Origin of the sequence: Sphingomonas sp. (assembly GCF_035317925.1) — a bacterium.
GTDB lineage: Bacteria > Pseudomonadota > Alphaproteobacteria > Sphingomonadales > Sphingomonadaceae > Sphingomonas_I.
Genome location: NZ_DATHFV010000127.1, coordinates 1 through 57,671 on the forward strand (window position 1 = coordinate 1; position 57,671 = coordinate 57,671).

Below are 57,671 nucleotides of genomic sequence, written 5' to 3' on the forward strand. Positions count from 1 at the left end.
AGCTGGTATCGCGAGGATACGGACGGGGTGCGCAGCGGCATCACCCCGCACAGCCATGTCGCCGGGTGGATCAGGACGCTCGAATTGCTTCGCACGGCGGGGCTGCTCGATACGATTCTCTATGTCGACCTTTGCAACGAATGGCCGCTCGATGTGTGGGCGCCGTGGTTCGAGCCCGGCAAGAACAGCGGGGATTGGTACCAGCCCGCCTCGCTCGTTTATATGCGGAACGCGATCGAGACGATCCGTCGCGCACATCCGGAATTGCCGCTCCTCTTCTCGTTCTGCAACGAGAATACCGAGGCCTATCTCGATCACGATCTCAGCTTTTTCGACCTGTTCGAGCATCATGTGTGGATGTCGCAGCAGAACAAGAACGAGTTCTATCGCGAGGTCGATTATAATTACGAACGCTTCGACCTGAAGGGCTATCGCAACCTCGCGCTCAAGGCGGAGCCGGCCTATCGCGCGCGTCCCGCTTATTGGACCGGCCTGTTGCGCAATCGCATCCTCGCGCTCGGCGACGAAGCCCGCAAGGCCGGCATGCGGCTGATCACGACCGAATGCTGGGCGCTCGTCGACTATAAGGATTGGCCGATGCTGGAATGGTCGTGGATCAAGGATCTGTGCAAGGTCGGTGTCACCACCGCGTCCGGCACGGGCCGCTGGCTGGCGATCGCCACCAGCAATTTCTGCGGCCCGCAATTCGAAGGCATGTGGCGCGACGTGCGCTGGCATCAGGAAATGACCAGCCTGATCCGGTCCGGCCCGATCGCCGCCGACCTCAAATCGGGCCGGCTCTGGAACCGGATCTAACGCAAACCTGGCATAGGCGCATTGGGCTCGACGAGACCCGCCGCCCTGAGTCCCGACCATAAAGATCGCGGGATCGCCTGATTGCGCCACGTCGCGAACTGATCGACCTGTGCGGGGGCCGCGAAGCCCGGCAGCACGCAGGCGACCGCCGGGTGGGCCAGGGGGAAAGCCAGCGCCGCCGCCGGCAATTCGACCGCGTGGGCGAAGCAGATGCGGGCAAGCCGATCGACCCGCTCCAGGATCTCAGGCGGGGCCGCCTCGTAATTATAGTGGCGCGGGCCCGATGTCTCGACCAGCAGGCCCGAGTTGAAGGGCCCGCCGACGATGACCTGGACGCCGAGCGCGGCACATCGGTCGAGCAGCGGAAGCGCGCCTTGCTCGAGCAGGGTGTAGCGGCCCGCAAGCAGGATCACGTCGAGCGCGACCTCGTCGAGCAGGCGTTCGCAGATCGCGGTTTCGTTCACGCCGATCCCGATCGCGGACACGCGGCCTTCCGATTTCAGGCGCCGCATCGCGACATAGCCGCCGTTCAGGAAACTCGCCGTGTGGCGGTCCGCTTCGTCCCCATGCGTGGCCGCACCAAGATCGTGCGCCAGCAAGAGATCGACCCGGTTGAGGCCCAATCGTCGCAGGCTGACCTCGTGCGATGAGAGGATCGCGTCATGGCTGTAATCGAACACCGGCTCGAACGGTTCGGCGTCGACGAAGCCATGGCGTGGCCGCGTGTCGCTGGTCGGGATGAGGAGGCGCCCGACCTTGGTCGATATCGTCAGGTCTTCCGCGCCGAAACTGCGCAGCGCCCGACCAAGACGATGCTCCGCCAGTCCGAACCCATAATGGGGCGCGACGTCGAAATAGGCGATGCCGCGATCGAGTGCCTGACCGACCGTTGCGGTCGCATCGGCATCGTCCATCGGGCGATAAAGATTGCCGAGCGCGCTGCACCCCATGCCGAACCGCGGAAGCTGCATCGGATCAAACCTCGACCAGCGCCTTGATCACATGGCTTTCGGGTTCGATCCACTTTTCCAGCGTGGCGCTCATTTCATCGAGCGTCGTACGGTGTGAGGCGAATGCAGCGGTCGGCACCTGACCTGCCCGCATCGCCGCCATGACCGTATCGAAATCGCCCTGCGTGGCGTTGCGGCAGGCGAGCAAGGTGGTTTCCCTTTTGTGGAATTCCGGGTCGGAAAAAGTGATGTCCGAGGTGACGACCGAAATCAGCGCATATTTCCCGCCGTGCGCGACGTAGCGGAACCCCGCCTCCATCGCCTTGGAATTGCCGGTCGCGTCGAAAACCACGTCGAAATATTCGCCGTCGGTAAGTTCCGACAGGCGTGCCGGCGTTTCGTCCGACAGCAGCACCGCATGCGCGACGCCGATGCTCCGCTGCGCGAAATCCAGCCGATCGGACCTGCCGTCCAGCACCGTCACCTGGCCGCCGCGGAGCTTGGCGAAGAGCGCGGCCGCCAGCCCGATCGGGCCGCTTCCGACGACGAGAACGCGTTCATCCGCCTGCACATCGGCCCGGCCGACCGCGTGGGCGCCGATGGCGAGAAATTCGATCATCGCCGCTTCGTCCAGCGTCAGGCCGTCGACCCGCATCACGAACCGGGCCGGAACGCTCACATAATCGGCAAGCGCGCCATCGCGGTGAACGCCCAGAACCTCCAGATTCACGCAGCAATTGGTCTTGCCGGCGCGGCACGGGGAGCAATGGCCGCAGGAAAGATAGGGCATGACGGTGACCCGATCGCCGGGCTTGAATCCGCTGTCGCCGGGCGCCGCTTCAACCTCGCCGGCGAACTCGTGACCCATCACGCGCGGGTAGGAAAGATAGGGTTGGCGTCCGTTGAAGATATGGATGTCGGTGCCGCAAATGCCCACGCGGCGGATGCGGATCAGCACCTCGTCGGCGCCCCGAACCGGCTTCGGCCGTTCCTCCAGAACGAGCGCTCCGGGCTCACGACAGACGAGAGAACGCATCAAACCTCCATTATCAGCTTGTCAAAACCTGTATGATAGCGATACCAGCCAATGACGAGGAGAACAACGTCCTTGAAGACGCGAGAGGCGATGCAGCAAGAGGTTTTTCCCCGGTGTGCGTGGGACGCGGGCTGCCTGCTGGGCGAAGGGCCCGTCTGGGACACGCGCAGCCAGACATTATGGTTCGTCGACATCAAGGGCGATGCCCTGCTGGCGTTCGACGAAAGGCGCGGTGGCCGCACGCATCCCTTTGCCGGCAATCCTTCCGTGATCGTGCCGATCGAGGGGGACGCGGACATGCTCTGCATCAGCCGGCAGGGGGTCGAGCGCCTCACCCCGGCAACGGGCAAGCGCCGGCTGATCGCGCCGATCGAACCGCACCTGCCCGGCAATCGCCCCAATGACGGCAAGTGCGATCGATCGGGCCGGTTCTGGTTCGGTACGACCGATGATGCGGAGGAAATCTATTCCGGCACGCTCTATCGACTGGACGGCGGGGTGCGGCTTGCGCCCGTTTTGCCCGGTATCGGCGTGTCCAACGGGCTCGATTGGAGCCCGGATGGCGCGTGGTTCTATTATACGGATTCGATGCGCCGCACGATCTGGCGCTACGCGTATGACATGGCGACCGGCGAGCTCGGCGCGCGGACGGTTTTCGCGACCCTGGCGGAACTCGATGGCGCGCCCGACGGACTGACGGTGGATGCCGACGGCTTCGTCTGGAGCGCGCATTGGGATGGCTGGCGCGTGACCCGTTACAACCCGGATGGCCGGGTCGATCGGGTCATCGAACTGCCGGTGCCAAGGCCGACATCGCTCTGTTTCGGGGGCGGCGATCTGTCGACGCTCTACGTCACGTCCGCGCGGATCGGCCTGAGCGATGCCCTGCTTGAACGCGCGCCTCTGTCCGGCGCGTTGCTGGCGCTGCAAACGGGCGTGCTGGGCCTGCCGTCGCGGCCCGCGAGGCTCGCGTGAAAATATCGCGTCTTCTTCGGATGCCTTTGCTCGCGCTTGCCGCCGCCGCGGCACCATCGAGTCCGGCGCAGAAGCTGATCACGCCGGGCTATCTGTTCAACTCGGATCCGACCTGCCGCCAGATCGGCGATACCTTCTATCTGATCGCGACGCAGGATCCGTTCACCGCCGTCTTCAAGCGCGACAACAGCTTCTACAAAGGCATGTACGCCTACCATGCATACAGCACCAAGGACTTCGACAATTGGGTCGATCACGGATCGATCCTGACGTCGCGCGACGTGTCGTGGAATGCGGGTGGCGCATTGTGGGATGGCGATGCCGCCATTCCCGCCAACGGCCGTTTCTATGCTTATGCCCCCTTTCGGATGAACGCCGCGTCCGAGGCGAATTATGGCCGTTTCGATATCGGCGTGTTCACCGCCGACCGGATCGACGGCCCCTACCATGACGTCTTCGGTGGGCCGATGCGCAACGTCGATGGCAAGCCGCTTGAGGGGCTGAGCCCGTACGTCATCCATGGCGACGACGGCGCGCGCTATCTGATGTGGGGCGCGGGCGACACCGACAAGCACGAGGTCTGGATCGCGCGGCTGAAGCCGAACATGACCGAACTCGCCGAGGCGCCGCGCAGACTGCAGGCGCCGGAACGCGATGCGTGCGGCAATCTCGAATATTACGAAAGCCCGATCCTGCTGAAGGTGCGCGGGCGCTGGCTGCTGACCTGGATCGCCTACAAGGACGACAAGGGCTCGCGCTGCGAGGCGAAAGGATCCTATGTCCGCTATGCAAGCGCCGACAGCATGTTCGGCCCGTTCGACAAGGCGCCGCCGCGGACGCTGATCTACCCGGCGCCGGGCGGGCAGGAATCGACGCAACAGGGCATATGTACCTATCGCGGCCACAGCTACCTCGCTTATCACGTGCCGTATGATGACGTGATCCCTTATGCCCCCGATCACCATCGCCAGGTCGCGCTGACGGAGCTCGTCGTGCAGGCTGATGGATCGTTGCGGCCGGTCCATCCGGAGCGCGACAAGGGCGTCGGCACGCCGGGCGTGGCGCACCTGACGCTGGATGCATTCGCGCCCCGGCGCGAGGCGGCGGAATTCCATGTCCGCAGCGGCGTCACGGGCGAGAAGGGGCTCGCGGGCGAATATCAGATGAAGCTGAAGCCGGCGGGCTATCTGCTGTTCCGCAACGTGGATTTCGGTACAGGCGCGGCGGGTTTCCATGTCGAAGCCAGTTCGGAAAATCGCGCGCTGCGCGCCGCCGCGATCGAGGTGCGGCTCGACAATCCGGCGGGTCCGCTGGTGGCCACCTTGCCCGTGAGCTTCACCGGCGGCGCGACCGATTATCGCATCCTGCAGGCGAAGGTCGCGCCGCTGACGCGCGGGCGGCACGATCTGGCGCTGGTCGCGCGCGGCGAGGGCGGCGACGCCAACGGCCACCTGTTCAATATCACATGGTTCGGTTTCGACCGGGCCGTTCAAAAACAATAAGCGAGAGGATTGCATCGTGGATCGTGGGATCATTCGAAAAGCCGCCGCCGCCGCATTGCTGGCGGGGGCCGCGATGCCGGCCCTCGCGCAGCTTTACCTGAATCCCGCCGCGCCCGTCGCCAAGCGCGCGCAGGATCTCGTCCATCGCATGACCTTGGACGAGAAGGTTCATCAGATGCAGAATGCGGCGCCCGCGATTCCGCGGCTGGGCGTGCCATCCTACGAATATTGGAACGAGGCGCTTCACGGCGTCGCGCGCGGCGGCGAGGCGACGATCTTTCCGCAGGCGATCGGCATGGCGGCGACGTGGGACAAGCCGCTGCTGCATGCCGAGGGCGAGACGATCGGGGTCGAGGGCCGCGCGCGGTACAATGAAGCGCAGCGCGCGGGAAACCATGACCGCTATTTCGGGCTGACCTTCTGGGCGCCCAACATCAACATCTTCCGCGATCCGCGCTGGGGCCGCGGTCAGGAGACGCTGGGCGAGGATCCGTACCTCACCGGCGTGCTCGCGACCGAGTTCGTGCAGGGGATTCAGGGCGACGATCCGCACTATCTGCAGGCGATCGCGACGCCGAAGCATTTCGCGGTTCATTCGGGCCCCGAACCGCTGCGCCACGGCTTCAATGTCGATCCGTCCCCGCGCGATCTCAACGAAACCTATCTGCCGGCTTTCCGGCGCACGGTGGTCGACGGGCACGCCCATTCGCTGATGTGTTCGTACAATGCGATCGGCGGCAAGCCGGCCTGCGCCAACCCCGAATTGCTGGGCGACACGCTGCGGCACGATTGGGGTTTCGACGGATTCGTCACGTCGGATTGCGGCGCGATCGACGACATCACCACCGGGCATCATTTCACGAAGACCAACGCCGAAGGCGCCGCGATGGCGGTCAAGGCGGGGACCGACACCGCCTGCGCGTTCAAGGACGAATATCTCGATCTGGCGCAATCGGTGAAGCAGGGGCTGATCACCGAAAGCACGCTCGACACGTCGCTCGAACGGCTGTTCACCGCGCGCATCCGGCTGGGGATGTTCGATCCGGCCGCGAACGTGCCCTTCTCGCGCATTCCGATCGGCGTGAACCACACGATGGCGCACCGCGAGCTCGCGTTGCGGGCCGCGCGCGAATCCATCGTCCTGCTCAAGAATGACGGGATTTTGCCGCTCGCGACCAAGGCACAACGCATCGCCGTAGTGGGGCCGAGCGCGACATCCCTGATCGCGCTGGAAGGCAATTACAAAGGCACGCCGACCGCCCCCGTCCTGCCGATCGACGGCCTGGAAAAGGCGTTCGGCGCCGGGCGGATCGCCTATGCGCAGGGTGCCCCGTTCGTCGACACCGTCGCCCTGCCTGTACCAAGGACGGTCTTCGGCCAAGGGCTTCGCGCTACGTTCTACAACGGCACGAAGTTCGAAGGGCCCGTGGTCGCGACACGGGTCGACCGCCAGGTGGATTTCGACTGGAACGCGGCCGCGCCCGCGCCGGGCGTCGATCCCAATGCCTTCTCCGTCCGCTGGACCGGCACGATCTCCGCGCCCGCGCCGGGCGACTACAGTTTCGAGATCGCCGATCGCCGGTGCGATCCGAGCGCGGACAAGGAAAATTACACGCTTGAGATCGAGGGCGAGGATGCGTTCCGCGCCAGCTCGACCTGCGAGGATTTCGGGCAGCCGCGCAAGGCGATCAAGGTCCATTTCGCCGACACCAGCCCGCACCGGTTCACTTTCTCCTACAGCCACCAGTCGCCGCGTTTCTCGGCGGGTGTGACGCTCGCCTGGAACGCGCCGGGCGATGCGTTGCTCGACGAAGCCGTGCGCACCGCGCGCGATGCCGATGTCGTGGTGGCGTTCGTCGGCCTCGTCCCCTGGCTGGAAGGCGAGGAGATGCCGGTCCACATCCCCGGCTTCAACGGCGGCGACCGCACCTCGCTGGCGCTGCCCGAGGCGCAGCTGAAGCTGATCGATGGCGTCGCCGCAACCGGCAAGCCGCTCGTGATCGTGCTTGAGACGGGCTCGGCGGTGGCGCTCGGATCGACCGGGCAAAAGGCCGGCGCGATCCTCCAGGCCTGGTATGGCGGCGAGCGCGGCGGTCAAGCGATCGGCGAGGTGCTGAGCGGCGCGGTCAATCCGTCGGGCCGGCTTCCGGTCACCTTCTACACCTCGGTCGATCAGCTGCCGCCCTTCGGCGACTATGCGATGGCGGGCCGCACCTACCGCTATTTTGCGGGCAAGCCGGAATATCCGTTCGGGCACGGCCTCAGCTACACGCGGTTCCAATATTCCGGGCTGAAGCTCGGCACAGCGAAGGTCGCCGCCGGCAAGCCGCAGCTCGTGAGGGTGAACGTCCGCAACGCGGGCAAGCGCGCCGGCGATGAAGTCGTCCAGCTCTACCTTTCGACCCCGGCCCGTCCCGGCGCGCCGCTGCGCTCGCTGAAGGGTTTCGAACGCGTCCATCTCAAGCCGGGCGAGACCCGCACCGTCCGTTTTGCACTGTCGCCGCGCGATCTCGCCTTGGCGGACGCGGACGGCCGCATGCGCGTTTCGCCCGCCGGATACCGGCTGTGGATCGGCGGCGGCCAGCCTGCGAGCGGCGCCCCCGGCGTGGACGGCAGCTTCAACACGGTCGGCACCGTCACATTGCCGCGCTGAGTCATTTCATTGGGAGACGTTAGAGTGTCAAAAGGTGTCATCGCGGACGATCTCGTCGCGGCCTATCACGCGGACGGCTATGTCCTGGTCCGTGGCATGCTGGATGCCGAGGAGATCGGCTTGCTGTCGCGCGCATCGCGCGAGGATCGCGTGCTCGACCAGAAATCGTTCGGGAAGGATGATGGCGAGGGCGGGGTCGTCCGGCTGTCGCTGTGGAATCATCCGACCGACACCATCTACGGCATGATCGCCCGGTCCGCCTCGATCGTCGGCAGCGCGGCCAAGCTGCTCGGCGACGAGCCTTATCATTATCATTCGAAGATGATCATGAAGGACGCCAAGGTCGGCGGCGCCTGGGCGTGGCATCAGGATTACGGCTATTGGTATCAGAACGGGGTGCTCTCCCCCAATCTGACCAGCGCCTATATCGCAGTCGATCGCGCCACGCGCGACAATGGCTGCCTCCAGGTCATTCGCGGATCGCATAAGCTCGGGCGGATCGAGCATGTGCTCACGGGCGATCAGGCGGGGGCGGATCAGGATCGCGTCGATGAGATCCTCAAGCGCCTCGAACTGGTGCATGTCGAAATGGAGCCCGGCGACGTGCTCTACTTCCACGCCAACATGCTGCATCGTTCGGATCAGAACCGGTCCGACAATCCGCGTTGGTCGATGATCTGCTGTTACAATGCGCGATCGAACGACCCGTACAAGGAATCCCACCACCCCCGCTACACGCCGCTTGATATCGTGCCGGACAGCGCGATCCGGGATGCGGGCGAGCGCCGCTTTTCGGGCGCCATCGATGATGCGGCCTGGCTCGACGATGGCGCGGATCAGAGCGCGCGGATACTCGCGGCGCGCTGATGCGGGGGGGCCTTTCCCGCTTCGCGAGCTACATGCACTGGCTCGCACTCGACGGCCTCGTCGAGCCGGCTGGAGGATGGATCCGGGCGATCCGCGACGCCGGCTATGATGGCGTTCAGTTCATCGAGCCGCTCGATCCGACGCTCGTCGAAGCGGCGCTTGCGGCCGGATTGCGCGTGTGCGGAAGCGGGCGGGTCAATGCGGTCGAGGATGCGGAGCGGCTCGCTGGCGAAGCGTGGCGTCATGGGCTGGAATGCCTGACGCTCCATGTCGGCTGGGGCATTGAGGACGACGACGAAGCCGCGCGCCTGCTCGGCGCCATACTCGACGCCTCGATCCGGCACGACGTTCCGCTGTTCGTCGAGACGCATCGGGCGACGCTCTTTCAGGATATCTGGCGCAGCGTCGGCTTCGTTCAGCGCTTTCCCGATCTGCGGTTCAACGCGGATTTCTCCCATTGGTATACCGGGCTCGAATTCGTCTACGGCGGCCTCGACCGGAAGCTCGCCTTCATCGCGCCGATCGTGGATCGCGTTGAATTCATGCATGGCCGGATCGGCGATCCCGGGTGCATGCAGGTCGACATAGGGCCGGTCGAGACGGCGCAGGAGCTGCCGTTCGTGCAGCATTTCCGCACCATGTGCAGTGCCGTCTTCCACAGCTACCACCGACGCCACGGCGCCGATGCCACGTTCCGCTTCGCGCCGGAGTTGCTGGCGCCGGCGATCTATTACGGGCGGACGCTGGGCGGACGCGAACTGTCGGATCGCTGGTCGCAGTCGATGGTGCTGACGCGTCTTGCTCGCGACTGGTTTGAAGCCAATGCTGTCGGAGAGCGACAGCACGCATTCGCGTAGCAACGGACCGATCTTATTTAGTCGACCATCGGCCGGAAGGTCGGGACGAACGCTGCCGACAAGCGCGGCGGAGCAGAAGGAAGAGGCAGGGATGGGCAGGGCCTGGATTGCGGGGCTTTTGATCGGCAGCGCGGTTTCGTCCGTGCAGGCCGCGGCGCTTCACGGCGCTTATCAGAAGATCGACTCCGGCATCGTGGTGACGCCGGCGGACGGTCCGACGTCCCGGATCGAACTGACCGTCCACGCCGACGGCATCATCCACGTCATCGCGACGCCAAAGCTGCCTGCCGGAAACATCCTCACGCCGAGCCTGATGGCGCCGCAGCCGCCGCGAGCCCGCGCATTTTCGGTCATTGAGGCACGGGGGCATGTGGAGCTTCGCGCGCAACGCGCGACCGCCGACGTCGATCTCGAGACCGGGCGGGTGCGCTTCCTCGATCCGGATGGGCATGTTCTGCTCGCGGAGGCGGGGCAACCGACCTTCCGGAAAGCAAGCGCGGACGGCAAGCCGTTCGTCAGCGTCTCGCAGCAATTCAACCGGGGCACGGACGAGGGGCTCTACGGCCTCGGCCAGCACCAGAACATGCAGATGGACTATAATGGCGAGGACGTGGAACTCGCCCAGCACAATATGGACATCGCGGTTCCGTTCCTCGTCTCGACGAAGGGCTATGGCCTGCTCTGGGACAATGACGGGATCAGCCGGTTCGGCAATCCCAGGCCCTACGACTTGGTGGGCGAGGGGCTGAAGGTCACGTCGCAAGGCCGGCCGGGCTTCACCGCGCAATATTTTCTCGACGGGAAGCCCGTCGTCACCCGGCAAGAAACGACGATCGACTATCAGTTCATCAAGGACAAGGGGACGTGGCCCGCAGCCGCCAATGCCAGCACCGTCGCGGCGGTCGGCGGACAGAATACGGCGGGCAACGCCGTCCAGAAGCAGACGGTGGTGTGGACCGGCGAAATGACGCCGACGGTCTCGGGCGTCCACAAGTTCCAGCTCTACGCATCGAGCTATTACAAGGTCTATGTCGACGGCCGGCTGGTGCTCGATCGCTGGCGGCAGAACTGGAATCCCTGGTTCGCCAATTTTGAGCTGCCGCTGACGGCCGGCAAGCCCGCCGCGATCCGCATCGAGTGGCAGCCCAACGCCGGCTACATCGCCTTCTTCCACAGCGACCCTCTGTCCCCGCCCGATCGCCATTCGGTGTGGTTCACGAGCGATGTCGCGCAGGCGAAGAATTACTGGTTCGTGCCCGGCGGCAGCATCGATGCGGTCGTCGCTGGCTATCGACAGCTCACCGGCAAGTCCGAGATGATGCCCAAATGGGCCTATGGCTTCTGGCAGTCGCGCCAGCGCTACGAAACCGCCGACGACGTAACCGGCGTCGTCGACACCTATCGCAAGCTCGGAATTCCGCTCGACAATGTCGTGCTCGACTGGCGCTACTGGCGCGACGACAGCTGGGGCAGCCATCGCTTCGACCCCACACGCTTCCCCGATCCTCAGGGGATGATGGCGAAGATCCACGCCGCCGGCGCGCATTTCATGATCTCGGTCTGGCCGAAATTCTATCCGACGACCGACACCTACCAGGAGTTCGCGGCGAAGGGCCTCGTCTATCAGGGCAATTTGCGCATGGGGAACAAGGACTGGGTCGGCCCCGGTTACACCAGCACCGATTACGATCCCTATGCACCGGAAGGACGGCGCATCTTCTGGCGGCAGGTCGAGGAGCGGTTGGCGAAGCTCGGCGTGGACGCCTGGTGGGCCGACGCGAGCGAGCCCGACATGCATTCCAACATTTCGATCGCGGACCGGACCGCGATCATGGGTCCGACGGCGATGGGGCCGGCGGCGCAGTTCTTCAACAGCTTCCCGCTGATGCATGCGCGATCCTTCTTCGACGGCTGGACGGCGTTCAAGCCCGACGTCCGCCCCTTCATCCTCACCCGTTCGGGCTTCGGCGGCCTGCAGCGCTATGGCGCGGCGATCTGGTCGGGCGACGTCGCCAGCCGCTGGTACGATCTCCGGGCGCAGATATCGGCGGGCGTGAACGTCTCGATCTCGGGACTGCCCAACTGGACGCACGACATCGGCGGGTTTGCGCTGGAGGACCGCTATTCGGCCAAGGCTCCCAGGCCGGAAGACCTCGACGAATGGCGCGAGCTCAACCTGCGCTGGTTCCAGTTCGGAGCCTTCAGCCCGCTGTTCCGCAGCCACGGTGAATATCCGTATCGCGAGATTTACGAGATCAGCCCGGAAGGCTCGCCGATGCGGGCCTCAATGATCGGGTACGACCGGCTGCGTTATCGGCTGATGCCGTACATCTACACGCTGGGCGCGGACACATACGTGCACGATGGCAGCATCATGCGCGGCCTGGTCGCGGACTTTCCCGACGATCGGACGGCGCGCAAGTTGAACGACGAATATCTGTTCGGCGACGCCTTTCTCGTGGCGCCCGTCACCGCGTACAAGGCGCGCACCCGGCAGGTCTATTTCCCCGGCACCGGCCTCTGGTACGATTTCGCGAGTGGCCGCACCTATCGCGGCGGCGAGACCGCCCAGGTCGATGCGCCCCTCGAGCGGATGCCGCTGTTCGTCCGCGCCGGTGCCATCGTGCCGATGGGGCCGGCGATGCAGCATGTCGATCAGGTGCGGGACGCGCCGCTCACAATCACGGTCTACACCGGCGCCGACGGCCGCTTCTCGCTCTACGAAGATGACGGGACGAGCGAACAGTACAAGTCCGGCGCCTTCAGCCGCTTGCCGATCGCCTATGATGACCGAAGCCGCACCGTCACGTTGGGTGCGCGCGAGGGCAGGGCCTGGCAGGGCATGCCCACCAGCCGCATCGTCCGGGTGCGGTGGGTGAGCCCCGGAAAGTCTGTGACCGACGACAACGGCTATGACGCCGAGGTGACCTATACCGGCGCGCCGCTGACGATCACGAGGAAGTGAGCCGGCCGCCGATCCAGTAAGATGGTTTCGATCAGGAGCCGCGAGGAGCCGGCGAAAGCGTGAGCCGGGTTCGACCCGTCGCTTCCAGCGGCACATAGACGATCAGGGAGCTGCCCTCGAGCCGCTGTACCTGCCCAATCTGCACGTCCGCGTGGATCGCTCCGCTGTCGTTGCTCAGCATGGTGCTGACTTCGCCCTGCCATCCGTTGATCACGAACGCCGGGTTGACCAACGGATGCTGAACATCCGCGTTGAGTTCGATCTCGATCGGTCCCGACGCCGTCAGACCTTCGATCACATAGGCGCGTTGGGTCTGGTCGTAGCGAATGGTGCCGCCGGCGCCGCGCAACGATGCCGGCGCCGGTGTGAGCCACGATCGTGCGCGCGGCGCGAGGCTGGCGGCCGAGCCGGTGGTCAGCCCGGTCATCAGCACGCGGCTGATCGTCTGGTCGGTCTTCTCCCAGATCGGCCAGGCGATGTGGGAAATCGACGTGTGGCTCGGGCGGTCGGAGGTCAGCGCCGGGCGGCCGCTCGATCTTATCTGCGCGACCGGCCAGTGATTCCACCATTCGAACGACGACATCGAAGGCTCCCAATTGATGCCCTCGAACTTGGCGGGACCGCTGCTCGCCACCTGGAACGGTTTCCAGTCCGACTGCAGGTTGACCCATTGGATCATGGGATCGTCGAGACCGGTAAAATGGTCCGCGCCGCGCGGCTTGGCGAAGTCGGTCGCGGTCCGCTGCGGCCAGGTAAAGCTCTTCGCTTCGCCCTTGAGATTGGCCAGGCTGAGTGCGTCGAGGTTCAGATTGTCTTCAGGCGTCTGGCCGGCCGGAATGATGATGATCGATTCCTGGAATTCACTCGCCTCGCGCCCGGGATTGTCGGTCCACAGCACCTGCCGGCGGACCGCGCCGCCATCGGGATAGATCGTCCAATATTCATCCGCCCACGCGCCCCAGGCCGATGGATCGGGCGCATCGGCCAGCCGGGCATTCTCGACCTCCGACAGGGCATAGCGCCAGTGGACGACAGCGCGGGCAGGCGTGCTTTCGAGGATTTCGACGTGCGAATAGCGGACCTGCTTGTCCGACATCGGCTCGCAATCCTCGCCGTCCGGACAGCGGGGTTTGCCGTAAATCTCCATGAACTCGTCGCTGTACCAGCGCCCATTCTCGGTCACCCAGGCCGGGATGTAATTGGCGCCCTGCCAGAAGATGAGCTGGATCGGCGCCTGCGGGAAACGCACGACGACATCGGCATCCGGCCCAACCCGGCGCGGCGCATCCCAGCTCGCGTCATAGGAAAGCGTGGTCTTGAACGCGCCGAACGGGCCGGCACCCCCCTGCCAGCGGGGCAGCGGCGGTGCCGGCGCCGGGGCCAACTGCGCGGGCTTGATGCCCGCCATCAGCCGCCGCGTTTCGGCGGCGGACAATGCCTGATCGTACACCGCGAGGTCGCCGATCGACCCTTCGAGCGAAAAATAGACGGGAAGGATCGGGTGGATCGCGTTCGAGGGGAAGGGGAGCGCGGGCGAGCGCAGGCGGCCGATCAGCAAAGGCGTGACCGCGCCGCTCGCCTGCTCCAGAGCGGGATCGGCGGCGCCGGCATGCGCGGGGACGCCATTGATGCCCAGCGTCATCGCGCCGTTCCGATAGGACAAAGTCACTAGCGCCCAGGCACGTGCGTCCACTCGTTCCTGGGATATGATCCGGCCGGCCTTGGTGCCCGTGGTCGCGCGCTGCGCGATCAGGTGGCCCCACGGATCGACCCCGAAGAAGATCGATCCTTCCGGCGTCTTTTGATCGAGGATCGGCGCGTCGTTCCACGGCAAGGCGTCAAGCCGCAACCAGGCCGATATCGCCCACGCGCCACCGTCCAGCAGGCGCGGTATCGCCTTGCCCGACAGCGAGGTCGTATCGCCGTCGAGCCTGATCGCCGGTCCTCGCGGGCCTTCGCTGGCGACGAACGATCCGGCGGGGGCGATGCGATCGCCTGAAACTGTTTCGACGACCTGCTTCGCGGCAGGATCGAATGCGAAACGCGCCAGCGTGGCCGGCGCCGCATGAGCCGAGGAAGCAAGCAAGGCAACGGCCAGCGCGAAGCGTGAAGTGGGGAACATGATTTCGTGGCTCCGTGCGATCAACCGAAGAGATAAGCGGGCCGGCCCGCAACATCGGTTTCGATGGCGAAAATCGCGCCTTCGTCGAGACCATGCTTGCGATCCTCCGGCAGCCCGAACCGGGCCGACGTGACGAACAAAGTCCGCCATTCGGGCCCACCGAAGGTGCAGCTTGTCGGGGCGGCGCAGGGCAGGTCGATCACCTGCGCCACCGATCCGTCCGGCGCGAAGCGCACGATGCAGCCTCCGCCGACGCGCGCGTTCCAGAGATAGCCTTCCGCATCGAGCGCCGACCCGTCGGGCAAGCCGCGCGCATGCGTTGCGAACAAGCGGCGATTGGACAGGCGGCCATCGGCATAGTCGAACGCGTATAGTGTATTGGCGAGCGTGTCGGCGCACAGAAAGCGGCCCTGATCGTCCCATGCCATCGTATTGCAGATACCGAAGTCGCGCGGCGTGATCTGGTCCACATTCCCGTCGGCCGAGATGCGGTAGAAAGCGCCGGAATTGCGGTTCATCGGCTTGGGGCTTCCGTCGCGGGCGATATTGTCCTGCATCGTGCCGACCCAGAAGGCACCGTCGGGTCCGACGCAGCCTTCGTTCAACCGGTTGTCGGGCAGGGCCGGCTCGACCGCCGCGAGCCGTTCGAAATTGTCTTCGAAGTCCCACAGCGCGACGTCGCTGCGCTGGCCGACGATCGCATGTCCGGTCCTGCACAGCCCGATCGAGGTGACGAGGTCGGCGGTGCGCCAAACGCGGTGTTCGCCGGTAGCCGGGTTCAATGTCTGGATACGCCGCCCGACGATATCCACCCACAGCAGTTCCTGCCGGGCCGCATTCCATACCGCGCTCTCGCCCACGATATCGCCGCCGGCCAGCAGCCGTTTCGGTTTGTTCACGCACGCCGTCCCGGTTGTAATCGCCCTCGACAAGATTAGGCACCTATCATACAGGATTGTCAATCAGATCGCATAGGCATTTGAGGGGATGACGTGAAACTGCGGGGCCTCGAAACGATCCGCGTGGAGGAGCATCCCAATATATTGTGGGTGCGCCTGCACGATGAGGAAGGGCTCGTCGGGCTCGGCGAAACCTTCTTCATGCCGGCGGCGGTCGAGGCTTATCTCCACGAAGTCGTCGCCCCGAAACTGATCGGCCGCGATCCGCTTGCGATCGACGCGCTATCGCGCGATCTGGTCAACTATCTCGGCTCGCGCTCGTCGGGCGTGGAAACCCGCGGCAATTCGGCGGTCGATATCGCGCTGTGGGATCTGTTCGGCAAAGCCATGCAGCAGCCGATCGCGCAGTTGCTCGGCGGGTTCACGCGCCGCACGATCCGCACCTACAACACCTGCGCCGGCCCGCTCTACATCCGCGAAGCGGGCGGCCAGCGCAGCGCCAATTGGGGTCTGCCCGCGCAAGGGGGGGCGCTCGACGATCTGCATGCTTTCCTGAACCGGCCGGCCGAACTGGCGCGCGAACTGCTCGACGAGGGCATCACCGCGATGAAGATCTGGCCGTTCGACCGCGCGGCGGAAGCCAGCCACGGCCAGCATATCGACGGCGCGTCGTTGCGCGAGGCGCTGGCGATCTTCGAGAAGATCAGGGTCGAAGCCGGCGACGCGATGGACATCATGGTCGAGTTTCACTCGCTGTGGCGGCTGACGCCCGCGATCCGCATCGCCCGCGCGCTCGAACCCTATGGGACATATTGGCACGAGGATCCGATCCGGATGGACAGCCTCGCCAGCCTGCGCCGCTATGCGCAGGCGTCGCCCGCGCCGGTCTGTGCGTCGGAGACGCTCGCCGGCCGTGCGGCCTTCCGCGATCTGCTGGAAACCGACGCGGTCGGCGTGGTCATGCTCGATCTGGCCTGGTGCGGCGGCCTGTCCGAAGCACGCAAGATCGCGGCGATGGCGGAGGCGTGGCAATTGTCGGTGGCGCCGCACGATTGCACCGGGCCGGTCGTCCTGTGCGCGTCGACCCACCTTGGCCTCAACGCGCCCAACGCCCTGATCCAGGAAAGCGTGCGCGCCTTCCATCGTGGCTGGTATCGGGATGCCGTCACCGCTTTGCCGCCGATCGAGAATGGCCAGATCGGCGTGCCCGACGGGCCCGGGCTCGGCATGGAGCTGATGCCCGATCTCGACCGTCGCTTCACCGTCAGCCGGCGAATGAGCGGCAAGGGGTCGCTTGCGTGAGCGGAGGATTTTCGGGGCGCACGATATTGCTGACCGGCGGGTTGGGCTCGCTGGGGCGCTCGCAGGCCTCCGCCTTCGTGGCGGCCGGCGCCGATCTGCTGCTGCTCGATCTGCCTGGTCATGAGCGCGCGGCGGAGATCGTCGCCGAAATCGCGGCCGCCGGCAGCGGGACGGTGCGGCTGATCGAACAGGATCTGTCGCAGCTGGAGGCGGCGCAATCCGTCGTTCGTGCGCTGGCCGACGAGGTCGCCGGCATCGATATCCTGATCAACAACGCCGCGCTGATCATAAACCGCCCGTTCGAGCAATTCTCGATCGCCGAATATGAGGAGCAGATGCGCGTGAATGCGGGCGCCGCCTTCGCGCTGACGCAGGCGGTCGCGCCCGGGATGAAGCGGAAGCAGGCCGGATCGATCGTGAACTTCTGCTCCGTCACGATGTCGGGGGAATGGGACGGCTATGTGCCCTACGTTGCGTCCAAGGGCGCGATGCTGGGTCTCACCCGTTCGCTGGCGCGCGAGCTGGGACCGCATGGCATCAGGGTGAATGCGATCTCGCCAGGCGCGGTGGTGTCGGAAGCGGAGGCGCGCGTCTTCGGCGACCGGGCGGCCGAATACCGCGCATGGGTGTTGAAGCGTCAGTGTCTCGCGCGGCGGATCGAGCCCGAGGATATCGCGTCCGCGGTCCTGTTCCTGGCGGGCGACGGGGCGAGGATGATCAGCGGCCATTTGCTGGAGGTCGACGGCGGCTGGTAGCGTATCCCGCCATTGTCATCGGCGCGACGGAGCCGTAGCATCCTGTCCGAAAGGGGCTGGGAAAACATATGAAACATCAGACCCTCGGGGATAGCGAAACAGGAGCGCCCGCGCCGGTCAAGGTTGCGGGCGAAAGCATGGTCGGGCGCACCGTCGCCGCCATCATGGAAATCATTCGCAGCGGCGATCTGCGCCCCGGCGACACGCTGCCCGCCGAGAATAATCTGGCGGCGCGCGTCGGGGTTTCGCGCATCGTCGTGCGTGAGGCGAACCGCTCGCTGGCCGCGCTCGGCATCGTCGAAATCGCGAACGGACGCGCCCCGCGCGTATCCGTGCCCGACGAGAATGTGGTCGGCATGTTGCTCGAGCATGTCGTCCATACGCGGCACGTGACGATCCAGCAGGTGCTGGACGTTCGGCGCGCGATGGAAGTGCGCGCGGCCGCGCTCGCCGCGCTGCGGCGGACCGACGAGGAAGCGCGCCTGCTGATGGAGCATGCCGCGGCGATGCGCGCCGGTTATGACGATCTGAACGTGATGCGCGAGCACGACGTCGCGATTCATGGCATCGTGGCGGAGGCCGCGCAAAATCCGCTGCTGACGATCATGATCAAGGCGTTCGCGCCGCTACTGCGCGAAATGTGGCCGGTGGGATGGAAGAGCCGGGCCGAGGAAGGCGAGCGCGATTCCATGCTTCGCTGCCACGAGGCGATCGCCGAAGCGATCTTTCAGCAGGACGTGGCCGCCGCGCGTCACGCCATGTCGGCGCATTTCGACGACACGATGCGGGTGCTGATGAACGCCGGGGTGACCTGATCCCGTATTGAGGTTAGGCTTAACCTCTAATACAGGTGCTGCCGAGAGGCAGTGCTATGATCGATGAACGAAAGCTCCAATCTCACTGCCTGATGCTGTTCGAAGCGGCGGGCCGGTAGGCGCTTGCGCGTGGAGCAGACCGTCAATCCGAATGGAGCGATACGGCGTATCGTGATTGTCGGCGGCGGCACCGCCGGCTGGATGGCGGCGGCGGCCTTCTCGAAGATATTGGGTCCGTCCGGCATCAGCATCGCGCTGGTCGAATCGGACGAGATCGGGACGGTCGGGGTCGGCGAGGCAACCATCCCGCAATTGCTGAACTTCAACGCGCTGCTGGAGCTCGACGAGGACGAATTCGTCCGCGAAACTGAAGCGACCTACAAGCTCGGCATCGAGTTCGTCGACTGGACGCGGCCTGGCAGCAGCTACATCCATCCCTTCGGTTCTTATGGCATCGCCATGCTGGGGGTGGATTTCCAGCATTTCTGGCTCAAGGGACGGCACCTTGGCCAGACCGCGCCGCTCGACGAATATTCGATCGCCGCGGTCGCCGCGCGTGCGGGCCGGTTCCTGCGGCCGCAGTCGGATCAGCCGCGCTCGCCTCTGGCGAAAATCTCTTATGCCTTCCAGTTCGACGCCGCGCTCTATGCCCGCTTCCTGCGCGGTTATTCGGAACGGCGCGGCGTTGTTCGGACCGAGGGCCGTGTCGCCGGCGTGGTTCGCAACGAAAAGGGCCTGATCGGGTCACTCGCGCTGGCCGACGACCGTTCGATCGCGGGCGACCTGTTCATCGATTGCTCGGGCTTCAGGGGCCTGCTGATCGAGGAAGAGATGCGGTCCGGGTATGAGGATTGGACCCCATGGCTGCCCTGCAATCGCGCCGTCGCCGTGCCATGCGCCCGCGTGGCCGATCCCGCGCCTTTTACCCGCGCCACCGCGCGCGCGGCCGGTTGGCAGTGGCGGATCCCGCTGCAGCATCGCACGGGGAACGGCTATGTCTATTCGAGCGATCACATCTCGGATGACGAGGCCGCGGCCACGCTGATGACCAACCTCGACGGTGCAGCCTTGGCCGATCCGCGTTTTCTGCGTTTCACCGGCGGCCATCGGCGCAAGCCCTGGATCGGCAACGTCGTGGCGCTGGGACTCGCGAGCGGGTTTCTCGAACCGCTCGAATCCACCAGCATCCACATGGTCCAGACGGCGATCGCGCGGCTGCTGACCTTGTTCCCGACGGCGGGTTTCGAGGCGCCGGAAATCGCCGAATATAATCGGCAGACCGTCCGCGAATATGAGGATATCCGCGATTTTCTGGTGCTGCATTATCGGGCGACCGAGCGATCGGATTCGCCCTTCTGGAACCGCTGCCGCACCCTCTCGCCGCCCGAGGGACTGCAACGCAAGCTCGACATGTTCCGGTCGAACGGCCGCATCGTTCGCGAAAAGGACGAGCTCTTCACCGAGACGAGCTGGCTCGCGGTGATGGTGGGGCAGGGGATCGAGGCGCGGGGCTATCATCCGGTCGCCGACATGATCGGGCCCGAGGACACGCTGCGCCGGCTGGACGATGTGCGCGGCGTCAATCGGCGTGCGGTCTCGATCATGCCGCGCCACGTCGACTTCCTCGCGGGCCGCCAAGAGCCGCTCCCGATACCGGCATGACGCGTCCGCACGGCGTTCGCGAGAACTGAGTTCGCCCATGCGGGCGCGTCAGAGCGCCGCTGTCTCCGCCGAAGCCTCTGCCGAAACCCATGACGAGCGGTATCACATAGCTTGTTAGGCCTAACCTCAAAAAAAGCGGTAGCGCTATCATACAGGTTAGGATAAAGCTTTGTTTCGATCACCCGGCCCAAGGCACGCGGTGACGATTGGGAGAAGCCGTACCGGAGCGCGAATCCGGGATCGGGAGGGGAAAGATATGAAGACCAATGCCTCGGGTTTCATGGCCGGCGAAACGACACAGACGTCGCTTCGGCTTGGCGTCTCGGTTTTGGCGCTTGTCTGCGGAACCGCCTTGTCCGCACAGGTGGGCCCGCCCGCCGCGCCGCTGCCCAGCGCTTCGGATGCGGGCTCCGTGGAGGACGTGGTCATCAGCGGTATCCGGTCGTCGCTTGCCAATGCGCAGGCGATCAAGCGGAATTCGGCGACCATCGTGGACGCGGTGACGAGCGCGGACATCGGCGCGTTGCCCGACCGTTCGGTGGTCGAGTCGCTGCAGCGCATCCCGGGCGTGACGATCAGCAAATTCGAAGGCGGCAACGATCCCGATCACTTCTCGGCGGAAGGCACGACCGTACAGATCCGTGGCCTCAGCCAGATCCAGACGCAGGTCAACGGCCGCGACACCTTCACCGCCGGCTTTGGCCGCACCATCAATCTCGCCGACTTCCCGTCGGAAATGCTGAGCTCGATCGAGGTGTATAAAGAGCCGACCGCCGACATGATCGAAGGCGGACTGGGCGGCACGGTCAATCTCAACACGCTCAAGCCGCTCGATCGCAAGGGCTTCCACATCGCGTTCGACGGCGAGGCCAATTACAGCGATTTCGCCAAGAAATGGTCGCCGGTCGGATCGGTCCTGGTGAGCGATACGTGGGAGACCGGCGTCGGCACGTTCGGCATCCTGGCGGATATTTCCTATTCGGACCTGAAGGTTCGCTCCGACGGTATCCAGGCCACCAATTTCCAGACGCGCGATGGCCAGACCGTCAATGGCGTGGTGCGCGCGCCGCTGCCCGGTCAATCGGTGGCCTATGCCCCGATCGGCGCCAGCTTCCGCACGCAGGACACCGACCGCAAGCGCCGCGGCTATGCCGCCGCTGCGCAGTGGGAAAGCGTCGACCACACGATGCAGCTCACCGGCCAGTTCCTGCGCACGCAGGCGACCCGGTCCTGGACCGAGCATACGTTCGAAACCGAGAGCGGCTCGTCCGAATACAACACCTATCCGCTCGGCTGCACCTCGGCGACGGCGTGCGCCCCCGGATACGCCGACTATCAGTATGATTCCGACAACGTCTTCGAGAAGGGCTATATCAGCTATCCCGGCACCGGCTGGCGTACTGCCACTTCGGGTCAGGTGGATTCCCCGACCCCGACCGGTGGCATGCAGCAGAATCTGTCACGCCGCGATCGCTACGAGCGCGCGACCACAAACGATTTCGCGCTCAACTTCAAATGGTCGCCGACGTCACGGCTGACGGTAACGGCCGACGGCCAATATGTCCGTTCAGCCAGCAGCGATTTCGACTTCACCTCCTACACCGACACGTTTGCGGACGAGGAGCTCGACCTTACCGGCAACCTGCCGGCGGCCGTGCTCCACAAGCCGAATGTGATCGGTTCGCCCAACGCCCGTATCGCGGGCGAAAGCGACAGCCAGTATTTCGCCGATCCGGCCAATTATTTCTGGCGCGCGGCGATGGACCATTCGGATGAAAGCCGGGGCCATGAATGGGCCTATAAGGGCGACGTCAGCTATGACGTCGACGGCGACATCCCCTTCGTCGAGAAGGTCAAGTTCGGCGCCCGTTACTCCGATCGCTCGCAGCAGGTGAAATACACCTCGTACAATTGGGGTTACGTCAGCGAGGTGTGGGATGGCAGCGGCAACGCGGTCTATCTGAACCAGGCCGGCCAGAGCCAGTCGAGCCTGTACACATTCCCGGACTTCTTCCGCGGCAAGACCGGCGGCCCGCAAGGCTGGTATTACGACAATCAGCAGGTCAAGAATTACAGCGAAGCGGTCCAGTTCTTCAAGAACATCAACAGCGTCTGGATCGCCCAGAATGGCGGCTTCCCGGGCTGGACGCCGATCGGCGAGCGCGCCGGCGTCACCGACTCCCCCTATCTGCCGGGCGAGATCGACACTTCGGGCGAGAAGACCAGCGCCGCTTATGCGATGCTCGATTTCGGATCGAAGGACCCGGTCGTCGGCAATATAACGGTGCGCGGCAATATCGGCGTCCGTTATGTCGATACGAAGGATTTCGCAGACGGTTCGATCCAGTATCCGGCCAACACGCTGGGCGGCAACTTCGCCCAAATCTGCCAGTCGGGTTCGGCACCCCCGCCGATCTGCGTGCGGGGTGCCGATTTCTACAATAACCTGGTGACGTTCAGCAATTCGGCGTCGACCGCATCCACGGCCAGCAACAAGTTTCACCAGTGGCTGCCCAGCTTCAACCTGGTCATCAGCCCGACGCGCGACGTGCAATTGCGCTTCTCGGCGTCGAAGCAGATCCAGCGTCCGGACTTCGGCTTCCTGCGGAACTTCGTCTCGCTGAGCGTCGGCACCGGCGAGCTGCCGCTCACCGCATCGGCGGGCAATCCCTACCTGAAACCGGCGGTGTCGAAGCAGTTCGACATCGGCGCGGAATGGTATTTCTCCCGCGTCGGATCGCTCACGATCGATTATTTCCACAAGAGCGTGCACGACTTCTTCTACCAGAGTCAGATCCTGCGAGACTTCACCAATGCGGGCATAACGGAGACGGCTTATGTGACCGGCCCGGCCAATTTCGACGGCACCGGCACAATCAAGGGCATCGAGGTCGGCTATCAGCAGACCTTCGATTTCCTGCCCGGCCTGTTCGGCGGCCTCGGTGCATCGGCGACCTACTCCTATGTGAAGAGCAGCGGCCTGCCCAACTCGTTCCTGTCGAACGTGTCGGACGCGCCGGTATCGACCCCTTCGACCGGTCGCGGCACGTTGCCGTTCGAGGGGCTCTCGAAGAACAACATCAACGTCACCGGCTTCTATGAGAAGGGTCCAGTGTCGCTCCGGGTCGCCTATAATTGGCGCTCCAAGTTCCTCGAGACCGCGGTGGACGAAATCTACCCATACTTCCCGGTCTATCAGAAGGCGACGGGGCAGCTCGACGCGTCCGTCTTCTACAACCTGACGAAGCAGGTGAAGATCGGCGTTCAGGGCGTGAACCTGACCAACACCGTGACCAAGACACTGCAGCAATTCACGGCCAGCGGAATGACCGCGCCGCGATCCTATTTCATCACCGACCGCCGCTTCGCGTTCATCGTACGCGGCAGCTTCTGATCATTGCTTCCTCCGACTGGACCCTTCCCCCGCCTCCCTGGGGGGAGGGTCTTCTTTTTTGGTGAATGGTGACAGCAGCAGCGGGCATCATCTGCACCGCCGTTCGCCGCTGATCGTTCGAGATCGCTGGCCGCAGCGGCTCCCCCCGAAAGCCGCCGATCAAAGGATCACTATCCTTCGGCAAATGGACCGCCTTTGCGCAGGCGAATAATTCGTGGCGCGAGGGGAGCGCCATGAAAAAAGAACGGGGCTCTGCGGCGGTCGCCGCGGTGGGGACTACGGTTGCGTTGGTATTCCTGATGCCGTTCTGGACGGCGCGCTATTTCCTGCGGGATCGCGGTGCTTGATCGTCGCGTGACCGCCGCGCCGCCTGCTCCGCGACGCCGCTATGTGGTGCGCGATGCGGAGGCGCTCGACGCCCGGCGTTTCAGCGACGCGCAATGCGCGGCCTTGTTCGAGGCCGTGCTGATCGATGACGAGGTCGATGCGCACACCGAATTGCCCGATCGGATCACGCTCGACCACAGTCCGGCGGACCTGCTGGATTGCTATCGGATCTGTCGGCAATTGTGGCGGACCGGCGTCGATCGCGACGCGATGATCGCGTGCAACCACCTGCTGCTGCGCGACCGCGATCTGGGCCCCGAAGACCGGCTGCGCTTCAAATATGCGCGCGCCAGGTTCAAGCATCTGCGTTTCGCCTGCGCGCTCTATGGTGAGCGCCACGCCTACCCGATCCTCTTCGACTGGATGACCACATTGCTCGGGCATCTGCAGGATGCGTTCAAGACCGACCTCGCGGGCAAGGTCTATCGCGAGGCGTTACTGTGCCGTGTGTTCCTTGCACGCGGGCCCTGGCGCCTGCTCCAGCGCGAAGTCGATCGCCTGACGCCGACGACCAGCGAGGGTTTCCGCGATTATGTTGCGCAGCAAATCGCGATGCTTGAGGACATAGTGTCGCACGATCATCTGACCGGCGCGCAATTCCACGCCACGCGCAAGATCGCGAGCCGGCTGGTCTCTTTCTACGACACGCTGCGCACGATCGCCCCGTCCGACGAGGCGTTCAAAATGTCGCGCGCACTGGCCGCGATCAACGGTCTGATGGGTTCGATGCACGACGTCCTGATCGAACGGCGCGTCGCCGGCACGCAGGATTATTATCGCGATCCGTTCGCGCTGCCCGACGAGATACGCGGCCGCATTGCCGCTTTGGTGGCGCGCTATCGCGCGTCCGGTCTCGCCTGATGGCGGGCATTGCGCAATATATTGCACGGCAATTCGTTACATTGCCGTATCAATTCCCGAAACTTGTGGCATTATCGCCGGGAAATCGGCCGCCTGCTTTGCCGCATGCGGTTGGTAAGGTCTGAGGCGCCACCCCCAAAGGCGCTTCGGGGAGGCCGGTCGCCACCGCGACCGGCCTCTTTGCTATCGAGCCGACGCGCTCAGGCGATTTGCTCGGCCACGCGCCGCGCCACGAACGGGTCGGGAATGAGCCGCATCACTACTGCCTGGAGGCTGGCCTTGCGTGCCTCGTCGATCGGATAGGATTCGCGCAGCTGGATCAGCCGGGCGATGTCGTCGCGCCATGCCGCCGTATCGGCAATGCCGAGGAACGCGCACAGCGCGCCCAATTGCTCCGGGTCGAGCAACTCGTCCTGGAACAGGAACCGGAATTGGCCCGGATTGGCCTGCGCCGCCGGCGCGAACCAGCCGAACAGGCGGATCATGTGCGTGAACACATCGATGAAACTGTCCTTGCGCTCTTCGCCCACCAGCGCCGCCGCATAGCCCTTGCGAATGCTGGAAATGGTGATGTCGACCGGGTTGCGCACCATCATGACGAAGCGCAGCGACGGCAGGCGACGCGCCAGATCGTCCAACGCGATCTTGTGATGGATCAGGTGGTTGGTGACGCGGGTCGCATCCTTCCACACCAGGCATTGCGTGTCCGGCTTCGCCCCCTCGCCGTAACGGTCGAGATAGGCGTCGCGCAGCGCGCCGTCGCTGAAGGCATGGCTGTGCAGGATATGGCCGCCGACCGCGCCCCGCTCGCCGCCCAGCGCCATCGCCTCCGCCGTCCGCACGAACGCGTCGAGCTTGTCCTGCGTCGGGTCGCGCGTGAAATCGCAACTCTGGTCGGCGAAGATGCGGACGAACGCATGGTTGAGCACCGTGACCTCGGGATGCAGCGCCAGCATCGCGCTCGAGATCGTCGTCAGGCTGCGGTTCGCCCCCAGATAGATCGCTACCGTCTTCACCCGCTTCGCTCGCCCCTTCCCGCCCGATCGATTCCCTGCCTCATCGGTGCGTCGGCGACAAGTTCGAGGCCGGACCCGGAACCCGGCCGTGCAATTCCCTTTCCGCTTCGGCTATCACCCTTTCGCGCGCGAGCGGTGCAGGCCAATGCGCGGAGGGAGAAGGAAAAGTCGTGGTTCATCCGCTGAAGGGCATCAAGGTGCTGGAGCTGGCCCGGATCCTGGCGGGGCCGTGGGCCGGCCAGACGCTCGCCGATCTCGGCGCCGATGTCGTCAAGGTCGAAAGCCCGGATGGCGACGACACGCGCGGCTGGGGCCCGCCCTTCGTTCCCGCCGACGACGGTGGCGATCTGTCGGCCGCCTATTTCCACGCCGCCAATCGCGGCAAGAGATCGATCGTCGCCGATTTCACCACGGCGGAAGGCCGGGCGCTGGTCGAGAAACTGGCGGCATCGGCCGACGTCCTGATCGAGAATTTCAAGCTGGGCGGCCTCGCAAAATACGGGCTCGATTACGCCGCTTTGTCGAAGATCAATCCGCGCCTGGTCTATTGCTCGATCACCGGCTTTGGCCAGGACGGCCCTTATGCCGCGCGCGCGGGCTATGATTTCCTGATCCAGGGCATGGCCGGCGCGATGTCGATCACCGGCGATCCGGGAGGCCCGCCGACCAAGACCGGGTTTGCGATGGCCGATATCTTCTCGGGCCTCTACGCGACGATCGGCATTCTCGCCGCGCTCCGCCGCCGCGACGAGACGGGGGAGGGCGCCTGGATCGATTGCGCGCTGATGGACGTGCAGGTCGGCGTGCTCGCCAATCAGGCGCTCAATTATCTGGTGTCGGGCGTCGCGCCGACCCGGCTCGGCAACGCGCATCCCAATATCGTGCCCTATGAGGTTTTCCCCGTCGCCGACGGCCACATCATCATCGCGGTCGGCAATGACGGCCAGTTCCGGCAATTGTGCGAGGCGGTCGGCGACGCAGCGATGGGGAACGATCCAGCTTTCGCGACCAACAAGCTGCGGGTCGAGCATCGCGCGACCCTGATCCCGCGCCTCTCCGCCGCCACGCTGAAGATGTCGCGCGCCGATTTGCTCGCGAGGCTCGAGGAGGCGAAGGTGCCGGCCGGGCCGATCAACGATATCGCTGATGTGTTCGACGACGCGCAGGTCCGGCATCGCGCGATGCGGCTGGCTCTGGACGCGACGCGCGCGGCCGGCGGCACGATCCCCGGCGTGCGCACGCCGCTCACGATCGATGGCGTCGGGATGGCACATGATCGCCCGTCGCCGGGCGTCGGTGAACATGGCGCGGATATATTGGCGGACCCGGCCTGGGTCAGCCCCTGATCGTCGCGGCCTTCACGGCCGGTTAGGGCTCAGCCCTGATCCTCATAGGCGAATTGGAGGATGCCCCAGTGGCGGCCGCGCACGTGGATCGACGCGATCACCTGCTTGAGTAGAACCACGCCGCCACCCGCGACCTGGCGGCGATAGGCCTTGATGCAGAAGGGTTCCGAAATCAGGCACTGCTCGCGCGTGTCGGGGAAATCGAAGATCATGCCCTGGCGCGCATGCTCCAGATTCCAGTCGTCCTGGCCCGGCCGCTGCGGCTGCGCGCGCTCGGGCATGGCGACCGCGCCGAACGCGTTGCGATCGGTGAAGGTCATGCCGAAGAAGCCCTTATAGGATCGCGCGGTTTCCTGATGCGGGCGCGCGGCGGCGACGATCAAAGCCTGCGCCGGATGCGTGTAGAGCGGCGGGCTGCTGCCGGGGATCTGGGCGTAGCGCGCGCTGAACAGATCGGCTTCGTTCAGCGCGCCGTGCGCGATCGCCTCTTCCAGCTTGTCCGACACGTCCTGCGCGGCGGCAAGGCCGAAGCGGATATAGGGCGTATCCGGAATCTCGGTGCCGCTCTCCGCGAAATATTGGAGCAGTTCGTTGGTGTCGTTGCTCACGCCGGTGACGCGATCGGACAGGCGCTGCAGGCCGGTCGCATTGTCGGCCGAGGTCGCGCTCAGCGCGCCCAGACCGGCATGAACGTTGTCGACCGAGGCGACCATCGATCCGATCCGGTCGGCGACCGAATCGCTGATGTCGGACAGACCGCGCATCAGCGAGCCGAGCCGTTCCACCAGCGTCTCGATATCCTGTGCGCCCTGGTGCGCCGAACGCGCCTTGGCCGTGCCGTCGTTGATCCGATGAAGCATGCGGTCGGCCTCGCCGGTCAGCGCGACGATCGAGGTCTCGATCGTCTGCGTGGCCTGCGCGGTTTCCTGCGCGAGTTTCTTGACCTCGCTCGCGACCACGGTGAAGCCGCGCCCGGCATCGCCCGCGCGGGCCGCTTCGATCGTGGCGTTGAGCGCGAGCAAATTGGTCTGGCTGGCGATATCGCGGATCGCACCGGTGACGCGCCCGACAGTGGCGAGCGCGTTGGTGAACGCCTCGAGGCCGGCATGGATGTGCGTGACCTGGTCGATCAGCTCGAGCACGTTGGCGGTCGCGCCCGACAGGCGGCGGTTGGAATCGTCGATCACGCTGCGCGCGGCGGTCGCGTTTTCGCGCGCCTCCTGCGCTGCCTCGGCGACGTTCTGGCCGTTGTCGGACAGGCGGTCGGCCTCGCCCCGAATCGTCGCGATGGTCGATGCCTGTTCGGTGACGCGCGTCGCCAGTTCGGCGATGTCGGCCTGCAGATCGAGCGTGCGAATGCCGAGCTCGCCCGACATCTTCGCGGCTTTCATGATGGTCTGATTACTGGACATGGATGGTCCTGGGGGAATGCCTCTTTGGGGCAAGTCATAGTCCGGGTTCGTTAACAGGCGTTTAGCAACGGTCGGCACGGCCGCTTCGCGTAACAATTTCGCGCGTCACGAAACCGCAACGTCTCCGTCACCAAAATTGCATCGAGCCTCGGCTAGGCCCCGTTTTTCTTGCACCGCAGCAAACCGGGGACATCATGGGCCGCACTCACGTTTCGCTTCTCGCCCTCACCATTGCCAGCCTCGTACCGGCTGCGGCTTATGCCGCCGATCCGGCCGACGCGGTGCCTGCCGCCAGCGTCGACGCGGCACCCGCGGTCGATGCGGCGGACGGCGGCGGCGATGCCGATATCATCGTGACGGGTACCAAGGTGACCCGCTCGGCCACCGCCATCTCGCAGGCGGAAATCCAGAAAATCCTGCCCGGCGTCTCGCCGCTGAAGGCGATCCAGACGCTTCCTGGCGTGCTCTACATCACGTCCGACCCCTGGGGGTACAACGAGCAGAACGCGCAGATCTTCATCCACGGCTTCAACTTCCAGCAGCTCGGCTACACGATGGACGGGGTGCCGCTGGGCGACCAGAGCTACGGTAATTATAACGGTCTCTCGCCCGAGCGCGCCGTGATCTCGGAGAATGTCGGGCGCGTGGTCGTGACCACCGGTGCCGGCGATCTCGCCACCGCGTCGAACAGCAATCTCGGCGGCACGATCGAAACCTTCTCGGCCGATCCGTCGAAGCAATTGGGCGTCACCGCAAGCGAGACGGTCGGCAGTTTCGACACCTCGCGCACCTATGTGCGGATCGACAGCGGCACGTTTGGCGGCGACAATTCGGCCTATATCTCGGGCGCGCGCCAGCATGCCCGTGCCTGGGATTTCAATGGCAAGCAGGGCGGCTGGCAGGCCAATGCCAAGTTCGTCCATGACGACAGCACCGGCAAGCTCACCCTCTTCTTCGACTATAACGACATGACCCAGCCGAATGAGGACGCCACTGTCTTCTTCAAGCCGTCCGCCGGCGGCACGGCCACCCCGGTCCAGCTTTACACGCCTTACACGAAGCCCTTCTTCTACCCGGATTTCGACGGGTACCGGAACACGTATCTGAGCGCGCTCGGCAATTCGCCCGCCAATGTCGGCAGCAATTACCGCAATTATTATTCGGATGCGCAGCGGACCGACTATCTCGGCTATGCGCGCTACGACGCGCATCTGTCGGATCGCATCACCTGGTCGACCACCGCTTATTTCCATCACAATGACGGCGCCGGCGTCGTCGCCGGCCCGCTCGGCCAGTCGATCACGACCGCGCAACCCTATCTCGATCCCAACTATGCGACGCTTCCGGCCAATTGCCGTTTCGGCGGCAACGCCAACGGCATCCGCCCGGCGGCCTGCACCGCGCTGACCGATGCCCAGGCAGCAGCGGCCGGCGCCGCTTTGGTCAAGGCGACCGGCGGATCGGGCCTGATCACGCGCACCACCGAATATCGCATCAATCGCGAAGGCGTGATCTCGGCGCTCAACCTTGATCTCGGCAAGCACAAGATCGAGCTCGGCGGCTGGTACGAGCATAACAAAACGACCCAGTGGCGCCGCTGGTACGGTGTCGACGTCGCCAATCCGGCGTCGAGCACGCCCTATATCCGCCCGCTCGAGGTGGAGCCGCCCTTGTTCACCCAATATCAGGGCAATGCGAAGATCGAAGAGCTCCAGCTCCACATCCAGGATACCTGGCAGCCGTTCGAGCAGCTCACCATCCAGGGCGGTGTAAAAACCAGCGCGCAGTGGGCGACCGGCACGTTCCCGGTACAGCCGAAGCTCGGATCGCTGTCGGGTCTCACCGGCGGCTTGCCGCAAGGCACGATCAACACGCTGCGCTGGTTCCTGCCGGCAATCGGCGCGACCTACGACTTCAACGGGCACGAACAGGTCTATTTCAACGTCCAGAAGAACCTGCGCCAATATCAGGCCTATCTCGCCGGCGGCGGCGGCCCCTGGTTCACCGGAAGCCAGACGGCGTTCGATGCCTTCCGCGATCAGGGCAAGCCGGAGAGCAGCTGGACCTATGAAGGCGGCCTGCGCACGCATCGCAGCTTCTCGAACGACATCTCGCTCGAAGCGCAGGTCAATTATTATCACGTCGTGTTCAACAATCGCCTGCTGGCAATCTCGACCAACCCCGGCGGCATCGCCGGCAGCGGCATCACCGGCGGCACCTCGATCCTCGTCAATGTCGGCGATGTCCACACCGACGGCGTCGATGCGGCCTTCACGCTCCACTTCGGGCGCACCTTCTCGTTCTACAATGCGGTCTCCTACAATCTGTCCAAATATCAGAGCGACTATTCGGCGGCGGCGACCGGCATCGGTGCCGCGACCGGCACCTGCATCGGCGGCCTCGTCGTCGTAGGCGGCGTCGTGCCGACCTGCGGCAAGCAGATCCCGGGCAGCCCCAAGTGGATGAACAAGTCGGTGGCGTCGCTCAATATCGGGCCGTTCGATGCGCAGCTGATCGGCGATTATGTCGGGCGGCGCTTCGCGACCTATGCCAACGACACCAGCGTAAAGTCCTATTTCCAGACGTCGCTGCGCATCGGCGCGGATCTGCCCACCGACTGGCTGCACATGCGCAAGGCCAATATCGCGCTCAACGTCACCAACCTCACCAAGGAATCGGGTTGGTCGACCATCTCGATCGGGTCGGCCACCAACAGCTATTCGGCCTATCCGATCGCACCGCGCCAGTGGTTCCTGACCTTCTCGGTCGGCTTCTGATATGGCGTCTTTCAGCCGCAGGGAGGCGGTGCAGATCATGGGCGCGGCGGCGATTGCGGCGGGCGCCGGTGGCGCTCTCGCGGCGCCGCCCGCGCGCAAGGTGGAGGTGTTCGGGCATCGCGGCGCTTCCGCGCTGCGGCCCGAGCACACGCTTGCCTCCTATGCCAAGGCGATCGCGGACGGGGCCGACTATATCGAACCCGATCTGTGCGTGACCAGGGACGGCGTGCTGGTCGCCCGCCACGAGAACAACATCGTCCAGACGACCGACGTCGCGAAGCGTCCGGAATTTGCGTCGCGCAAGACGGTGAAGATGGTCGACGGCGAGCGCCAGGAGGGCTGGTTCACCGAGGATTTCACGCTCGCCGAACTGAAGACCTTGCGCGCGATCGAGCGGCTGCCCCAGCTGCGCCCGCAAAATGCGGCGATGGACGGCCAGTTCGACGTGCCGACCTGGGAAGAGATTATCGATTTCACCGCCGCCGAATCCGCCGAACGCGGCCGCGCGGTCGGCCTCGTGCCCGAGATCAAGCATTCGACCTATTTCGCCAGCGTTGGCCTGCCGCCGGAGGACCGTTTCCTCGCGATCTTGGCGGCGCATGACTATACGCGCCGCTGCCCGCTTGAAATCCAGTCGTTCGAGATCGCCAACCTCAAATATCTGCGCTCGAAATTGGGGCGTCAGCCGCACATCCGCCTGATGCAATTGGTTGAGCCCGACGCGGGCAAACCCGCCGACGTGGTCAAGGCCGGCAGCGGCCCCAGCTATGCCGAAATGGTGACGCCCGCCGGCCTCGCTGACGTCGCACGTTATGCCGATGTGATCGCCCCGCCGACCCGCGCGATCATTCCACTCGGGCCCGACAAGAATCTCGCCGCGCCAACCAGTTTGGTCGCGGATGCGCACAAGGCCGGTCTGCTCGTCCACATCTGGACCTTCCGCCCGGAAAACTACTTCCTTGCCGCCGATTTCCAGGATGCAAACGGCCCGGCCGCACGCAACGAAGCCGGCTCGATCGCGGAGATACAGGCCTATATCCGCACCGGAATCGACGGCTTCTTCAGCGACGATCCGGGGTTGGGGAAGAGGGCGCTGGCTACACTCTAACCCAACTCGTCACCCCGGACTTGTTCCGGCATCCACCGGGAGGCTGCGCCTCGCCGCTGGGTGGACCCCGGAACAAGTCCGGGGTGACGGCTAATCGGGGAAGGCCAGCCGCTCACCCATCAGCCGCGCACCACTGCGGAGCCCACGAAACCCCGCCGCGAATTGCGCCATCGTCTGCGTCACATCGCGCATCTGCGCCGGATCATCGGCCAGCGACTTCCGCATCCGTGTCCGATCGAAACCGCCATCAGGCCGCATCGACACCGTGATGGCATGCGGCAGCAGATGATCGACTTCGTCCGAGATGATCCGCACGATCGCGAACGGCAGGCCGTGCGCCAAAGCGACACGCGCCGCGACATGGCTTTCCATATCGACCGCGAGCGCATCGTGATTAAGCCCAAGCGCGCGCTTCTCGGCGATGGTGTCGATCATCCGCCCGTCGGCGAAGAAGGCGCCGATCCGTGCACCGGGCAGGCGGCTCGCCAGCGCATCGCGCCAACCGGGGTGACACTCATGGTCGATCGCGCCGGCGAGACGGCTGCCGACCACCCAGTCGCCGATCCTGAGCCCATCGGCGAGACCGCCGGTCAGGCCGTAACTGACGATGCCTGAGGCGCCATTCGACGCCGCCTGATGCAACCTCGCTTCCAGCCGTTCGGCAACGCCGCCGCCGGCGATGGCCACCACGCCCGGCCCTTCGATCGTACGGACTTCGCGCGTGAAGCCCGTCGCGACGATGACCGGCTTCACGGCTTGAGGCAGGCGATCAGGCCGGTGACGACCGATTTGGTCTCGGCGACATCGCGCACGCGCACCGTGTCGAGCCCGAGCGTCTTCGCCGGATAATCGTTGCCGCCGGGAAAGATCGCGTCGCCGAGGAAGAGGATGTCGTCGAGTGCGACCCCCATCGTTTCGCTCAGATGCTTGAGCCCATAGGCCTTGTCGACGCCCTTGCGCGTGATGTCGATCGAGGTCGATCCGCCGATATTGATCGACAGATCGGGCAGCATCCCCTGCAGGATCGCCTGCAGTTTCTTGCGCTTCTCGTGGTCCGGATCCCATGTATCCTTCGCCTCAAGCGGCGCCTGCTGGCCGAGCGCGGAGAAGGTCACCTGGCTGCCGCGATCCTCGATCTGCTCGCCCCAGGTCTTCTCGCCGGCATAGCCCGCCTGCTCGACCGCGGTCTTGAGCGCGGTGCGGATCTTCTCGCTCTCTTCCGCCGTGAACAGATCGGCATAAAGCTGGTGCCAGGCTCCGTCCTGATGGCGGTAGAGCTTGGTGCCGGTGGTCGGCTGGATGATGAAATTGTCGAGCTTGGCATAGCCCGGCATGCGGCTGACGACCTGCTTCTGGAATTGCGGCCAGTCCCCGCCCGAAATGATGTCGACCAGCGCGACATTGGTGAGTTTGGCGAGCAGATCGGCCATCTCGTCGTCAAGCGGCTGCTTGCTCAAGGCGAGCGTGCCGTCGAGATCGAACGCGATCAGCTTTTTCATGCCCTATCCTTCACCATCGGCAGCAGGATCGTGTCGATCGCATGCGCCACGCCATCTTCGTCATTGCTCGTCGAAATGTAAGCCGCTTTCGCCTTCACCGCGTCGGGTGCCTGGCCCATCGCGATCGAAATGCCCGCGCGCCCGAACATCGGCACGTCGTTGAACTGATCGCCCAGCACCGCGACCTCCTTCAGGTCGATGCCCGCGATCCGTGCCAGCGTCGCCACGCCGTCGCCCTTGTTGGCGGTTGGATGGGTGAGATCGAGATAATAAGTCTGCGACATGCCGATCGTGGCGTCGCCGCCGATCGCCGCGCGCATCTGGTCCTGCAGATCGTGGAGCAACGCCGGATCGTCGCTGACCCAGGTGAGCTTGTCGACCTCGCCGAACAAGTGAGTCATGTCGGTCTCGACCGCCGGCTGCTGACCCGAAGCCAGCACTTCGTGCGGCACGTGCGGATTGGCCGGATCGACGATATGCCAGCGCCCCTCGGCGAAGATCCACGGCGTCGCGGCGGATTGGCCGGCGATGGCGAAGCTCGTCTCGACCACTTTTTTGTCGAGCGCGTGGCGTTCGAGGATCGACCCGTCGGGCGCGATGATCGTGCCGCCGTTGAACGCCGCGATCGGCCCGGTCGGTTTCAGGGCCTCGACCAGGAAGGCTATGCCCGACGGCGGCCGCGCGCTGATGATCGTGAAAGGCACGCCTTTCGCCTGCAGCCGCGCGACCGCGTCGATCGTCGGCGGGGTCAGCTTCTTGGCGGTATTGACGAGCGTCCCGTCGACGTCGCTGATCACGAAGCGCAAAGTCATGCGCCGATCTCGTGCCATTGGCGGCCGTCGCGTTCGAGCAATTCCGCCGCGCCCTCCGGCCCGTCCGAACCCTTCTTGTAGGTCTCGACCTTGCCTTTGCCCTTGCCCCAGACGTCGAGGAAAGGCTGGACCGCGGCCCAGCCCGCCTCGATCTGGTCGGCGCGCTGGAACAAGGTTTGATCCCCCATCATCATGTCGTAGAGCAATGTCTCATAGCCGGTGCGCCCGCCGATCTTGAACTTGTCGGCATATTTGAAATCGAGCGTGACCGGGGTGGCCTGCATCTTCGGCCCCGGTTTCTTGACCATGAAATCCAGGTCGATCGCCTCGTCGGGCTGCAATTGCAGTACCAGTCGGTTGGGCGGCATGTGGGCGACCGGCGTGTCGCGGAACAAGGCCAGCGGCACCGGCTTGAACGTGACCACGATCTCGGTATCGCGCGCCTTCAGCGCCTTGCCCGTGCGCAGGTAGAAAGGCACGCCCGCCCAGCGCCAGCTGTCGACCCATAATTTGAGCGCGACATAGGTTTCGACCTCGCTCTTGGGGCTGACGTCGGCGGTTTTTCGATAGCCCGCATATTGGCCGCGCACGCCGTCCGCCTTGGCCTCTGCCGGCGTCGGCTCGCGCACCGCGACCAGCACCTTGGCTTTCTCGGTGCGGATGGAATCGGCGGACAGATCGTTGGGCGGCTCCATTCCCACCATCGCCAGCAGCTGGAACAGATGATTGGGCACCATGTCGCGAAGCGCGCCGGTCGCGTCGTAGAAGGCGCCGCGCGTGCCGACATCGACCGTCTCGGCCGCCGTGATCTGGACGCTGTCGATATAGCGGTTGTTCCACACCGCCTCGAGCCAGGGATTGGCGAACCGCGCGACCATGATGTTCTGGACCGTTTCCTTCCCCAGGAAATGGTCGATCCGGTAGATTTGCTGTTCGCTGATGACGTTGAGAATCTGTTCGTTGAGCGCGTGCGCGGACGCGAGGTCGTGGCCGAACGGCTTTTCGACCGCGACGCGGCGGAACGCGCCGTTCTGCTCCTCCATCAGCCCGGCCTTGGCGAGGCTCTCGATGATCGGGCCGAAGAATAAAGCGGGGGTGGCGAGGTAGAAGACGACATTGCCCGCCTTGCCGAGCGTCTTCGTCAGATCTTCGAACAATTGCGCCTGGGTGAAATCGCCCCGGAGGTAGGAGATTTGCCCGCGCAGGCGCGACCAGCATTCGTCCTTGGGCGTGAATTCGTCGAGGCCCGCGCGCAGATCCTCGTCGGTTCCCTCGCGCGATCCGATGCCGATGATCTGCAGGTCCTCGCCGACCAGTCCGTCCTCGCACAAATTGGCGATCGCGGGCACCAGCAGCCGCCGCGCGAGATCACCGGTGCCGCCGAAAATGACCAAGGTGGCCGGCGGCGCCTTTTTGAGCGCCACGGCCATTACTGGGGAATCTCGACGTGGCCGCCGAAGCCGAAGCGCATCGCCGACAATATCTTGTCGCCGAACGTATGCTCGATCCGGCTGCGATAGCGCGCGAACAAGGCGGCGGTGAGCACGTTGGCGGGCACCGCCTCCTCCATCGCCGCCTGGATCGTCCAATGGCCCTCGCCCGAATCCGCGACGTTGCCCGAAAATTGCTCGAGCATCGGATCCTTGGCGAGCGCGATCGCGGTCAGGTCGAGCAGCCACGACGAGACCACCGATCCGCGCCGCCAGACCTCCGCGATATCCTTGATGTTGAGGTCGAAGCGCTCGTCCTCGGGAAGCTTCTCCGACTTCTTGGTCTTGAGGATGTCGAAGCCCTCGGCATAGGCCTGCATCAGGCCGTATTCGATGCCGTTATGGACCATCTTGACGAAGTGGCCCGCGCCCGCCGGACCGGCGTGGATATAGCCCTTCTCCGCGCGCAGATCCTCCTGGGCCAGCCCGGGCGTACGCGGGATCGTGCCCATGCCCGGCGCGAGCGCGTCGAAGATCGGATCGAGATGCGTGACGACATCGTCCGGTCCGCCGATCATCATGCAATAGCCGCGCTCCAGACCCCACACGCCGCCCGACGTGCCGACGTCGACATAGTGGATGCCGCTTTCGCGCAGATGCTTCGCGCGGCGGATATCGTCCTTGTAGAAGGTGTTGCCGCCGTCGATGATGATGTCGCCCGGCTCGCAGATCTTCGCCAGCTCGGCGATCGTGCTTTCGGTCGGGTCGCCCGCCGGCAGCATCACCCAGAAGATCGCCGGCTTTTCGAGCTTGGCCTTGATATCGGCCAGGCTGGTGGCGCCGACTGCACCTTCGCCGGCCAGCTTGCCGACCGCCGCCTGGTCGCGGTCATAGACCACGCCTTCATGGCCCTTCTGCATCAGCCGGCGGATGATATTGCCACCCATCCGGCCGAGGCCGATCATCGCGATGCGCATGTTGCTAGCTCCCGCTTAATTTTGAAGTGCTTCGACGACCAACGCTTCGAGTTTGCTGAGGTCGCCGGTCTTGAGATGAACCCGCAGCACGCGCTGGCCGCGTTCGGCGAGCACGTCGAGATCGCCGCGCGCCTGTGCCAGCTGGACGATGCCGAAGCTGGCTTTCCGGCCGGGAATGGCCAGATCCGGATCGGGCGTGCGCGTGATTTCCAGGAACACGCCGCTCTTGGGCCCGCCCTTGTAGGTCTGGCCGGTCGAGTGGAGGAAACGCGGGCCGAAACCCGCGATCGTCGCGACGCCCTTCGCTTCGACCACCGCCTCGCGCATGCGGGAAATCGCTTCCTCATGCTCGTCGTTGCGCTCGATATAAGCGAGGAAGCCGACATAGTTTCCGGCGTCCGCGCTGGCGAAATGCGTGCGCAAAATCTCAACCGGATCGCTCGGCGCGAATTCATGTTCGCCCGGCGCGAAGAAGGCGAGATCGGCATCCTCGTGGAACGCCTTTTCGGGCGCGAGGCTGCCGGACTTCTCATAGGCATCGACCAGCTCGCGCGTCTTGATCTTGGCGTCCTCGACATCGGGCTGATCGAACGGATCGATCCCGATCACCGCGCCCGCAATCGCGGTCGCGATCTCCCAGCGGAAGAATTCTTGGCCGATCAGATATTTGTCGGCGAGGCCGATCTTCACCACCGGCTGCCCGGCGGCAATCAATGCCGCGACATGCTTGTCGAGATCGGGGTCTTCATCGCCTGCAAGGCTCAGCACCGCGAAGATGCGGTCCGCACCATAATCTTCCGCCGGCGATAAAGGTTCGAGATCGACCGGCACGATGCCCCGGCCATGCTTGCCGGTGGATTCGGCGAGCAATTGCTCGAGCCACGCGCCGATCGGCTCCAGCTCGGGCGTGGTCAGGATCGTGACCTTGTCGCGCCCGGCATTGGCCGCCTCGCCCAGGATCACGCCCAGCTGCACGCCCGGATTGACGCCCGGGGGTGCATCGGGGCCGCACGCCTGCACCATCGGCGCGGTCTTGGCGAAGAAATCGTCGACGTCGATGCCCATCATCGCCGCCGGCACCATACCGAACACCGACAGCACCGAATAACGCCCGCCGATCGCAGGATCGCCGGGGAAGATGGCCGAATAGCCATGTTCCTTGGCGAGCTTCTCGAGCTTCGAACCCGGATCGGTCACCGCGACGAAACGGTTGCCGTCCTTGCTCGACAGCTCCCAGAAAAACGCCCGCAGCAATTCGGGCTCCATCGTCGATCCGGACTTGGACGCGACCAGGAACAAAGCTTCCTTGGGATCGATCTTGCCCGCGATCGTGGCGATCTGGCCCGGGTCGGTCGAGTCGAGCGCGTGCACGGTCGGGTAGCCCGGTGCCGCACCGATGATCTCGGCCAGCACTTCCGGCCCGAGGCTGGAGCCGCCCATGCCGAGCAGCACAACATCCTTATGGCCCCTGGCCTTCTTGGCCAGTTCCTTGAGCGCGGCGTGGTCTACCTGCTTGCCCTGGCCGGCGGCGAGCCAGCCAAGCCATTTGGCTTCGTCGGCACCGGTCCAGACGCTGGCGTCGCCCGCCCACAGCCGGCGCGACCAGCCGGCCGCGCGCGCCGCCTCGATCGAATCAGTTACCGTTTTTTTTTGAGCCTCCGGCAGCGCCGGTTCCAGGCTGTTGATCTTGTCGCCGGCCAGCTTGACGCGCTTGGCGGCGATCGCGCCCAGCAGCGCGTCGGCCGCATCGGCGAACAGTTTGACGCCGTCTTCGACCAGGTGCGCGGTCACGCCCGGCAGATCGAGCCCGAGCCGGTCGGCCTCGGCCAAGGTCTGCTTGGCGGCATCGACATCCGCGTCGAGCGTGCGCTTCACCGTGCCGTGATCGCGAAACGCGTCCATCGTCTTGGGCGGGATCGTGTTGACCGTGTCCGGCCCGATCAGATTGTCGAGATAGAGCGTGTCGGGATAGGCCGGATCCTTGACGCCGGTCGACGCCCACAGCAGCCGCTGCGGTTGCGCGCCCTTGGCGGCGAGCGCCTGCCAGCGCGGCGACTTCACGAAATTCAGATACCATTGATACGCCATCTTGGCGTTGGCGATCGCGACCTTGCCGCGCACCGCCTTCAAGGCGTCCGCATCCTTGTCGCCTGCGGCGAGACGCGCGTCGATCTTCTTGTCGATCTGCGCGTCGATCCGGCTGACGAAGAAGCTCGCGACGCTCGCGATCTTGTCTACGCCCAAGCCCTTCTTCACGCGCGCTTCGAGCCCGGCGGTGAACGCTTCGGCAACCGCGATGTAGGCCTCCAGGCTGAACAGCAACGTGACATTGATGTTGAGCCCGTCCTCGATCAACTGCGCGATCGCGGGCGTGCCGGCCTTGGTGCCCGGCACCTTGATCATCAGGTTCGACTTGGCGATCTGCTTCCACAGCCGGCGCGCTTCCTCGACCGTGCCGGCGGTGTCGTTGGCGAGGTAGGGCGAGACCTCCATGCTGACATAGCCGTCATGCGTGCCGGTCTTGTCATAGACCGGGCGCAGCGTGTCGGCCGCATTCTGGATGTCGCTGATCGCCAGCGCCTCGTACGTGTCGGTCACCGACGCTTGCGGGTTGGCCTTCACGAAGCTCTGGAACTGCTCGTCATAGGCCTCGCCCTGGCCCATCGCCTTCTCGAAGATGGACGGGTTGGAGGTGACGCCGGTGACGCCGTCCTCCGCGACCAGCTTCTTGAGGCCGCCCTCGTTGAGGAAGCCGCGGTCGACGAAATCGAGCCACGGCGCCTGGCCGCTGGCACGGAGCTGTTCGAGCAGAGAGGTCATTGCTTACTTGCCCTTTCCGAGCATCTCGTTGGCCACCTGGACGACATGGTCCGCGGTGAAACCGAACTTGTCCTGCAATTTGGCGAGCGGTGCCGATGCACCGAAGCTGTGCATGGTGATGGTGCGGCCCTGGCCACCGACATAGCGGTCCCAGCCGATCTCGCTGCCCATCTCGACCGCGATCCGCGCGGTCACCTTGGGCGGCAGCACCTTGTCCTTATAGGCCTGGTCCTGCTTCTCGAAGAGGTACCAGCTCGGCATGGACACAACCTGGGAACGCACGCCCGCTTCGACAAGCTTCTCATGGGCGGCGACGACCAGGCTGACTTCGGATCCGGTGCCGATCAGCACGACCTCCGGATCGTCCGCGCCGGCGAGCACATAGGCGCCCTTCATCAGGCCTTCGGCGCTCGCATATTTCGACCGGTCGAGCGTCGGCATCGCCTGGCGCGAGAAGATGAGCGCGGTCGGCTGGTCGCCCGATTTCAGCGCGGCCCGCCACGCCCACGCGGTCTCGTTCGCATCGCCCGGCCGGATCACGTCGAGCCCGGGGATCGCGCGCAAGGCAACGAGCTGCTCGATCGGCTGGTGGGTCGGGCCGTCCTCGCCGACGCCGATCGAATCGTGCGTGAACACGAACGCGACGCCGATCTCCATGATCGCGGCCAGCCGGATCGGCGGCCGCATATAATCGGAAAAGACCATGAAGGTCGCCGAGTAGGATCGCAGATGCGACAGCGCCATGCCGTTGACCGCCGCGCCCATGCCATGTTCGCGCACGCCGAAATGCAGGTTGCGCGCGTCGTAGCTCGCCGCCTGGAACGAGCCGCCATTGTCGATCAAGGTCTTGGTCGATGGCGCCAGATCGGCCGATCCGCCGACCAGCCAGGGCAGCTTGGGCGCAATCGCATTGAGCACCTTGCCGCCCGCATCGCGCGTCGCCATGCCCTTCTCGTCGGCGGGGAAGGTCGGGATATCCGCATCCCAGCCCTCGGGCAATTTGTCCGAAAACAAGGCATCGAGCTCCTTGCCCAACGCCGGTTCCGCCGCTTTGTAGCGCGCCAGCATGGCTTCCCACGCCTCGCGCAGCGGCTTGCCGCGCCCGGAGATCGCCGCATGGAAGCGCTCGGCGACGCCGTCGGGCACCAGGAACTCGGCATCGGGCCAGCCATAGGCCTTCTTGGTGCCGGCAATGTCCTCATGCGTCATCGCCTCGCCGTGCGCCTTGGCAGTGCCCGCGATCGAGCTGCCGAAGCCGATGATCGAATGGACGACGATGAAGGTCGGCTTGTCGTCGGTCTGCTTGAATGTCTCGATCGCGGCGGCGATCGCCTTGGTGTCATTGCCGTCGTTCACATGGATGACATTCCACCCATAAGCCTGGAAGCGCTTGCCGACATCCTCGTCGAAGGCGAGATCGGTACCGCCCTCGATCGACACATGGTTCGAATCGTAGAGCCAGCACAGGTTCGAAAGCTTGAGGTGCCCGGCCAGGCTCGCCGCCTCGCTCGCGACGCCCTCCATCATGTCGCCATCGCCGCACAGCGTATAGATATCGTGGTCGAACAGGGTGAACCCATCGCGATTGTAGCGCGCGGCCAACCAGCGCTCGGCGATCGCCATGCCGACCGAATTGCCGCAACCCTGGCCGAGCGGGCCGGTGGTCGTCTCGACGCCGGTGGTGTGGCGATATTCGGGGTGGCCCGGCGTTTTCGAGCCGAGCTGGCGGAAATTCTTGATGTCGTCGAGGCTGACCGCTTCGGCGCCGCTCAACTTGCCGTTCTTGTCGATCTCCCTGATCCCGGCGAGGTGGATCAGCGAATAAAGCAGCATCGATGCATGGCCGACCGACAGCACGAAGCGGTCGCGGTTGGGCCAGTCGGGCTTGTCCGGATCGGTCCGCAGGAATTGCGACCAGAGCGTGTAGCCGACCGGCGCCGCTCCCATCGGCGTGCCGATATGGCCCGACTTCGCCTTGGCGACCGCGTCCATCGACAAGGTGCGGATCGTATCGATGCCAAGCCGGTCGGGCGAGCCGTCCTCATGAACGCTGGAGGAGGCAGTGCTGGTCGACATGTGATTCCCTTCTTTGCGGGGTCGGGCAGACAGGATGGGCCGATAGACCCTTCTTGAACGCACGCGCAACGGCTGGCGCGCATCTATGCGCCAAACTTGCAAGCCGGAGCGGCTTTAGGATGCGACAGGCCGTTCCTTCAAGGTAACGCTACCATTTTTCGCCAGGTACAAACCGTCAATCTCGTCGATGAAAAGTCCGTGCCCGACCATGCCGGGAATCGATGACAGGGATGCGGCAAGCGCGCCCGGATCGGCGATCGCGCCGAAGTGGCAATCGAAGATCAGATTGTCCTGATCGGTGCGGTACGGCGCGCCGTCCTTCGTGCGCAGCACGACCCGCGCACCGAGTTCAGTGAGCGCGCCTTCGACAAAGCTTTGCGCGAACGGCAAGGTCTCGCACGGCACCGGCGCGGCACCCAACATCGCGACCGTTTTCGATCCGTCGGCGATCACCACCATCCGCGCGGCCGATGCGGCGACGCACTTCTCGCGCAGCATCGCGCCGCCCGCGCCCTTGATCGCGCGCAACTGGGGATCGATCTCGTCCGCGCCGTCGATCGCGAGGTCGATATGCGCGACGTCCGAAAAGGGTAGGACCGGTATGCCGAGTCCCTGCGCCTGCCTTTCGCTCGCAAGCGAGGTCACGACCGCGCGGAAGCGCAGCCCCTGCGCGAAACGGCGGCCCAGCTCGTCGATCAGAAAAGCGGCGGTCGATCCCGTGCCCATGCCGACCAGCATCCCCGCCTTGACCTCATCGGCGGCGGCGAGGGCAGCGATCTTCTTGTCGTCGTCCTGGGACATCGGGCGTCAAATGCGCCCTCCGCGCCGCGCCCGCAACCGTCATCCCGACGCCGACGTCATGACAATAATATCGCTCCAAAACTTAAGAATAACCAAGACAACAACCATTTTGGTTGTTTAATGGATACTGTGAATCGGCCAACCAATTGTTAACTTAAAAATAAAAATGCAACTATAGCTCTGACATTCAGTTGAATTCTCCAGATTATATGGGTCGGGAGCGGGCAGTGGCATCCAGTGCGAGACTTTACGAGTCCCCGGCGCAGCCGGTGGCAGCGGCGGGCGCGCCCCGTATGCGCGCAATTATTGAGCCAAACCTCGTCCCGATACGGAACGACGAGACGCGCGTTCGGCTGCTTTTTGATCCGCCTGAAGCCGACCGACGCTGGCCCGCGCCCGCGCGACTTGCTGTCATCTTCGGTTGTGCCGCCGCCTGCTGGGCGATGATCGGCGTGCCCTTATTGCTGATCTGGGGATAAGCCGGTGGCTTCCGTAATCGGAAAATCCAGAGAGCAAAGACGGGCGGAAGACGAGATATCCAAATTGCAGGACGAACTCGGCCCGTTCGTCACTGCCGCGGAATCGACGCGGATGCCGATGATTTTCACGAATGCGCAGTCGGCGGGCCATCCGATCATTTTCGCGAACAACAGCTTTCTCGACCTGGTCGGCTATTCCCGGGAGGAACTGCTTGGCAAGGATTTCGGCTTCCTCACGGCGCGGGATGCCGATTACGAGACGATCACCGGCGAGAAAAATCAGTTCGACCGCAAGATTCACGACGATCTGGAGGCGATGTTCCGGCGCAAGGACGGAAGCAATTTCTGGGCGGCCATCTTCATCAGTCCGGTGCTCGATGCGGCGGGCAACGTGGTCCAGCACTTTCTGTCGCTGATAAATCTGACGAAATACAAGAGGTCGGTCGAGGCGCTGCGCTTCAGCGAGGGGCGCTTTCGCATGGCCGCGACCGCGGCCCGGCTCGGCGTCGCCGACATCAACCTTGTCACCTACGAGGAACATTGGTCGATCGAGCTGTGCGACATGCTCGGCGTTCCGCGTGATACGACCCCCAGCATGGCGGCCTATCTGGCGCTGATCCATCCGGACGATCGGGACATGGCCAGTGATGTGCATATTCGATCGCTGCAAGGCGAGGCGATCGAAGGCGACCATGGCGCGTATCGCATCATCCGGGCCAGCGACGGTGCCGTGCGCTGGATCGCCAGCGAACGGCACGCGATGCACGACAGCGAAGGCGCGGTCATCCGCGTCGTCGTGACCAATCTCGATGTAACGGACACCAAGGCCGAACATGACCGCGTCGTGTGGACCGCGACGCACGATTCGGTGACGGGGCTGCCGAACCGGGCGTACTTCCGAACCGAACTCGAAGCCGCGCTGGCGACCGCGACGGCACAGGACGGTGTGGTCAGTTTGCTGCTGATCGATCTCGATCGTTTCAAGCATATCAACGATCTGCTTGGCCACCAGGCCGGCGACGACGCGCTTTCGGTATTCGCCGGCAGGGTCGCGGCGGTCATGCCGGGGATGGCCACGCTCGCCCGTCTTGGCGGCGACGAGTTCGCCGCGATCCTGCCGGGGGTGGATATCGCGGCCGCCGCAGCGATCGCGCAGCGTCTGCTGAGTCGGCTCAAATCGCCCTTTTCCGTCAGCGAACGCGATATCGATCTGCACGCCAGCATCGGCATCAGCGCCTTTCCCCAGCATGGCAAAGGGCCGTCGCAATTGATCCATAGCGCCGATCTGGCGCTCTATGCGGCCAAGAAGGCCGGCGGCGCGCGCGCGCGCACCTTCGCGCCGGAACTACGCCATGAACGGCAGCGGCAGTTGTCGATGCTCCGGCACGCCCGGACCGTGCTCGACAATGACTGGATCGAACCTTTCTATCAGCCCAAGATCGCTCTCGCGACCGGCCGGGTTGCCGGCTTCGAAGCGTTGTTGCGCTGGCGCCATCCGCGCGTCGGTCTGCAACTGCCCCGAACGATTGCCTATGCGTTCGACGATATTAATACGGCCGGCCTTTTGGGCGGCACGATGGCGGAGGCGGTGCTGTCGGATATTCGCCGCTGGATGGATCGGGATATCGCTATCGGCAAGATCGCGATGAACGCTTCGGCCGCGGAGCTGCGGGATCCCGCTTATGCCGAAAGGCTGCTCGGCCGGCTCGACAGGCATTGCATCCCCCCCGCCATGATCGAGCTCGAAATCACGGAGACGGCGTTCCTCGATGACCGCGCCTGCAACGTGATCGTGATGCTCTCCACATTGCGTGCGGCGGGCATGACCGTCGCTCTGGACGATTTCGGCACCGGCTTTTCCTCGCTCTCGCACATCCGCGATTTCCCGGTCGACACGATCAAGATCGACAGCTCGTTCGTTGCGGGAATCGATACCAGCCCCCGGGATCGCGCGATTACCGAAGCCGTGCTGGCGCTGGGCTCGGCGCTGGGCATGACCACCGTCGCTGAAGGCGTCGAAACGCAGGCGCAGGCCGATTTCCTTGTCGCCCACGGTTGCCAGCTCGGCCAGGGCTTCCTGTTTGCGCCCGCGATCGAAGCGGCCACGGTCGAAGACTTGGTGACGCGCAAATTTTCGGTGCGCGAACTGTCGGTTGTCAGGTCGCACGCCCTGAAGGCGCGCGCGTCTCAAGTTGCATAAGACGGGCCGGCCGATGCCGCCGGGCATCGGCTGAGACAGCGCCAGCCGGCGGTCGCGCGCCTCAACGGCCCTGGAAATAGCCGGCGTCGTTCATGTCTTGCAGCAAAGTCGGCCCGCTGGGTTCCCAACCGAGCAGCGCCCGCGTGCGCGCGCTCGATGCCGGAACATCCATGCCCGCGAACATCGCGAACCAGCCGAAATGCGCCTGTGCCTCTTCCGGAGACAAAGCGGTAATCGGTACGCCCAGATGATGCCCGATCGTCTCGGCGATCGCCTTGAACGGCACGCCTTCTTCCGCGATCGCATGATAGGGGCCATCGGTCGCACCCCGCTCGAGCGCGAGGCGATAGACGCGCGCCGCGTCGAAGCGGTGCGCGGCCGGCCAGCGATTGCTGCCGTCGCCGACATAGGCCGAGACGCCTTTCTCCCGCGCAAGATTGATCAGGAACGGCACGAAGCCATGATCCCCCGTGCCATGGGTCGATGGTGGCAGCCGCACGCTCGTCGCGCGGACGCCGCGCTCCGCCACGGCCGCCGCTGCCGCTTCGGAACGGCGCGGGAAGGCGGGGCTGGGATTATCGGCCTCGCTCGCCAGCCGGCCTTCCGCCAGCAGCGCGAGGCCGGAGGTGACGAGCAGCGGGCGCTGCGATCCTTCCAGTACCTCGCCGATCGTCTCGATCGCGCGGCGATCCTCTTCGCAATTTTCGATGAATTTCGAGAAATCGTGATTGAACGCGGCGTGGATCACGCCATCGGCCTCGGCCGCGCCGCGCCGGAGGCTGTCGAGGTCGCCGACTCCGCCGCGCTGGACCGCGGCGCCCGCGCGCGCAAGCGCCTCGGCGCTGGCGTCAGACCGCGCGAGGCCGAGCACCTGATGGCCCGCCCCCACCAATTCCTGGACGATCGCCGATCCGACGAAGCCCGTGGCGCCGGTGATGAAAACGCGCATACCAATCTCCTGTTCGCTCTAGGCGATCTTCATGCGGCGCTGTATCATCCTGTTAAAGTAGTGACATTATCAGGGTATAAAGACTAACAGGATGGCCGCGACCCCCCACGACAATCCGCTCGGTTTCTATCTCAAGGACCGGCGCACCAGGCTCGATCCGGCAGCGTTCGGCTTTTCGGGTACGCGCCGGCGTACGCCTGGCTTGCGCCGCGAGGAGGTAGCCCAACGCGCCAATATCAGTCCCACCTGGTACACCTGGCTCGAACAGGGACGGGGCGGCGCGCCGTCGGCCGACGTGCTCGACCGGATCGCGCGTGCGCTGATGCTGACCGAGGTCGAGCGCGAACATCTCTTCCTTTTGGGACTCGGGCGTCCGCCCGAGGTCCACTACAAACCCGCCGAGGGCGTGACCCCGCGTCTGCAGCGTCTGCTCGACGCACTCGATGTCAGCCCGGCGCTGGTGAAGACGGCTTTGTGGGATGTGGTCGCCTGGAACCGCGCCGCGGCGGTCGTGCTCACCGATTATGGCGCGCTGCCGCCCGACCAGCGCAACATCCTGCGCATGATCTTCCTCGATCCACGCGTCCGCGCCGCGCAATTCGATTGGGACAGCGTCGCGCGCTTCGTCGTCAGCGCGTTCCGGGCGGATGCCGCGCGGGCCGGCGCGAGCGCCGAGGTCGAGCCGCTGGTCGCCGAACTATGCAGGCTGAGTCCCGAATTCGACACGATGTGGCGCGACAACGACGTTCGTACCTACGGCGACGGGATCAAGCATCTCCGTCACCCGATCCTGGGCCCGATCGCATTCGAATATTCGTCTTTCGTCGTCGATGGCCGGCCCGATCTCACCATGGTGGTCTATAATCCGGCGACCGCGGAAGACGGGGATAGGGTGAGATCGTTGCTGGACCAATAGGGCGCAGGCCAAGGCGGAACCGGTCGAAGGAGGTCTTAGCGTCCCTGCGCGCGCCAGCGCTTGATCGTACGGTCGAGTTGTTCGCGCTCGCCGCCGGTCTGCGTCCAGGCGGTGCTGAACACGGGATCGTGGCTGGCGGGGAGCTGGCTATGGTCGAGCGGGTCGAACGACACGCGGATCGGGATCGGCACGCCTTCGCCGACCATGATCGCCTCGCGGTTGCGCAGCGCCGGGATCGCGTCGATCATGCCGCGCGCGCCTTCGGGCACGGCGGATCGCACGAAGCTCTGGTCGCGCTCGTTGTTGAGCCGCATCGCGATGATCGTGCCGCATTGCGACAGCACGCCTTCGGCCAGATCGGACGGGCGCTGCGTCACCAGCCCGAGCGACACGCCATATTTGCGGCCTTCCTTGGCGATACGCTCCAGCACCGCGCGCGCGGGCGCGGACGAGCCGGCGGGGATGTAACGATGCGCTTCCTCGCACACGAGCAGGATCGGATGCTGTTCGGCGCCGCGCGACCAGATCGCATGATCGAAAATCAGTCGCGCGAGCAGGGCGACCACCACGGCGGTCACCTCCGACGGTACGCCCGACAGGTCGACGATCGCGAGCGGCTTGCCGTCGCCCGGCAGGCGCAGCAAGCGCGCGAGCACGTCCGCCAGCGTGTCGTTGGCCATCACGCCCGAGAACATGAAGGCGTAACGCGGATCGGCCTTGATCTCGTCGAGCCGCGCCTTGATCCGCATATAGGGCGCCGCGCCGATCCCGCCTTTGTCGAGCTTGCCCATTTCGGCGGTGAGGATGATCCCCAGGTCGGACAACAGATAGGGTATCGGCGAATCGACCGTGAGCCGTGCCGCCCCGTCCGCGCCGCGATTCTTGGCGCGCGCCGCGAGCAGGCATTTGGCGAGCGCATCGCGGTCTATCTGCCGTTCCGCCCCGCTCGAATTCAGCAATATCTCGGCATGTTCGTCGAGGTTCATCAGCCAATAGGGGATGGCGAGATTGGTGACGTCGAACACCGCCGCCTTGTCCTTGAACGAGGTGCCATATTCGCCGTGCGGATCGATCATCAGCACATGGCCGTGGGGCGCCGCGTCGCAGATGCGGTGGAGGATGAGCGCGGTCGCGCTCGACTTGCCGGTGCCGGTCGATCCCAGCACCGCGAAATGGCGGCCGAGCAACGTGTCGATGCAGAGCGACGCGGGAATCTGGCCCGACGGATGGACCGTGCCGATCTGGATATGCGGCCGTTCGTCGGGCGCGAAGATGGTGAGCAGTTCGTCCTCGGCGACCGCATGCAGCGCCGCGCCCGGCATCGGCAGCAAGGTGACGCCGCGCCGGAAATTGCCGAGCCGGTCGTTCACGTCGGCACCTTCGCCGACGAAATCGATCATGCCGAGGATCAGGTCGGAATCGGCCTGCGCCAGCCGCAGGGTGCGGATCTGGCCCAGCACCCAGCGGTTGCCGACGCGCATCTTGACGTGGCTGCCGATCGATCCCGGGGGCGCCCCGACGCCGTTGGCCTTGCGCACCAGCGCCATCATATGGCCGTCGAACGAGACTTGCGCCCCCGCGCCCGCGATCTCAAGAACGCGGCCGAGCTCCATCGCGTCGCCCACCGTTATTGCGGGTACGATCCGGTCATGTATGCCCATGGCTTCTGCCTAGCCCAATAGGGTTAAGGCTTTCCTCACCGCGTATGTGATTGGCGCCGTTCTTCAGCGCCGAAGGCGCGTGAAACCAAGCGCCGCGAACCAGCCTAATAATAGCGAAAGCGCGATCGCGGTCAGACCGTACCAGAGCGGATAATGGTCGGCGGCGTTGGTGACGAAGCGTTCGAAACCCGATTTGCCGATCGCGATCTCGCGCGTCGCTGCCGCAACGATTCGGCCATTTCGGATAAGATAGGTTTCGGCGGTATAATTGCCGACCGGCACGCGCGCCGGGATCGGCACCAATGCGCGATAGAGCACGCCCTCGCGCACCGAAACCGTGCCGACATGCTCGGCATAAAGCCCGCTCTTGCGCTTCAGTTCGACCAGCCCCTGCTCGAACCGCGCCTGCTCGTTGGCGCTCGCGCCGTTGGCGGGGGACAGCAGCAGATTGCCGATCCCGATTTCGTAGATCGCGGCGGTACGGGGGCTGACGAGCTGGGCGAGCGGGCGCGACGTCGCGACCGCGTAAAAGCTCGGCACCGACCGGAAACGCTCGCTCGCATGGTTGATCCAGATGCCCGCGACCTTGGCCTTCTCGCGTACCAGCAACGGTTCGGACGGGCCCTTGATCACCACCGCGATATCGGTGTCGGGCGCGGGCGCGCGTCCGCCGGGATAGAGGATCGCGCCGAACAGGAGCAGGTCCGCGCCGGTGAAGCTGTAGGCGATATCGATCTGCGTGTCGGACACGTCGGGCACCAGCCGCGGCTCGGCCGCGCCGATCAGCAAGGGCAATGCCGCCAGCAAGGCGAACGCCCTTTTCATAGCCCCTGCACCGTATAGATCGCATCAGGCCGCCAGGTCAGGCCAAGCGCCATCCGGATTGCGACCGCGAGCACGATCACCGCCAGCGCCATGCGCGCGCGTTCGGGGCGGACCTTCTGCACCAGGCTCGACCCGATCTGCGCGCCGGTAACCGATCCGATCAGCAGCAGCCCCGCCAGCACCAGATCGACCGCATGCGTCGTCAGCGCGTGGACCAGCGTCGTGGTCGCGGTGACGAACAGCCCCTGGAATAGCGAGGTACCGACCACGACCCGCGCCGACACGCCGAAAACATAGAGCATCGCCGGCACGAGGATGAAGCCGCCGCCAACGCCCATCAGCACGGTCAGCAATCCGGTGATGAAGCCCAGTATGAACGGCGCCAGCGGTGAGATGTAGAGGCCGGCGCCGTAGAAACGCCAGCGCCCCGGCAGCGCCGCGATCCATTTGCGGTGGCGCTTGGTGGTGATCGGCGGGGCAGGCAATCCGCTCCGCGTCGCCACCACCGCGCGCGCCGACTCGCGCGCCATCGCCAGTCCGATCCAGCCGAGCAGGACGACGTAGAGCAGGCCGATGATCGTATCGATCTGCCCGCTCTTCTGGAGCAGGCGGAAGATAAAGCCGCCGACCAAAGATCCCAGCGCGCCGCCCGCGACCAGCACCGCGCCCATGCGGAAGTCGACCCCCTGCCTTTTGCTGTGCGCGATCACGCCCGACACGCTCGCGCCGGTGATCTGCGTCGCCGACGACGCCACCGCCACCGCCGGCGGCACGCCGTAGAAAATGAGCAAAGGCGTGGTCAGGAAACCGCCGCCCACCCCGAACATGCCCGACAATATGCCGACCGCGCCGCCCAGCAGCACGATCACCAGCGCATTCACCGACAGGCCGGCAATGGGGAGGTAAAGGTGCATGCCCCGTTAGACTCTACTGGCGATGCCCTTTCAACCCGCCCTCTCTGCTAAACCGTCATGCCGGACCTGTTCCGGCATCCACCCATCCTCCGCACCGCCGCGCTTGGGATGCGGTGGACCCCGGAACGGGTCCGGGGTGACGGAAGGACGGGGCGGCGTGCTAGAGCCCAACCATGCCCGCATTCCTCGAACGCCCCGGCTTGCCCCGCATCGCCTACGATCAGCGCGCCGGCGCCGGCCCGACGATTGTCTTCCTGCCCGGCTACGGCTCCGACATGACCGGCTCCAAGGCGATCGCGCTCGATGCGTGGGCCGAGGCGGAGGGACGCGCGATCCTGCGTTTCGACTATCGCGGCTGCGGCGAGAGCGAGGGCGTGTTCGGCGAATCCACGCTCGACGATTGGCGCGACGATGCGCTCGACGCGATCGACACGCTCGCCCAGGGGTCTTTGATCCTGGTTGGCTCGTCGATGGGCGGCTGGTTGATGCTGCTGATCGCGCTCGAGCGGCCCGAGCGCGTCGCGGGGCTGGTCGGCATCGCCGCCGCGCCCGATTTCACCGAATGGGGCTATGACGAGGTCCAGCGCGCGACGCTCGCCACCGACGGCCTGCTCGTCAGCGACCATCCCGATTATGACGAACCCGAGGTCACGACCAAGGCCTTCTGGGACAGCGGCCAGGTCAATCTGCTGCTCGGTGACGAAATCCCGATCGATTGCCCGGTGCGTCTGCTGCACGGGCTGGAGGACCGGGACGTTCCGCCGTCGATCGCCTTCCGCCTCGGCCGCGTGCTCCGTTCAGCCGATGTGCAGACCATGCTCGTCAAAGGCGGCGAACATCGCCTGTCGCGGCCCGGCGATCTCGGCCTGCTGCTGACGACCGTCGCCGCTTTGATCGAGAGCTTATGATCCCGCTGTTCCTGCTCGCCGCCTTGACCGAGATTTCCGGCGATCCGGCACGCGTCGCCGCCTGCCGCAAACTGATCGTGACCGATCCCAAGGCGGCGGTCGAGCAGGCGAGCGCCTGGGCCGATCGCGACAAGAGCGTGCCATCGCGTCAATGCCTCGGTCTCGCTTTCGCCGCGGTCGAACGGTGGGTTCCGGCCGAGGCCGCGCTCGCGATGGCGGCGGCGCAGTCGGACGCGCAGCGCGACGGCCACGGCCCGCAACTCTGGAGCCAGGCCGCCAATGCCGCGCTCGCCGCCGATCAGCCGGCCAAGGCGCGCGCGGATATCGACCATGTCGTGGCGCTCCCGGACCTCGCGCCGACGCTGACCGGCGAGGCGTGGATCGATCGCGCGCGCGCCGACGTCGCGCTCGACGATCTCCCCCAGGCGCGCACCGACATGGACAAGGGACTGGCTTTGGTCCCGCAGGATCCGTTCGCCTGGCTCTTGTCGGCGACGCTCGCGCGGCGTCAGAAGGATCTGCCGCGCGCGCAGAAGGATATCGCGGTGGCGCTCAAATCGGCGGGCGACGATCCGTCGGTCCAGCTCGAGGCGGGAAATATCTATGCCGCCGCCGGCCAGATGGACGCCGCGCGCTCGGCCTGGACCCGCGCCGCGCAGATCGCGCCGGACGATCCCGACGGCAAGCAGGCGGCCGCCTTGCTCGGCCAGCCGAAATAGCGGTTTCACCGACTCGCAACGGAGGCGTAAGCGCCACCCATGCCCAAATATCTCCACACCATGATCCGCGTGTCCGATCCCGACGCGACGATCCGCTTCTTCGAATTGCTCGGCCTCCGCGAAGTGCGGCGCATGGACAATGAAAAGGGGCGCTTCACGCTGATCTTCCTCGCAGCCCCTGGCGACGAGGAGGCGCAGGTCGAGCTTACCCATAATTGGGACGAGGCCGGTTATGACGGCGGCCGCAATTTCGGCCATCTCGCCTATCGCGTCGATGACATCTACGCGACCTGCCAGCGGCTGATGGACGCCGGCGTGACGATCAACCGCCCGCCGCGCGACGGCCACATGGCGTTCGTGCGCACGCCCGATAACATCTCGGTCGAATTGCTGCAGGATGGCCATTTGCCGCCGCAGGAGCCGTGGGCGTCGATGCCCAATACGGGCGCCTGGTGACGCGGCGATGATCGAGGTCGTCCGCATTCCGGTGCTTGAGGACAATTATATCTGGCTGGCGCATGACGATGTCAGCGGCGAGACGGTGGTGATCGACCCCGCCGAGGCTGCACCGGTATTGGCGGAAGCGGACCGGCGAGGCTGGCGGATCGGCCAGATCTGGAACACGCACTGGCACGGCGATCACATCGGCGGCAACGCCGCGATCAAGGCCGCGACCGGCTGCCTCGTCACCGGCCCCGCCGCCGAGGCCGCCAAGATCCCGACGCTCGACCGCATGGTGGGCGAGGGCGACGTGGTGCACATCGGCGCGGTCGCGGCGCACGTGCTGGAAGTGCCCGCGCATACCGCCGGCCATATCGCTTATTACCTTCCCGAAGCGGGGATCGCCTTCGTCGGCGACACCTTGTTCGCGATGGGCTGCGGGCGATTGTTCGAAGGGACGCCGGCGCAGATGTGGACCAACATGCAGCGCCTCGCCGCCTTGCCGTCCGAGACGATCGTCTATTGCGCGCACGAATATACGCAGGCGAACGGGCGCTACGCGCGTGTCGCCGAACCCGACAATCAGGCGGTGATCGATCGCATGCGCGAGGTCGACGCGCTGCGCGCGCAAGGGCAGGCGACCGTGCCGACCACGATCGCGCTCGAACTTGCGACCAATCCCTTCATGCGCGCGGACAGCGTCGAGACGCTCGCGCGGCGCCGCGCGGAAAAGGATATTTTCCGGGGATGAACCTTCGCGCCCGAAGGCGTATCAAAGCGTTATGGCACAAGGAGGATTTTCCCATGCGAAGCCTGATCCACGCCGCCCTGATCGCCGGCCTGACCGCCGCCCCGATCGCGCCGCTCGCTGCCGCCCGCCTCACGCCTGAGGCGCAGCTCGCCAAGCTGATCGATGGCCGCGTCGCCGGCAAACCGGTCGACTGCATCAACCTCGGCATCAGCAGCAATGATTCGCAGAAGATTCCGGGGCTGGCCATGGCCTATCGCCAGGGCACGACCTGGTATGTCAGCCGGTTCCAGGATGGCTGCCCGCAGCTCCGTGATGACACGATCCTGATCACCAGGGTCCACAGCTCGCAGCTCTGCCGCGGCGATTTCGCGGAGCTGCGCATGAGCGGCGCGAACATTCCGGTCGGCACCTGCGTGTTCGACAGCTTCGTGCCCTACCGCAAGGAATAGCATCATGGCCCGAACGCTGATCGCGCTGGTGGCCGGTGGTCTGCTGGCGGCACCGGCCTGTGCAAGCACGGATGCGCTGTCCGATCTGCTCAAGGGCAAGACCGCGGACGCGCCGCGCCGGTGCATCTTCCCCGACCGCTCGGCGCAGCCGGAGATCATCGACGGTACCGCGATCGTCTATCGCGATGCGCGCTACACCTATGTCGCGCGCTTCAAGGGCGGCTGCCCGGCCTTGCGCGAGGGCCGCCGGATCGTGACCCGCGGCGCCGGCGGCCAATTATGCGAGAATGATCCGGTGCACGTGACCGAGACGACCGGCGCGGACTTCGGCTTTTGCACCTTCGACCAGTTCACGCCGTACAGAAAGGCGCGCTAAGCCCGCGGAAACGGCGGTCCGCGTTTGTTTGAACGGGCTGAAGGCCTGGCCTGAGCAAGCGGGGGAAGGCCTCGACCCTGCGATCGCGCTGCCAGAGCTCGAGCGGATAGGGTCCCCGGTAGAGTTTTGCGGCTTCGATCGCGGCTGCGTCGCTATCGGCTTCGATCGCTTCGAAGCGATCGATGTGGCCGCCGACACTGGTCATGAAATAGAGTCGATAATTGGTCACAGACGATCTCCAGCCAGGGGGTCAGGCTTCTGTCGTCAACACCACGCACTCATCAACGATAATAAGTATATCGAGCGGAATGCAAAAATAACAAGGTTAAGTATCGGATATTATAGGACCAATATGACCCGATAAAATTGGGAACATATTGTCGATAATCTTAGTCAGCTGACAAGTGAGAGAAGAATTATTTATATGAATGGTGCCTGTACGCCAAAGGAGCGTCAGGCCTTCGGTCCGTACAGCGCGTCGAGACGCTCCCCATAACGTTCGCGCAGCACGTGCCGCCGCACCTTGAGCGACGGCGTCAGCGCGCCATTCTCGATCGTGAAGGCCTCGTCCGCCACGAGCACGCGGCGCACCCGTTCGATCACCGACAGGCCCGCATTGACGCGATCGACCGCCGCCATCATCGCCTTGTGCAGGTCGGTGCCCGGGGCGAGCGTCGCTTCCCATTCCTTGTCGGGCACGACCAGCCCGACCAGGTACGGCCGCCGGTCGCCGATCACCATCGCCTGCGCGATCTCGGGTTCGAGCGTGAGCATGCCCTCGACCCGCTGGGGCGAGACATTGTCGCCCTTGTCGTTGACGATCAGGTCCTTCTTGCGGTCGGTGATCACGATCCGCCCCGCTTCGTCGAGATGGCCGACGTCGCCGGTATGGAGCCAGCCGTCGATCAGCACGCGCGCGCTCTCGGCATCGTTGCGCCAGTAACCGTGCATCACATTCTCGCCGCGCACGAGGATCTCGCCATCCTGGGCGATCCTGACCTCGGTGCCCATCACCGGCGGCCCGACGCTCTCCATCGTGATGCCCGCGCGCGGCCGATTGACCGAGATGAGCGGACCGCACTCGGTCTGGCCATAGCCCTGCAGCAACGTCACGCCGAGCGCGCGGAAGAAGCGCCCGACCTCGGGATTGAGCGGCGCGCCGCCGGACACCAGGGCCTTCACCCGCCCGCCGAACCGCGCGCGCACCTTCTTGCGCACGGTCACGTCCAGCAGCAGGTCGAGCGGCTTGTCGGCAATGCTCTTTTTCGGCTTGGCATCGAGCGCGAGCGCCTGAGCGAGCAGCCATTGCGCCGCTTTGCCCTGCTTCTCGATCTGCTTGATGATCCGCCCGCGCAGCAATTCGAACAGGCGCGGCACCACGATCATGATCGTCGGCCCGACCTCCTCCATGTTGGAGGCAAGCTTCTCGATGCTCTCGGCATAATGGATCTGGCCGCCCAGGCTGATCGGGAAATGCTGGCCGAACGTATGCTCATAGGCATGGCTCAGCGGCAGCAGGCTCAGGAAGATTTCCAGCCCGCTCTCGAAATCCCCGCGGATGACATCGGTCGCGCCCGCGCAATTCTGCAGGATCGCGCCATGATGCTGGCGCACGCCGCGCGGGGACCCGCCGGTGCCGCTGGTATAGATGACGCAGGCAACATCCTCGCGCTTGAAGTCGGCGCGCGCGGCCGCGGCCGCGACATCGCCCGGCTGGTCCGCGACCAGGGCATGCCATTCGTGGATGCGGACCGCGCCGATCCGCTCGCGCTGCAGCGGCTCGATCCCGATCACCATCTCGCATTCGGATGATCTGGCGACGGCCGGCAGCAGCGTCTTGGCAAGCGCCGCGGTCGAGACGATCGCGATGCGCGCGCCGCTGTCGTTGAGGACATGCGCATGATCGCTGGTCGTGTTGCTGGTATAGGCCGGCACGGTGATGCCGCCCGCAGCCATGATCGCGAGATCGGCAATCGCCCATTCGGGCCGATTCTCGGACACGAGCAAGACCCGGTCGCAGCGTTCCAGCCCGAGCCCGCGCAGCGCCTCGGCAAGCTTGGCGACGCAACGCGCGGTCTCGGCCCAGCTCAGCGACCGCCACGCGCCGTCTTCCTTCCAGAACAGGAAAGGCGCGTCGCCAAATTCGGCCGCGCGCGTGAAGAACATCGTGACCAGATTGGGGAAGGGCTCGATCGCCATCGTCTCTCCTGCCCTTATTATTCCCCTCCCGCTTGCGGGAGGGGTTGGGGAGGGGCGTCCCCCCTTGCACCAGCGCTGAATGCCCTCCCCCGCCCCCTCCCGCAAGCGGGAGGGGAGAAGATTGCTTATTCGTGCACCCCGGGCTGCATCGTAACGCGCTTGCCGCCGGTCACCGTCCCGCTCACCGCCATCGCCACGCCTTCGCTGCGCGGATCGGCGGCACCGGCCCAGCGCCCGCCGACCTGCTCGATCGCATTGGCCTTGAGCCCCAGCGGCGCGGGCCGCAGCCGCTCGCCGAGCTGCGCTAACGCCGGCAGCATCGGCTCCAATTGCGTGCCTTGCTCGACCACGCCGCCCGGGCCGGGCGTGTAGATCAGCCCCATCCCGATCGCGTCCTGCGCGCGCATATGCCAGTCGAGCACGCCGATCAGCGCCTTGGCGACCTGCGCGATGATCGTCGATCCGCCCGCCGCACCGATCGCGATCCGGACCTTGCCGTCGGGGCCGTAGACGATCGTCGGCGCCATCGAGCTGCGCGGGCGCTTGCCGGCTTCGACGCGGTTGGCGGCGGACATGCCGCCGCGTTCGGGGACGATATCGAAATCGGTGAGCTCGTTGTTGAGCAGGATGCCGTCGACGGTCAGGCCCGATCCGAACACGCTTTCGATCGTCGAGGTGACCTCGACGACGTTCCCCTGCGCGTCGACCGCCGCCATGTCCGTCGTGCCATGTTCGGGGCTGGCGATCCCCGCCATCCGCACCGGCACGCCCGCGGGCGCGCCGGGCGCGATCGTCGGCATCGTGCGGTCGGGCGCGATCAGCGCCGATCGGCGCGCGAGATAAGTGGCGTCGAGCAGGCCGCGCACTGGCACGGTCACATGATCGGCGTCGCCCATGTAGGCGTCGCGGTCGGCGTAGGCGAGGCGCTCGCTCTCGGCCAACAGATGCCAGGCAACGGGATTGTCCTTGCCCAGCTTGGCGAGGTCGAACCG

The 57,671-nt window shown here is 65.2% G+C and carries 45 protein-coding genes (1 of these 45 running past the window's edge); 24 read left to right on the top strand and 21 right to left on the bottom strand.

Going from position 1 to position 57,671, the window contains the following annotated elements:
* Positions 1–816: cellulase-like family protein (locus VK533_RS09245; RefSeq protein ID WP_324376692.1), on the top strand; the 816-nt coding region annotated here is incomplete at its 5' end.
* Here the strand turns inward: VK533_RS09245 and VK533_RS09250 are convergent.
* Complete coding sequence (locus tag VK533_RS09250; RefSeq protein ID WP_324376694.1) at positions 813–1,787, bottom strand: aldo/keto reductase; 975 nt, start codon at positions 1,785–1,787, stop codon at positions 813–815. The genes VK533_RS09245 and VK533_RS09250 overlap by 4 nt on opposite strands.
* Before the next feature lie 4 nt (positions 1,788–1,791).
* The gene (locus tag VK533_RS09255; protein WP_324376696.1) at positions 1,792–2,802 is read right to left on the bottom strand and encodes a zinc-binding alcohol dehydrogenase family protein; all 1,011 of its coding nucleotides are present in this window, start codon (positions 2,800–2,802) and stop codon (positions 1,792–1,794) included.
* Positions 2,803–2,874: 72 nt separating this feature from the next.
* Between VK533_RS09255 and VK533_RS09260 the strand changes: the two genes are divergently transcribed.
* From VK533_RS09260 to VK533_RS09285, 6 genes are all read left to right on the top strand, one after another.
* Positions 2,875–3,777: an SMP-30/gluconolactonase/LRE family protein gene (locus VK533_RS09260; RefSeq protein WP_324376698.1), complete on the top strand. Its 903-nt coding sequence runs from the start codon at positions 2,875–2,877 to the stop codon at positions 3,775–3,777.
* Positions 3,774–5,279 (top strand): family 43 glycosylhydrolase, encoded by a 1,506-nt coding sequence (locus VK533_RS09265; RefSeq protein ID WP_324376700.1) that lies wholly within the window; start codon positions 3,774–3,776, stop codon positions 5,277–5,279. Before VK533_RS09260 ends, VK533_RS09265 begins: the two co-directional genes overlap by 4 nt.
* 16 nt (positions 5,280–5,295) lie before the next feature.
* A complete protein-coding gene (locus tag VK533_RS09270; protein WP_324376702.1) occupies positions 5,296–7,932 on the top strand; it encodes a glycoside hydrolase family 3 C-terminal domain-containing protein in 2,637 nt (878 codons plus the stop codon).
* A gap of 24 nt (positions 7,933–7,956) precedes the next feature.
* Positions 7,957–8,799, top strand: a complete 843-nt coding sequence (locus tag VK533_RS09275) for a phytanoyl-CoA dioxygenase family protein (protein ID WP_324376703.1) — start codon at positions 7,957–7,959, stop codon at positions 8,797–8,799.
* Positions 8,799–9,656 carry a hypothetical protein gene (locus tag VK533_RS09280; RefSeq protein WP_324376705.1) on the top strand — a complete coding sequence of 286 codons (858 nt, stop codon included), beginning with the start codon at positions 8,799–8,801 and terminating at the stop codon, positions 9,654–9,656. The genes VK533_RS09275 and VK533_RS09280 overlap by 1 nt, the downstream gene beginning before the upstream one ends.
* Positions 9,657–9,747: 91 nt before the next feature.
* Complete coding sequence (locus tag VK533_RS09285; RefSeq protein ID WP_324376708.1) at positions 9,748–12,621, top strand: TIM-barrel domain-containing protein; 2,874 nt, start codon at positions 9,748–9,750, stop codon at positions 12,619–12,621.
* 31 nt (positions 12,622–12,652) lie between these two features.
* Here VK533_RS09285 and VK533_RS09290 read toward each other — a convergent pair whose 3' ends face one another.
* Complete coding sequence (locus VK533_RS09290) at positions 12,653–14,743, bottom strand: LamG domain-containing protein (protein WP_324376709.1); 2,091 nt, start codon at positions 14,741–14,743, stop codon at positions 12,653–12,655.
* A 20-nt stretch (positions 14,744–14,763) separates the two neighbouring features.
* Positions 14,764–15,642, bottom strand: a complete 879-nt coding sequence (locus VK533_RS09295; RefSeq protein WP_324376711.1) for an SMP-30/gluconolactonase/LRE family protein — start codon at positions 15,640–15,642, stop codon at positions 14,764–14,766.
* Positions 15,643–15,735: 93 nt separating this feature from the next.
* On the opposite strand from VK533_RS09295, the gene VK533_RS09300 reads away from it, so the two are divergent.
* The 6 genes from VK533_RS09300 (at position 15,736) to VK533_RS09325 (ending at position 24,818) form a co-directional block, all read left to right on the top strand.
* Entirely contained in the window at positions 15,736–16,944 is a 1,209-nt protein-coding gene (locus VK533_RS09300) for a mandelate racemase/muconate lactonizing enzyme family protein (RefSeq protein ID WP_324376713.1), read from the top strand.
* Positions 16,941–17,699, top strand: coding sequence for an SDR family oxidoreductase (locus VK533_RS09305; RefSeq protein ID WP_324376715.1), 759 nt, complete (start codon positions 16,941–16,943; stop codon positions 17,697–17,699). Before VK533_RS09300 ends, VK533_RS09305 begins: the two co-directional genes overlap by 4 nt.
* Before the next feature lie 68 nt (positions 17,700–17,767).
* Positions 17,768–18,514 (top strand): FadR/GntR family transcriptional regulator, encoded by a 747-nt coding sequence (locus VK533_RS09310; protein WP_324376718.1) that lies wholly within the window; start codon positions 17,768–17,770, stop codon positions 18,512–18,514.
* 129 nt (positions 18,515–18,643) lie between these two features.
* Positions 18,644–20,176 carry a tryptophan halogenase family protein gene (locus VK533_RS09315; RefSeq protein WP_324376720.1) on the top strand — a complete coding sequence of 511 codons (1,533 nt, stop codon included), beginning with the start codon at positions 18,644–18,646 and terminating at the stop codon, positions 20,174–20,176.
* A gap of 256 nt (positions 20,177–20,432) precedes the next feature.
* Positions 20,433–23,570 carry a TonB-dependent receptor gene (locus tag VK533_RS09320; protein ID WP_324376722.1) on the top strand — a complete coding sequence of 1,046 codons (3,138 nt, stop codon included), beginning with the start codon at positions 20,433–20,435 and terminating at the stop codon, positions 23,568–23,570.
* 339 nt (positions 23,571–23,909) lie between these two features.
* On the top strand, positions 23,910–24,818 hold the full coding sequence (locus tag VK533_RS09325; RefSeq protein ID WP_324376724.1) for a hypothetical protein: 909 nt from the start codon (positions 23,910–23,912) through the stop codon (positions 24,816–24,818).
* Between the two features lie 200 nt (positions 24,819–25,018).
* Here the strand turns inward: VK533_RS09325 and VK533_RS09330 are convergent, their stop codons facing one another.
* Positions 25,019–25,834 carry a sulfotransferase gene (locus VK533_RS09330; protein ID WP_324376726.1) on the bottom strand — a complete coding sequence of 272 codons (816 nt, stop codon included), beginning with the start codon at positions 25,832–25,834 and terminating at the stop codon, positions 25,019–25,021.
* Positions 25,835–26,004: 170 nt separating this feature from the next.
* Between VK533_RS09330 and VK533_RS09335 the strand changes: the two genes are divergently transcribed.
* On the top strand, positions 26,005–27,180 hold the full coding sequence (locus VK533_RS09335; RefSeq protein WP_324376728.1) for a CaiB/BaiF CoA-transferase family protein: 1,176 nt from the start codon (positions 26,005–26,007) through the stop codon (positions 27,178–27,180).
* Positions 27,181–27,209: 29 nt separating this feature from the next.
* Here the strand turns inward: VK533_RS09335 and VK533_RS09340 are convergent, their stop codons facing one another.
* Positions 27,210–28,571 carry a methyl-accepting chemotaxis protein gene (locus VK533_RS09340; protein ID WP_324376730.1) on the bottom strand — a complete coding sequence of 454 codons (1,362 nt, stop codon included), beginning with the start codon at positions 28,569–28,571 and terminating at the stop codon, positions 27,210–27,212.
* Between the two features lie 215 nt (positions 28,572–28,786).
* Here VK533_RS09340 and VK533_RS09345 point away from each other — a divergent pair, with 215 nt between their 5' ends.
* Both VK533_RS09345 and VK533_RS09350 read left to right on the top strand, forming a co-directional pair.
* Complete coding sequence (locus VK533_RS09345) at positions 28,787–31,369, top strand: TonB-dependent receptor (RefSeq protein WP_324376731.1); 2,583 nt, start codon at positions 28,787–28,789, stop codon at positions 31,367–31,369.
* 1 nt (position 31,370) lies between these two features.
* Positions 31,371–32,477, top strand: a complete 1,107-nt coding sequence (locus VK533_RS09350) for a glycerophosphodiester phosphodiesterase (RefSeq protein ID WP_324376733.1) — start codon at positions 31,371–31,373, stop codon at positions 32,475–32,477.
* 90 nt (positions 32,478–32,567) lie between these two features.
* On the opposite strand, the gene VK533_RS09355 is transcribed toward VK533_RS09350, so the two are convergent.
* The 8 genes from VK533_RS09355 to rpiA all read right to left on the bottom strand — a co-directional run bounded on the left by VK533_RS09355 (position 32,568) and on the right by rpiA (position 42,892).
* On the bottom strand, positions 32,568–33,230 hold the full coding sequence (locus tag VK533_RS09355; protein ID WP_324376735.1) for a phosphorylase: 663 nt from the start codon (positions 33,228–33,230) through the stop codon (positions 32,568–32,570).
* A complete protein-coding gene (locus tag VK533_RS09360) occupies positions 33,227–33,976 on the bottom strand; it encodes an HAD-IIB family hydrolase (RefSeq protein ID WP_324376737.1) in 750 nt (249 codons plus the stop codon). Before VK533_RS09360 ends, VK533_RS09355 begins: the two co-directional genes overlap by 4 nt.
* Positions 33,973–34,788, bottom strand: coding sequence for a Cof-type HAD-IIB family hydrolase (locus VK533_RS09365; RefSeq protein WP_324376740.1), 816 nt, complete (start codon positions 34,786–34,788; stop codon positions 33,973–33,975). The genes VK533_RS09360 and VK533_RS09365 overlap by 4 nt, the downstream gene beginning before the upstream one ends.
* Positions 34,785–36,212: a glucose-6-phosphate dehydrogenase gene (gene zwf / locus VK533_RS09370; RefSeq protein ID WP_324376742.1), complete on the bottom strand. Its 1,428-nt coding sequence runs from the start codon at positions 36,210–36,212 to the stop codon at positions 34,785–34,787. The genes VK533_RS09365 and zwf overlap by 4 nt, the downstream gene beginning before the upstream one ends.
* 5 nt (positions 36,213–36,217) lie before the next feature.
* The gene (gnd, locus tag VK533_RS09375) at positions 36,218–37,195 is read right to left on the bottom strand and encodes a phosphogluconate dehydrogenase (NAD(+)-dependent, decarboxylating) (RefSeq protein ID WP_324376744.1); all 978 of its coding nucleotides are present in this window, start codon (positions 37,193–37,195) and stop codon (positions 36,218–36,220) included.
* A gap of 15 nt (positions 37,196–37,210) precedes the next feature.
* Positions 37,211–40,015, bottom strand: coding sequence for a bifunctional transaldolase/phosoglucose isomerase (locus VK533_RS09380; protein WP_324376746.1), 2,805 nt, complete (start codon positions 40,013–40,015; stop codon positions 37,211–37,213).
* A 3-nt stretch (positions 40,016–40,018) separates the two neighbouring features.
* Positions 40,019–42,091: a transketolase gene (tkt, locus tag VK533_RS09385; RefSeq protein WP_324376748.1), complete on the bottom strand. Its 2,073-nt coding sequence runs from the start codon at positions 42,089–42,091 to the stop codon at positions 40,019–40,021.
* A gap of 114 nt (positions 42,092–42,205) precedes the next feature.
* Positions 42,206–42,892 carry a ribose-5-phosphate isomerase RpiA gene (rpiA, locus tag VK533_RS09390; protein WP_324376750.1) on the bottom strand — a complete coding sequence of 229 codons (687 nt, stop codon included), beginning with the start codon at positions 42,890–42,892 and terminating at the stop codon, positions 42,206–42,208.
* Positions 42,893–43,375: 483 nt separating this feature from the next.
* Here rpiA and VK533_RS09395 point away from each other — a divergent pair, with 483 nt between their 5' ends.
* On the top strand, positions 43,376–45,571 hold the full coding sequence (locus VK533_RS09395) for an EAL domain-containing protein (protein ID WP_324376752.1): 2,196 nt from the start codon (positions 43,376–43,378) through the stop codon (positions 45,569–45,571).
* Between the two features lie 61 nt (positions 45,572–45,632).
* Here VK533_RS09395 and VK533_RS09400 read toward each other — a convergent pair whose 3' ends face one another.
* Entirely contained in the window at positions 45,633–46,520 is an 888-nt protein-coding gene (locus VK533_RS09400) for an SDR family oxidoreductase (protein ID WP_324376754.1), read from the bottom strand.
* Positions 46,521–46,611: 91 nt separating this feature from the next.
* On the opposite strand from VK533_RS09400, the gene VK533_RS09405 reads away from it, so the two are divergent.
* On the top strand, positions 46,612–47,436 hold the full coding sequence (locus VK533_RS09405; RefSeq protein WP_324376756.1) for a helix-turn-helix transcriptional regulator: 825 nt from the start codon (positions 46,612–46,614) through the stop codon (positions 47,434–47,436).
* 35 nt (positions 47,437–47,471) lie between these two features.
* Here VK533_RS09405 and VK533_RS09410 read toward each other — a convergent pair whose 3' ends face one another.
* From VK533_RS09410 to VK533_RS09420, 3 genes are all read right to left on the bottom strand, one after another.
* Positions 47,472–49,097 carry an ATP-binding protein gene (locus VK533_RS09410; RefSeq protein WP_324376758.1) on the bottom strand — a complete coding sequence of 542 codons (1,626 nt, stop codon included), beginning with the start codon at positions 49,095–49,097 and terminating at the stop codon, positions 47,472–47,474.
* A 63-nt stretch (positions 49,098–49,160) separates the two neighbouring features.
* Positions 49,161–49,922 (bottom strand): TIGR02186 family protein, encoded by a 762-nt coding sequence (locus VK533_RS09415; protein ID WP_324376760.1) that lies wholly within the window; start codon positions 49,920–49,922, stop codon positions 49,161–49,163.
* On the bottom strand, positions 49,919–50,836 hold the full coding sequence (locus VK533_RS09420; RefSeq protein ID WP_324376762.1) for a sulfite exporter TauE/SafE family protein: 918 nt from the start codon (positions 50,834–50,836) through the stop codon (positions 49,919–49,921). The genes VK533_RS09415 and VK533_RS09420 overlap by 4 nt, the downstream gene beginning before the upstream one ends.
* 173 nt (positions 50,837–51,009) lie before the next feature.
* Here VK533_RS09420 and VK533_RS09425 point away from each other — a divergent pair, with 173 nt between their 5' ends.
* Genes VK533_RS09425 through VK533_RS09450 form a run of 6 tightly spaced genes read left to right on the top strand, consistent with a single transcriptional unit; the run spans position 51,010 to position 54,480 of the window.
* On the top strand, positions 51,010–51,744 hold the full coding sequence (locus tag VK533_RS09425; RefSeq protein ID WP_324376765.1) for an alpha/beta hydrolase: 735 nt from the start codon (positions 51,010–51,012) through the stop codon (positions 51,742–51,744).
* The gene (locus tag VK533_RS09430; RefSeq protein WP_324376767.1) at positions 51,741–52,463 is read left to right on the top strand and encodes a hypothetical protein; all 723 of its coding nucleotides are present in this window, start codon (positions 51,741–51,743) and stop codon (positions 52,461–52,463) included. The genes VK533_RS09425 and VK533_RS09430 overlap by 4 nt, the downstream gene beginning before the upstream one ends.
* A gap of 39 nt (positions 52,464–52,502) precedes the next feature.
* A complete protein-coding gene (locus VK533_RS09435; protein WP_324376769.1) occupies positions 52,503–52,919 on the top strand; it encodes a VOC family protein in 417 nt (138 codons plus the stop codon).
* Positions 52,920–52,926: 7 nt separating this feature from the next.
* Complete coding sequence (gene gloB / locus VK533_RS09440; RefSeq protein ID WP_324376771.1) at positions 52,927–53,655, top strand: hydroxyacylglutathione hydrolase; 729 nt, start codon at positions 52,927–52,929, stop codon at positions 53,653–53,655.
* Between the two features lie 53 nt (positions 53,656–53,708).
* Positions 53,709–54,104 carry a hypothetical protein gene (locus tag VK533_RS09445; RefSeq protein ID WP_324376773.1) on the top strand — a complete coding sequence of 132 codons (396 nt, stop codon included), beginning with the start codon at positions 53,709–53,711 and terminating at the stop codon, positions 54,102–54,104.
* 4 nt (positions 54,105–54,108) lie between these two features.
* Positions 54,109–54,480 carry a hypothetical protein gene (locus tag VK533_RS09450; RefSeq protein ID WP_324376775.1) on the top strand — a complete coding sequence of 124 codons (372 nt, stop codon included), beginning with the start codon at positions 54,109–54,111 and terminating at the stop codon, positions 54,478–54,480.
* On the opposite strand, the gene VK533_RS09455 is transcribed toward VK533_RS09450, so the two are convergent.
* The 3 genes from VK533_RS09455 to ggt form a co-directional block, all read right to left on the bottom strand.
* Positions 54,455–54,709, bottom strand: coding sequence for a hypothetical protein (locus VK533_RS09455; RefSeq protein WP_324376776.1), 255 nt, complete (start codon positions 54,707–54,709; stop codon positions 54,455–54,457). The two genes, VK533_RS09450 and VK533_RS09455, sit on opposite strands and share 26 nt — an antisense overlap.
* Before the next feature lie 224 nt (positions 54,710–54,933).
* Positions 54,934–56,679, bottom strand: a complete 1,746-nt coding sequence (locus VK533_RS09460) for an AMP-dependent synthetase/ligase (RefSeq protein WP_324376778.1) — start codon at positions 56,677–56,679, stop codon at positions 54,934–54,936.
* A 125-nt stretch (positions 56,680–56,804) separates the two neighbouring features.
* Positions 56,805–57,671, bottom strand: partial view of a gamma-glutamyltransferase gene (gene ggt, locus VK533_RS09465; RefSeq protein WP_324376780.1) — the 3' portion only. It continues 873 nt past the right edge of the window; only the last 867 of its 1,740 coding nucleotides appear in the window; the start codon falls outside the window, past its right edge; it ends in the stop codon at positions 56,805–56,807.

Coding starts and splice junctions, on each gene's coding strand:
- VK533_RS09280 (WP_324376705.1), top strand. CDS start 8,799: ATGCGGGGGGGCCTTTCCCGCTTCGCGAGCTACATGCACTGGCTCGCA.
- VK533_RS09320 (WP_324376722.1), top strand. CDS start 20,433: ATGAAGACCAATGCCTCGGGTTTCATGGCCGGCGAAACGACACAGACG.
- VK533_RS09380 (WP_324376746.1), bottom strand. CDS start 40,015: ATGACCTCTCTGCTCGAACAGCTCCGTGCCAGCGGCCAGGCGCCGTGG.
- VK533_RS09345 (WP_324376731.1), top strand. CDS start 28,787: ATGGGCCGCACTCACGTTTCGCTTCTCGCCCTCACCATTGCCAGCCTC.
- VK533_RS09340 (WP_324376730.1), bottom strand. CDS start 28,571: ATGAAAGCCGCGAAGATGTCGGGCGAGCTCGGCATTCGCACGCTCGAT.
- VK533_RS09405 (WP_324376756.1), top strand. CDS start 46,612: ATGGCCGCGACCCCCCACGACAATCCGCTCGGTTTCTATCTCAAGGAC.
- gnd (WP_324376744.1), bottom strand. CDS start 37,195: ATGCGCATCGCGATGATCGGCCTCGGCCGGATGGGTGGCAATATCATC.
- VK533_RS09255 (WP_324376696.1), bottom strand. CDS start 2,802: ATGCGTTCTCTCGTCTGTCGTGAGCCCGGAGCGCTCGTTCTGGAGGAA.
- VK533_RS09425 (WP_324376765.1), top strand. CDS start 51,010: ATGCCCGCATTCCTCGAACGCCCCGGCTTGCCCCGCATCGCCTACGAT.
- VK533_RS09445 (WP_324376773.1), top strand. CDS start 53,709: ATGCGAAGCCTGATCCACGCCGCCCTGATCGCCGGCCTGACCGCCGCC.
- tkt (WP_324376748.1), bottom strand. CDS start 42,091: ATGTCGACCAGCACTGCCTCCTCCAGCGTTCATGAGGACGGCTCGCCC.
- rpiA (WP_324376750.1), bottom strand. CDS start 42,892: ATGTCCCAGGACGACGACAAGAAGATCGCTGCCCTCGCCGCCGCCGAT.
- VK533_RS09450 (WP_324376775.1), top strand. CDS start 54,109: ATGGCCCGAACGCTGATCGCGCTGGTGGCCGGTGGTCTGCTGGCGGCA.
- VK533_RS09250 (WP_324376694.1), bottom strand. CDS start 1,787: ATGCAGCTTCCGCGGTTCGGCATGGGGTGCAGCGCGCTCGGCAATCTT.
- VK533_RS09415 (WP_324376760.1), bottom strand. CDS start 49,922: ATGAAAAGGGCGTTCGCCTTGCTGGCGGCATTGCCCTTGCTGATCGGC.
- VK533_RS09360 (WP_324376737.1), bottom strand. CDS start 33,976: ATGAAAAAGCTGATCGCGTTCGATCTCGACGGCACGCTCGCCTTGAGC.
- VK533_RS09350 (WP_324376733.1), top strand. CDS start 31,371: ATGGCGTCTTTCAGCCGCAGGGAGGCGGTGCAGATCATGGGCGCGGCG.
- VK533_RS09410 (WP_324376758.1), bottom strand. CDS start 49,097: ATGGGCATACATGACCGGATCGTACCCGCAATAACGGTGGGCGACGCG.
- VK533_RS09435 (WP_324376769.1), top strand. CDS start 52,503: ATGCCCAAATATCTCCACACCATGATCCGCGTGTCCGATCCCGACGCG.
- VK533_RS09310 (WP_324376718.1), top strand. CDS start 17,768: ATGAAACATCAGACCCTCGGGGATAGCGAAACAGGAGCGCCCGCGCCG.
- VK533_RS09365 (WP_324376740.1), bottom strand. CDS start 34,788: ATGACTTTGCGCTTCGTGATCAGCGACGTCGACGGGACGCTCGTCAAT.
- VK533_RS09285 (WP_324376708.1), top strand. CDS start 9,748: ATGGGCAGGGCCTGGATTGCGGGGCTTTTGATCGGCAGCGCGGTTTCG.
- VK533_RS09400 (WP_324376754.1), bottom strand. CDS start 46,520: ATGCGCGTTTTCATCACCGGCGCCACGGGCTTCGTCGGATCGGCGATC.
- gloB (WP_324376771.1), top strand. CDS start 52,927: ATGATCGAGGTCGTCCGCATTCCGGTGCTTGAGGACAATTATATCTGG.
- VK533_RS09460 (WP_324376778.1), bottom strand. CDS start 56,679: ATGGCGATCGAGCCCTTCCCCAATCTGGTCACGATGTTCTTCACGCGC.
- VK533_RS09290 (WP_324376709.1), bottom strand. CDS start 14,743: ATGTTCCCCACTTCACGCTTCGCGCTGGCCGTTGCCTTGCTTGCTTCC.
- VK533_RS09430 (WP_324376767.1), top strand. CDS start 51,741: ATGATCCCGCTGTTCCTGCTCGCCGCCTTGACCGAGATTTCCGGCGAT.
- VK533_RS09420 (WP_324376762.1), bottom strand. CDS start 50,836: ATGCACCTTTACCTCCCCATTGCCGGCCTGTCGGTGAATGCGCTGGTG.